This window comes from Candidatus Limimorpha avicola (genome assembly GCF_056978975.1).
The window spans coordinates 1-44,487 of the sequence record NZ_DBMCYK010000023.1; the positions used below are offsets into that span (position 1 = coordinate 1).

At 37.9% G+C, this 44,487-nt stretch carries 40 protein-coding genes and 1 tRNA gene; 25 read left to right on the forward strand and 16 right to left on the reverse strand.

Translation table 11 applies throughout. From position 1 onward, the window contains the following. Positions 1 to 117: 117 nt before the first annotated feature. Both ACZOVS_RS09325 and ACZOVS_RS09330 read right to left on the reverse strand, forming a co-directional pair. On the reverse strand, positions 118 to 1,191 hold the full coding sequence (locus ACZOVS_RS09325; RefSeq protein WP_483996959.1) for a VOC family protein: 1,074 nt from the start codon (positions 1,189 to 1,191) through the stop codon (positions 118 to 120). A gap of 14 nt (positions 1,192 to 1,205) precedes the next feature. After that, complete coding sequence (locus tag ACZOVS_RS09330) at positions 1,206 to 1,997, reverse strand: SDR family NAD(P)-dependent oxidoreductase (RefSeq protein ID WP_483996960.1); 792 nt, start codon at positions 1,995 to 1,997, stop codon at positions 1,206 to 1,208. 135 nt (positions 1,998 to 2,132) lie between these two features. Between ACZOVS_RS09330 and ACZOVS_RS09335 the strand changes: the two genes are divergently transcribed. From ACZOVS_RS09335 to ACZOVS_RS09345, 3 genes are all read left to right on the forward strand, one after another. Further along, complete coding sequence (locus tag ACZOVS_RS09335) at positions 2,133 to 3,392, forward strand: aminotransferase class I/II-fold pyridoxal phosphate-dependent enzyme (RefSeq protein ID WP_483996961.1); 1,260 nt, start codon at positions 2,133 to 2,135, stop codon at positions 3,390 to 3,392. Positions 3,393 to 3,404: 12 nt separating this feature from the next. Beyond that, positions 3,405 to 4,220, forward strand: a complete 816-nt coding sequence (locus tag ACZOVS_RS09340; RefSeq protein WP_483996962.1) for an SDR family oxidoreductase — start codon at positions 3,405 to 3,407, stop codon at positions 4,218 to 4,220. Between the two features lie 73 nt (positions 4,221 to 4,293). Continuing rightward, positions 4,294 to 4,728, forward strand: a complete 435-nt coding sequence (locus ACZOVS_RS09345) for a MarR family winged helix-turn-helix transcriptional regulator (protein WP_483996963.1) — start codon at positions 4,294 to 4,296, stop codon at positions 4,726 to 4,728. 78 nt (positions 4,729 to 4,806) lie between these two features. On the opposite strand, the gene ACZOVS_RS09350 is transcribed toward ACZOVS_RS09345, so the two are convergent. Next, entirely contained in the window at positions 4,807 to 4,974 is a 168-nt protein-coding gene (locus tag ACZOVS_RS09350) for a DUF362 domain-containing protein (RefSeq protein WP_483996964.1), read from the reverse strand. A gap of 507 nt (positions 4,975 to 5,481) precedes the next feature. Here ACZOVS_RS09350 and ACZOVS_RS09355 point away from each other — a divergent pair. The 7 genes from ACZOVS_RS09355 (at position 5,482) to ACZOVS_RS09385 (ending at position 14,167) form a co-directional block, all read left to right on the forward strand. After that, positions 5,482 to 7,323 (forward strand): 2-oxoacid:acceptor oxidoreductase subunit alpha, encoded by a 1,842-nt coding sequence (locus tag ACZOVS_RS09355; protein WP_483996965.1) that lies wholly within the window; start codon positions 5,482 to 5,484, stop codon positions 7,321 to 7,323. A 6-nt stretch (positions 7,324 to 7,329) separates the two neighbouring features. After that, positions 7,330 to 8,364 carry a 2-oxoacid:ferredoxin oxidoreductase subunit beta gene (locus ACZOVS_RS09360; RefSeq protein WP_483996966.1) on the forward strand — a complete coding sequence of 345 codons (1,035 nt, stop codon included), beginning with the start codon at positions 7,330 to 7,332 and terminating at the stop codon, positions 8,362 to 8,364. Between the two features lie 188 nt (positions 8,365 to 8,552). Then, complete coding sequence (locus tag ACZOVS_RS09365; RefSeq protein ID WP_483996967.1) at positions 8,553 to 9,131, forward strand: flavin reductase family protein; 579 nt, start codon at positions 8,553 to 8,555, stop codon at positions 9,129 to 9,131. Continuing rightward, positions 9,128 to 9,736, forward strand: coding sequence for a hypothetical protein (locus tag ACZOVS_RS09370; RefSeq protein ID WP_483996968.1), 609 nt, complete (start codon positions 9,128 to 9,130; stop codon positions 9,734 to 9,736). Before ACZOVS_RS09365 ends, ACZOVS_RS09370 begins: the two co-directional genes overlap by 4 nt. Positions 9,737 to 9,745: 9 nt before the next feature. Continuing rightward, positions 9,746 to 11,080: a tRNA lysidine(34) synthetase TilS gene (tilS, locus tag ACZOVS_RS09375; RefSeq protein ID WP_483996969.1), complete on the forward strand. Its 1,335-nt coding sequence runs from the start codon at positions 9,746 to 9,748 to the stop codon at positions 11,078 to 11,080. A gap of 47 nt (positions 11,081 to 11,127) precedes the next feature. Then, on the forward strand, positions 11,128 to 13,185 hold the full coding sequence (locus ACZOVS_RS09380) for a protein-disulfide reductase DsbD family protein (RefSeq protein ID WP_483996970.1): 2,058 nt from the start codon (positions 11,128 to 11,130) through the stop codon (positions 13,183 to 13,185). A gap of 544 nt (positions 13,186 to 13,729) precedes the next feature. Further along, positions 13,730 to 14,167, forward strand: a complete 438-nt coding sequence (locus ACZOVS_RS09385; protein WP_483996971.1) for a YkvA family protein — start codon at positions 13,730 to 13,732, stop codon at positions 14,165 to 14,167. A gap of 279 nt (positions 14,168 to 14,446) precedes the next feature. On the opposite strand, the gene ACZOVS_RS09390 is transcribed toward ACZOVS_RS09385, so the two are convergent. After that, on the reverse strand, positions 14,447 to 15,811 hold the full coding sequence (locus tag ACZOVS_RS09390; RefSeq protein WP_483996972.1) for a dipeptidase: 1,365 nt from the start codon (positions 15,809 to 15,811) through the stop codon (positions 14,447 to 14,449). Positions 15,812 to 16,012: 201 nt separating this feature from the next. Here ACZOVS_RS09390 and gap point away from each other — a divergent pair, with 201 nt between their 5' ends. Next, positions 16,013 to 17,020: a type I glyceraldehyde-3-phosphate dehydrogenase gene (gene gap / locus ACZOVS_RS09395; protein ID WP_483996973.1), complete on the forward strand. Its 1,008-nt coding sequence runs from the start codon at positions 16,013 to 16,015 to the stop codon at positions 17,018 to 17,020. Here gap and ACZOVS_RS09400 read toward each other — a convergent pair. Genes ACZOVS_RS09400 through lpxK form a run of 3 tightly spaced genes read right to left on the reverse strand, consistent with a single transcriptional unit; the run spans position 16,978 to position 19,637 of the window. After that, complete coding sequence (locus ACZOVS_RS09400) at positions 16,978 to 17,781, reverse strand: UDP-2,3-diacylglucosamine diphosphatase (protein ID WP_483996974.1); 804 nt, start codon at positions 17,779 to 17,781, stop codon at positions 16,978 to 16,980. The genes gap and ACZOVS_RS09400 overlap by 43 nt on opposite strands. Positions 17,782 to 17,788: 7 nt before the next feature. Next, positions 17,789 to 18,613 (reverse strand): purine-nucleoside phosphorylase, encoded by an 825-nt coding sequence (locus ACZOVS_RS09405; protein WP_483996975.1) that lies wholly within the window; start codon positions 18,611 to 18,613, stop codon positions 17,789 to 17,791. After that, positions 18,594 to 19,637 carry a tetraacyldisaccharide 4'-kinase gene (gene lpxK / locus ACZOVS_RS09410; RefSeq protein WP_483996976.1) on the reverse strand — a complete coding sequence of 348 codons (1,044 nt, stop codon included), beginning with the start codon at positions 19,635 to 19,637 and terminating at the stop codon, positions 18,594 to 18,596. The genes ACZOVS_RS09405 and lpxK overlap by 20 nt, the downstream gene beginning before the upstream one ends. Before the next feature lie 105 nt (positions 19,638 to 19,742). Here lpxK and ACZOVS_RS09415 point away from each other — a divergent pair, with 105 nt between their 5' ends. Both ACZOVS_RS09415 and ACZOVS_RS09420 read left to right on the forward strand, forming a co-directional pair. Beyond that, positions 19,743 to 20,780, forward strand: a complete 1,038-nt coding sequence (locus ACZOVS_RS09415) for a Nif3-like dinuclear metal center hexameric protein (protein WP_483996977.1) — start codon at positions 19,743 to 19,745, stop codon at positions 20,778 to 20,780. A gap of 18 nt (positions 20,781 to 20,798) precedes the next feature. Continuing rightward, on the forward strand, positions 20,799 to 21,593 hold the full coding sequence (locus tag ACZOVS_RS09420; protein ID WP_483996978.1) for a zinc ribbon domain-containing protein: 795 nt from the start codon (positions 20,799 to 20,801) through the stop codon (positions 21,591 to 21,593). 113 nt (positions 21,594 to 21,706) lie between these two features. Here the strand turns inward: ACZOVS_RS09420 and ACZOVS_RS09425 are convergent, their stop codons facing one another. After that, a complete protein-coding gene (locus tag ACZOVS_RS09425; protein ID WP_483996979.1) occupies positions 21,707 to 23,197 on the reverse strand; it encodes an OmpP1/FadL family transporter in 1,491 nt (496 codons plus the stop codon). Between the two features lie 18 nt (positions 23,198 to 23,215). Next, positions 23,216 to 24,493: a hypothetical protein gene (locus tag ACZOVS_RS09430; RefSeq protein ID WP_483996980.1), complete on the reverse strand. Its 1,278-nt coding sequence runs from the start codon at positions 24,491 to 24,493 to the stop codon at positions 23,216 to 23,218. A gap of 86 nt (positions 24,494 to 24,579) precedes the next feature. Here ACZOVS_RS09430 and proS point away from each other — a divergent pair, with 86 nt between their 5' ends. After that, on the forward strand, positions 24,580 to 26,052 hold the full coding sequence (gene proS, locus ACZOVS_RS09435; protein ID WP_483996981.1) for a proline--tRNA ligase: 1,473 nt from the start codon (positions 24,580 to 24,582) through the stop codon (positions 26,050 to 26,052). Between the two features lie 145 nt (positions 26,053 to 26,197). On the opposite strand, the gene ACZOVS_RS09440 is transcribed toward proS, so the two are convergent. Together ACZOVS_RS09440 and ACZOVS_RS09445 are read right to left on the reverse strand one after the other, a co-directional pair. Further along, positions 26,198 to 26,935 carry a GIN domain-containing protein gene (locus ACZOVS_RS09440; protein ID WP_483996982.1) on the reverse strand — a complete coding sequence of 246 codons (738 nt, stop codon included), beginning with the start codon at positions 26,933 to 26,935 and terminating at the stop codon, positions 26,198 to 26,200. Positions 26,936 to 26,937: 2 nt separating this feature from the next. Next, positions 26,938 to 28,086, reverse strand: coding sequence for an acyloxyacyl hydrolase (locus ACZOVS_RS09445; RefSeq protein ID WP_483996983.1), 1,149 nt, complete (start codon positions 28,084 to 28,086; stop codon positions 26,938 to 26,940). A 71-nt stretch (positions 28,087 to 28,157) separates the two neighbouring features. Between ACZOVS_RS09445 and mazG the strand changes: the two genes are divergently transcribed. The 4 genes from mazG (at position 28,158) to ACZOVS_RS09465 (ending at position 31,313) form a co-directional block, all read left to right on the forward strand. Further along, the gene (gene mazG / locus ACZOVS_RS09450; RefSeq protein WP_483996984.1) at positions 28,158 to 28,952 is read left to right on the forward strand and encodes a nucleoside triphosphate pyrophosphohydrolase; all 795 of its coding nucleotides are present in this window, start codon (positions 28,158 to 28,160) and stop codon (positions 28,950 to 28,952) included. A 10-nt stretch (positions 28,953 to 28,962) separates the two neighbouring features. Continuing rightward, positions 28,963 to 29,763, forward strand: coding sequence for a phosphatase PAP2 family protein (locus ACZOVS_RS09455; RefSeq protein ID WP_483996985.1), 801 nt, complete (start codon positions 28,963 to 28,965; stop codon positions 29,761 to 29,763). 64 nt (positions 29,764 to 29,827) lie between these two features. Continuing rightward, entirely contained in the window at positions 29,828 to 30,646 is an 819-nt protein-coding gene (locus ACZOVS_RS09460) for a phosphatidate cytidylyltransferase (RefSeq protein ID WP_483996986.1), read from the forward strand. Between the two features lie 4 nt (positions 30,647 to 30,650). Beyond that, the gene (locus ACZOVS_RS09465) at positions 30,651 to 31,313 is read left to right on the forward strand and encodes a phosphatidylserine decarboxylase family protein (RefSeq protein WP_483996987.1); all 663 of its coding nucleotides are present in this window, start codon (positions 30,651 to 30,653) and stop codon (positions 31,311 to 31,313) included. Between the two features lie 3 nt (positions 31,314 to 31,316). Here the strand turns inward: ACZOVS_RS09465 and ACZOVS_RS09470 are convergent, their stop codons facing one another. After that, on the reverse strand, positions 31,317 to 32,009 hold the full coding sequence (locus tag ACZOVS_RS09470; RefSeq protein ID WP_483996988.1) for a YjjG family noncanonical pyrimidine nucleotidase: 693 nt from the start codon (positions 32,007 to 32,009) through the stop codon (positions 31,317 to 31,319). 196 nt (positions 32,010 to 32,205) lie between these two features. Between ACZOVS_RS09470 and ACZOVS_RS09475 the strand changes: the two genes are divergently transcribed. Further along, on the forward strand, positions 32,206 to 34,026 hold the full coding sequence (locus ACZOVS_RS09475) for a T9SS type A sorting domain-containing protein (protein WP_483996989.1): 1,821 nt from the start codon (positions 32,206 to 32,208) through the stop codon (positions 34,024 to 34,026). A gap of 313 nt (positions 34,027 to 34,339) precedes the next feature. On the opposite strand, the gene ACZOVS_RS09480 is transcribed toward ACZOVS_RS09475, so the two are convergent. Further along, positions 34,340 to 34,888 (reverse strand): TrmH family RNA methyltransferase, encoded by a 549-nt coding sequence (locus ACZOVS_RS09480; protein WP_483996990.1) that lies wholly within the window; start codon positions 34,886 to 34,888, stop codon positions 34,340 to 34,342. A gap of 4 nt (positions 34,889 to 34,892) precedes the next feature. Then, positions 34,893 to 35,837, reverse strand: a complete 945-nt coding sequence (mnmL, locus tag ACZOVS_RS09485; protein WP_483996991.1) for a tRNA modification radical SAM protein MnmL/YtqA — start codon at positions 35,835 to 35,837, stop codon at positions 34,893 to 34,895. A 151-nt stretch (positions 35,838 to 35,988) separates the two neighbouring features. On the opposite strand from mnmL, the gene ACZOVS_RS09490 reads away from it, so the two are divergent. Continuing rightward, the gene (locus ACZOVS_RS09490; protein ID WP_483996992.1) at positions 35,989 to 37,071 is read left to right on the forward strand and encodes a DUF2027 domain-containing protein; all 1,083 of its coding nucleotides are present in this window, start codon (positions 35,989 to 35,991) and stop codon (positions 37,069 to 37,071) included. Positions 37,072 to 37,172: 101 nt separating this feature from the next. Here ACZOVS_RS09490 and ACZOVS_RS09495 read toward each other — a convergent pair. Both ACZOVS_RS09495 and ACZOVS_RS09500 read right to left on the reverse strand, forming a co-directional pair. Next, positions 37,173 to 37,244 (reverse strand) — tRNA-Arg (locus tag ACZOVS_RS09495). Positions 37,245 to 37,359: 115 nt separating this feature from the next. After that, positions 37,360 to 38,352 carry a glucosaminidase domain-containing protein gene (locus ACZOVS_RS09500; protein WP_483996993.1) on the reverse strand — a complete coding sequence of 331 codons (993 nt, stop codon included), beginning with the start codon at positions 38,350 to 38,352 and terminating at the stop codon, positions 37,360 to 37,362. A 156-nt stretch (positions 38,353 to 38,508) separates the two neighbouring features. Here ACZOVS_RS09500 and rsmG point away from each other — a divergent pair, with 156 nt between their 5' ends. The 5 genes from rsmG to ACZOVS_RS09525 all read left to right on the forward strand — a co-directional run bounded on the left by rsmG (position 38,509) and on the right by ACZOVS_RS09525 (position 44,447). Continuing rightward, complete coding sequence (gene rsmG / locus ACZOVS_RS09505) at positions 38,509 to 39,135, forward strand: 16S rRNA (guanine(527)-N(7))-methyltransferase RsmG (protein WP_483996994.1); 627 nt, start codon at positions 38,509 to 38,511, stop codon at positions 39,133 to 39,135. Between the two features lie 10 nt (positions 39,136 to 39,145). After that, entirely contained in the window at positions 39,146 to 41,947 is a 2,802-nt protein-coding gene (locus ACZOVS_RS09510; protein ID WP_483996995.1) for a M16 family metallopeptidase, read from the forward strand. Between the two features lie 27 nt (positions 41,948 to 41,974). Then, on the forward strand, positions 41,975 to 43,420 hold the full coding sequence (locus ACZOVS_RS09515; protein ID WP_483996996.1) for an MFS transporter: 1,446 nt from the start codon (positions 41,975 to 41,977) through the stop codon (positions 43,418 to 43,420). Positions 43,421 to 43,507: 87 nt separating this feature from the next. Then, positions 43,508 to 44,158, forward strand: a complete 651-nt coding sequence (locus ACZOVS_RS09520; protein WP_483996998.1) for a SprT-like domain-containing protein — start codon at positions 43,508 to 43,510, stop codon at positions 44,156 to 44,158. A gap of 148 nt (positions 44,159 to 44,306) precedes the next feature. Beyond that, a complete protein-coding gene (locus ACZOVS_RS09525) occupies positions 44,307 to 44,447 on the forward strand; it encodes a hypothetical protein (protein WP_483996997.1) in 141 nt (46 codons plus the stop codon). Positions 44,448 to 44,487: the final 40 nt, after the last annotated feature.

A 44,487-nucleotide genomic window follows, 5' to 3' on the forward strand; every position in this document is an offset into this window, starting at 1 on the left:
AAAATAGGAACCGCCGTATGCCGAACGGCACGTACGGTGGTGTGAGAGGTCGGAAAACGAAAGTAGGAAGAAAACTACGTCGTTTTCCTCCTACTCGATTGTCTTTTGTATTTTATGTCATATCTTGTCACTGGATACTCTCATGAACTTGAAGGCTTGTGTTATAAACCTTGGAAGCGGTTTTGTATTGTCTCTGTTATTGAGATTTATACTGATGCCTAATTTCTTGATAATTGGAATCTTATGTGTTTCAACGAATTCTATCAGTGTCCCGTCGGGGTCTTCTACGTATGAGAAATGCCCGTTGGCTTCACCCATATCGAATTTATCGCCACTGTCGCATACAAATGGATGTCCTGTCTCTTCGGCTTTCTTTTTTAGAATGTCCATGTTGCGTATATCGAAACATACATGAATATATCCTATGTCACCCCAGTATCTGTTTGCGAATATTTTGCGTGGCTCGATATCGAAGTTTTGTATCAACTCTATTTGCGAGTCTCCCAATACTTCGCATAATGGTCCTACAGTCTTTGACCTTCTTAACAATACACGGCGCATCTTGTTGTTCGCTCCGCATACTCCTCCCATATCATCGAAAATACCGGTGTGATCACCAACAACAATGTCATAATCCAATAAATTTTTATAGAATTCTATTGACTTGTCCATGTCGGATACTCCTATGGTGACACCATTGACACCGCCTGACGGCAACCCGGCTTTGATAAAAACAAAATTGTTACTTTCAAATTCAAAAACGTTGTTATCTTTATCCTTGATAAAGAAGTGTTTTTGTCCGAATGGAGAGTTCGTGATTGTACTCAACAATTTGATGCCGTTTTTTTGTGCTGTTTCATAAGCCTTTTCTATATTGTTGGTTTTCAGTTTACATACACATATTCCATAGTCTCCGAGACGTACTTCATCATCAGGATAACGAATTTCTCTGCCTTTTGGTTGCCATATTTCAAGTCCTCCGCCACCCATCGGGTTTAAAGCCAAAATGGCTCTTCTCGGCTGTGGCTTTCCTCCAGTATATGGCAACATGAGTTCTGCAACACCTTCATCATCAAAAACTTTTAAGTCAAATCCTAATAATTTGTTGTACCAACGCCATGACTCGGATACATCGGTGACGCCTATACCAACCTGTTGTATTCCACAAATGATTTTTTCTTTTTGTTCCATATTCTCTGTATATTTTAGGTGGGAGAAATTATTTTTGCGAGTTTATAATACAGACAAGGTATATATCTGTTAATATGAGCCATTAACAATTCGCCTTTGCCGATTAGTTTTCTGTGTTTTTCTTTGCGTATGGCATTGACGGCTTTTTTCGCCGCCTTGTCAACATCGAGACCTTTGGATTGTCCGGGGTCCATCTTTTCATAACGCTTGCCGTCGCCCATGAGAGCACTCTTGCTTATCTCGGTGTTTATTCTTCCTGGAATGAGAAATGTAACTGCGACATTGGAATATTCGAGGTCCAATGATTCAAAAAATCCGAATAGTGCATGCTTCGATGCACAATAAGATGTCCTTAACGGAAATCCGAATAGTCCCGCAAGCGATGTGGTGACTGAGATATTGATATGTTTGGCATTGAGTATGTGTTCCCTGAATTTTTTTATAATGTAAACCGAACTCCAATAGTTGATTTGCATGATGGCTTTGTCAGTGTCGAAAGATGTATCCAACCCTTTCTCCCTCTGTGAAATTCCTGCATTCAACACGAAGATGTCAATGCTGAATCCCTTGTCTTTTATGTCGTCAACAAGCACGTCAATGGAGTTGAAATCAGAGAAGTCGCATTCTTTGCAATAAGCAGCAATACCTTGACTTTTACAATACTGTAAAGTGTTTTCAAGTTGTGATGCCCCTAATCCGGTGAGGAATACATTGCATTTTTCTCTTGCAAGTTGTCGGGCAATTGCAGCGCCTATTCCGGAACTTGCTCCGGTGACTATCGCATTTTTACCGCGTAAATCAATCATTTTGATGCGTCGTTTATGATGCACAAATTTAGAAAAAATATTTTTCCAAAATATAAATGAAAAAGATTATTTTTTTTATTCAAATTAGTAAAAATATTTACTAATTTTGCATGATAAAGATTAATAATTTGTAAGATGGAAATATTTGAAAGAATAGCTAAGGATTCAGGCGGTCCTATAGGTCAATATAAGGATCGTGCACATGGATATTTTACATTTCCTCGTTTGGAAGGGGAATTGGGACCAAGAATGCGTTTTAATGGAGTTGACGTGTTGTGTTGGAGTCTGAACAATTATCTCGGATTGGCAAATCATCCTGAAGTGAGAAGAGTAGATGCCGAAGCTGCTGCTCGTTGGGGTTTGGCATATCCTATGGGTGCCAGAATGATGAGTGGCAATACTCGCCTTCATGAACGGTTGGAACAGGAACTTGCCGATTTCGAGAAAAAAGAAGCTGCTTACCAATTCAATTTCGGCTATCAGGGTATTGTTTCTACAATAGATTCACTTACTACGAGACATGATGTCATAGTATTTGACAGTGAAGCTCATGCTTGTCTTATTGATGGAAAACGCTTGCATTTGGGACAGTCGTTCCATTTTAAACATAATGATATAGAAAGTTGTGAAAAAGCTCTTCAAAAAGCTACCAAGATAGTGGAACAGACGGGCGGCGGAATCTTGCTTATTACAGAAGGTGTGTTCGGTATGACCGGTGCTCTCGGCATACTCGATAAGATAGTGGAATTGAAAAACAAGTATAACTTCAGAATACTGATAGACGATGCGCATGGTTTCGGAGTTATGGGACCTAACGGACGCGGTACTTCTGAGCATTTCGGAGTGATGGATGAGATAGACCTTTATATTGGAGCTTATGCCAAATCGATGGCTATAATAGGTGGTTTTGTTGCCGGTCCTAAATATGTTATTGATTATCTTCGTTATAACATGCGCTCGCAGATGTATGCCAAGTCATTGCCTATGGCTATAGTGGAAGGCTGTCTTAAACGTCTTGAAATAATAAGAAGCGCTGAAGGTGATGAACTTAGAAGTAAATTATGGACTGTGACACGCGCCTTGCAGAATGGTTTCCGCAATCTTGGATTCCAAATCGGTCCAGCTGAGGCTTGCGTAACTCCTATATTCTTGCCCGGTAATGAATATCAGGCTACTCAAATAGCTACCGACCTTAGAACAAATTATAAGATTTTCTGTTCTATAGTTACTTATCCGGTTATTCCTAAGGGAATGATAATATTTAGAATTATACCTACGGCAGCTCATACTCTTGATGATGTGAATTATACTCTTAAGGCTTTTGCTGAAGTTAAGGAAAAACTTGACAAAGGAATGTATGACTGTGATGAGATTCCGGATATGGCTATATGGTAATCGAAAATAGTGATGAAGGAATATTTTAAGGGGAAAGTAATAATAATTACAGGAGCCAGTTCGGGAATCGGATTGGCTTCTGCTAAGTGTTTTGCAACAAAAGGGGCAAAACTTGTACTTGCAGCACGTTCATACGATAAACTGCTTGAATTGGCGGAATCTTTACCCTCATGTTGTGAATCTTTATGTGTAAAAACTGATGTTAGCAAAGAAGAAGACTGTAAAAATCTGATTGATAGAACTGTAGAACGTTTTGGAAAAATAGATATACTCGTCAATAATGCCGGATTGTCAATGCGTGCATTGTTCAAAGAACTTGATTTGTCGGTAATTAGATGTTTGATGGATACCAATTTTTATGGTACGGTTTATTGTACTAAGTACGCATTGCCATATCTGTTGGAAGCAAAAGGTAGTGTTGTTGGTATTATCTCAACTGCTGGTTTTGTGGGACTTCCTGCCAGAACAGGCTATTCTGCTTCAAAATTCGCCATAAGGGGTTTCCTCGAGACATTACGTATGGAGCATCTTTATGATGACTTGCATGTCATGATTTTTGCTCCCGGTTTTACAGCTTCTAATATACGTAATGTTGCTCTTACCGCTGATGGAACTCCTCAAGGTATGACTCCACTTGATGAAGAAAAAGCAATGTCCGCTGACAAGGTGGCTGAACGCCTCGCCTTCGGATTGAAACATCGTAAAAAACAAATGCTCCTTACACCTCTTGGTAAAACTACAGTGTGGGTGAGAACTTTCTTTCCTCGAATTGCCGATGTGGGTGAATACAGATATTTCGCTAAGGAAAAGGATAGCCCAATGAAATGATTTTTTTAGTCATGTGGTAAATCCCTTTACTTTATTATATGTATGATGATATGTAAAACTAAAATTGTATAATATGTTGTTAATAAAAGAGGTTGCTGTTTACATCAATATACTTAATTCTAAAATAAAGAAGTATTTTGGTGATGAGTTGAACAAAAATACCATCAATATGACACCTGAACAATATCTTGTCATGGATATTCTTTGGGACGAAGGTACTTTGTCACAACAGGCAATAGCTGACATAATTCAAAAAGACAAGAATTCTGTAACTAAATTTATAGATTCACTCGAAAGGAAAGGTTTCGTGTTTCGCGCAGTAGATAAAGAAGACAGAAGAATTAACAATATTGTCCTTTCGAAAGATGGTATAATGCTTAAAGATACAACGACAGAAGTCGCAATTAATATGATGAATCAGGTCGTGAAAAATATAGATGATAATGAATTAGCCGTCTTTGTCAAAGTGTTGCAACAGATGAAACACAATATAGAAAATGCCATCTGATTTGTTTATTCCGGTTGTTATAATAAAAAAAGCTCGTATTCACGAGCTTTTTCCCTTTAACGCTTTTAAAATAAATTCTTAGTCTTCGACGATAGCATCGTTAGGACATACACTGGCGCAAGTGCCGCAACCGACACAAGAATCAGGGTCAATAACATAGATGTTGCCTTCGGATATTGCTCCAACAGGGCATTCGTCGATACATGTACCGCATGCTACGCAGTTGTCTAAAATTTTGTAAGCCATATTTTTTTAATTTTGAATTATTGTGCAAAGATATAAAGTTGAATGCTATTTTAATCAAAAATATGTAATTTTTATTTATTCTAAATAACGATGCTTTGTTGTGTATTATTGTATTATGATAATCAATCATTTATATATTTTGCTCTTTTGATGTGTTATAAATAGTGATTATGCCATTTTGTCTTTTATTGTCTTTTTATCTAAAACAATGCTTATTACATCGTTACTTCATCGACTCGAAGTCATTGTCTAAATGTATGAGATGAACGTTAATACAAGAATAAATTATTATTACACAAATTCTTGATTTTATAGTTGTATTTTTTTAAAAAACGATATATAGACCTATAAAAAAGCGGTTTTGAAAATAAAAAATACTTTTTTAGATGGTTTGATAAAAATTAAAAAAATCTTTTTAAAGTTTTGTTTTTATAACGAAATTAATATTTACCTTTGCAGCAAAATATGGATAAAAGTTAATGATTTATAAATTAAATTCAATTTCTTATGACAAACAAGACAAAGGTTGTAGAACTTGAACAAGTTGTCGTTCGTTTTGCCGGTGATTCCGGAGACGGAATGCAATTGACAGGTAATCTTTTCTCAGATTCCACTGCATTTGCCGGTAACGATTTTGCTACCTTCCCGGATTATCCGGCCGAGATACGTCCTCCACAAGGTACTGTTTCCGGTGTGTCAGGATTTCAAATTCACTTTGGACATAAACCGGTTCATACTACCGGTGACTTGTGCGATGTGTTGGTGTCGATGAACCCTGCTTCAATAAAAGCTAACATGAGATGGCTTAAGCCGGGCACTACTATCATAATCGATGCCGATTCAATTACTGACAAGGCACTTGAGAAAGCCGGATATCAATCAGATCCTACTATAGATGGTAGCCTGAGTCAGTATAAGGTCATCAAAGCTCCAATCTCTTCATTGACAAAAGAGGCTTTGAAAGATTTTGGAATGGACAACAAGGCAATGTTGAAATCAAAGAATATGTTTGCACTCGGTATTGTTATGTATCTTTTTAACAGAGATATAACACGTGTGTATCCGTATTTTGAGAATAAGTTCAAGGGGAAGGACCAACTTATTGAAGCAAATAAAACGGTTTTGGCAGCCGGTTACAGCTGGGCTGACACTTTGGAGGTGTTTGCCAATACTTACCGTATAGAACCTGCCAAACTCGAAAAAGGAAAATATCGTGACATCACAGGTAATGTGGCTACGGCATGGGGGCTTATGGCTGCAAGTCAAAGATCCGGACGTCAACTGTTTATCGGTTCTTATCCTATTACCCCTGCTACTGATATTTTAGTAGAACTTACTAAATATAAGAATTTGAAAGTCAAAGCTTTCCAGGCAGAAGACGAGATTGCCGGCATCACTTCATCCATAGGTGCTTCTTTTGCCGGTTGTATGGCTGTTACTACTACGTCAGGTCCTGGTTTGTCTCTTAAATCAGAGGCTCTCGGTCTGGCCGTTATGACAGAACTTCCGCTCGTCATCATAGATGTACAACGTGGCGGTCCGTCAACAGGTCTTCCTACCAAGGCAGAACAGAGTGACCTTATGCAAGCATTGTACGGACGTAATGGCGACGCTCCTCTTATCGTGATTGCAGCCAAGAGTTCCGTGGACTGTTTCTATACTGCATACGAAGCTGCGAAATTGGCAATGGAACACATGACTCCTGTCATCATGTTGTCGGATGGTTCTCTCGGCAATGGCTCCGAGATATTCCGTATCCCTGCAGTCGCTGACTTGCCTGCCATCGTGCCACCTATAGCAAAAGCTAATGACCCTGATTATAAACCTTATCGCCGTGATGAGGAGAAATTGTGCCGTGAATGGGCAATACCCGGAACAGAAGGCCTTCGTCACCGTATCGGCGGTCTCGAAAAGGAGAATATTAAGGGTAATGTCTCACATGACCCTCAAAATCATGAACTTATGACACGCCTCCGTGAAGAAAAGGTGAAACGTGTTGCCAATTATATAGAAGACCAGGAGATACTTGGCGATCCTAATGCCGACCTCCTTGTCGTAAGTTGGGGCGGGACATACGGCGTCATCTTGTCTGTGGTGGAAAAGATGATAGAAGAAGGTAAATCTGTAGCCCATGCACATTTCCGTCATATTTGCCCTCTTCCCAAAAATACTGAACAAGTGTTGTCGGGACATAAGAAAATCGTCGTGTGCGAGATGAATAGAGGACAGTTTGCCAACTATCTGAGAATAAATTATCCTCAATTCCCGTATCATCAGTATAATAAGGTACAAGGCTTGCCATTCCTGACAGCCGAGTTGGAAAAAGAGTTTAATGACCTTTTAAAATAATTGACTATGGAAAACTTAAAAAACGAAAATCAGGTTGTTAATCTTACTAAAGAAGATTTTGTAAGCGATCAAATAGTTAAATGGTGCCCTGGTTGTGGCGACCATGCCATTCTTAAGGCCGTTGAAGACGTGTTCCCTAAGTTGGGAAAGAAAAAAGAGGATATAGTAGTGGTGTCGGGTATTGGTTGCTCTTCACGTTTTCCGTACTATATGAATACTTATGGCTTCCATAGCATACATGGTCGTGCCGCCGCTATAGCAACAGGTATTAAAATCGCTAATCCTAAGTTGTCTGTCTGGATGGTGACAGGCGATGGCGACTGTACTGCCATTGGCGGTAATCATTTTATTCATGCAGTACGCCGTAATATCGATATTAACCTCTTGTTGTTCAATAACAGAATCTATGGCTTGACAAAAGGTCAGTTCTCTCCATGTACTTTCCGCGGTACGGTTACCAAGACAAGTCCGCAAGGTACTTACGAAGACCCGTTTAATGTAGGCGAACTCGTTATAGGTGCACGTGGTAACTTCTTCGCAAGAGCTGTTGACAATAATACTACCGAATTGACAGGCATCTGCTTTGAGGCTTATAAACATGACGGATTGTCAGTGGTCGAAATATTGCAGAATTGTATGATTTTTGCCAATGGCGTCCATGACAATATTACCGGTAAGGATGTACGTGACGATATGCAGGTGAAATGCGAACACGGCAAACCTCTTATCTTCGGTAAAAACCGCGATAAAGGTATAATCCTCAGAGGTAATAGACTCGAGGTCGTTAAAATAGGAGAAAATGGTATCACTGAAGCCGATATTCTTGTCCACGACAAGACTGAGAAATCCACAGGTATCCACATGATGTTGGCTCACATGATGCCACCGGAGTTTCCTGTTGCTATTGGCGTCATCCGCGATGTGGTGGCTCCCACTTATAACGACTGCCTCGATGAGATTATCGACAGAGAGACTTCAAAATCAAATATTCATACTGTTGACGACTTGCTTAACAGCGGTAGTACGTGGGATATAGAATAAGTCATATAATATATTGATAATTTAAAACTTCCGGATTATTACACTTTTAGTGTCATTTTTCGGAAGTTTTTTTATTTGTTTTTCATTCTTTTGTTTAACTTTGTGAATGAAAAAATGTGTTTTTTCCAATATATCAGGTGAATCAATTCTAATATATTGATTGTTTTGATGTTATAAAATTGAGCATTATGAAAATGTCGTTTAAGCCCGGCACAATGCTGTATCCTTTGCCGGTCGTTATGGTGAGTTGCGGCGATGTCCCGGAGAATTATAATATAGTTACCGTGGCCTGGACCGGGACTATATGTTCCAACCCTCCGATGTGTTATGTGTCATTGCGTAAAGACCGTCATTCCTATGATTTGATTAAAAAAAATATGGAGTTTGTGATAAATCTTAGTACAGAACCATTGCTTAATGCTGTTGATTGGTGTGGCGTCAAGTCGGGACGTGATGTCAATAAATTTAAAGAAATGCACCTGACGCCGGAACCTGCTACTATGCTTAAAGCTCCTATGATAGCGGAGTCACCTCTTAATATAGAATGTAAAGTGGTGGAGATAAAAGAACTCGGCTCTCATGATATGTTTATTGCCGAAGTGGTTGCCGTCAATGGCGATGTACGCTTTTTTGATAGTTCTACCGGTCTGTTTCAACTGAATCAAGCTGACTTGATTGCCTATTCTCATGGTAAATATTACCGTCTTGGTGAGAAACTTGGTAGTTTTGGCTTTTCTGTGGCTAAAAGAAAACATAAAAGAAAATGAATGCTTTTGATGTAGTGTATGTTCGCAATTCTTCAATGTCTGATGTGAAGTATTGTGTGAAAGAGTGGATTAAGTTATATCCTACTTCTTTTAACCAGTCAGTGTCATTTGCCTTGTATGAGTTGGAAAACAATACAATAGCTGTAGTCCTCGATGAATGTTTAAGTTCGTTGGCAGTAAGTCTGTTGGTGATGTATTTTACATACTCACTGCGCGATGCCAAAGTCATTATCGATGCATTTATCACTCTTGATGACAAGGAGATCCTGCCTAAAATATATCTCGGCAAAAGAGTTCGTCTGTTTATTGAAAAACCTAAGGAGGAGTTTTCTTATATTTGTCTTTTGACGGAAGATAATAAGTTGTTCAAGTATTCTTTCGACTCTAAAGCTAAAGAGGCTGTCGTGTCTGAGATGTTGTTTGAAGAACCTGAGGTTGTTTTGACAGATAATAAAGTTGTTGTTTTGGTTGGGGACGTGTTGCCTGAAAAAAAAGTTGAAGAACCGAAAATCGACGGCTTCCTGTCAGGTAAACTGATATGGTATCTTTTGTTTGGTGTTGTCGGTCTTATCTTAGGTTTCGCATTGGTATATGTTTTCTTTTGATGTATTGTCATGTTAGATACTTTTATTAACTATATAAATGATAATCATCTTGTTGGCAATGGAGAGCGTATCTTTGCCGCTTTGAGCGGGGGAGTGGATTCCATAGTATTGACGGATTTGCTGTTGCGTGCCGGTTATGACGTCACCTTAGGACATTGTAATTTCCATCTGAGAGATGAGGAGTCAGACGGCGATGAACAGTTTGTTAAAGCGTTCGCTTCGGAAAGAGGCGTCTCACTGTATGTAAAACATTTTGATACTAAGAGTTATGCCCGTGATAATGCCATATCTGTTGAGATGGCTGCCCGTGAACTGCGTTATTCGTGGTTCGCAGATATGGCACAATGTCACGGTTTCCATAAAGTCGCTATTGCTCATCATGGTGATGACAATATAGAGACATTTTTTATTAATTTATTGAGAGGTTCCGGCATTCAGGGCTTGAAATCCATGAAGCCTATTAACGGTATTTATATACGTCCGCTTCTTTGGGCAAATAGAAGCATGATAAGAGATTATGCTCTTCAAAATAACTTGTCGTGGCGTGATGACCATACCAATGACGAAACTGTGTTCCTGAGAAACAAAATACGCCATGTTCTGTTGCCGACACTTGACGGGATAAAAGAGAATTACAGGCAAAAAATACTGTTTTCTATAGGTTGTCTGTCTGCAGAAAATGATTTATATAGAAAAATGATTCATGAAAAATTGTCATCCATGGAATATGTTTCTTCTGATTTTCATAGTATAAAAATTAGGGATTTTCTTGAAGACGAGACAGGTAAACAGTTGCTTTTTGAATGGGTAAGACGTTTTGGTTTTAACGGTTTTCAATGCGATTCTGTGATGAAATCTATTAAAGAACATTCAAAAACTGTGTTCTATTCATCTGATTATCAACTTGATGTTACTTCTGATACTGTTGAGATTTTTAAATCGTCTTATGACAGTGATGAAGAATATGTTATCGATAAAGACTGTAATGAGATTTTATCACCTTTACATCTTTCATTTTCTGTTTATGAAAAAAATAATGATTTTATTATTATTAAAGATAAATCGGATATTGCACAATTGGACTACAATAAACTGTCGTTTCCTCTGAAGTTGAGACATTGGAGGGAAGGGGATAGGTTCTTTCCTTTGGGTATGCGCGGTTCCAAACTTTTGAGTGATTTCTTTAATGATAACGCTTTTACACCTTATCAGAAAAGAAATACATGGCTTCTTCTCGATAATGATGAAAATATTTTATGGGTTGTAGGTTTCAGAATAAATGATAAGTTCAAAATCGTTGGAGATACCAAATTTATTTTTAAGATAATGTTGTATATTGACTGATTTTTTGCATCTTTGCAAAAAATTTTGAGAAATTAATTATTAGAGTTATGAAGAAATGTGTTTTGCGTTTTTTGACTTTGATGGCATTTTTTATGCCTTTTGTAGTGCATGCTCAGATTTATAATCCGGTGACATGGTCGTGTACGGCAGAGTCTCTCGGAAATAATGAGTATAATGTTGTTATGAAGGCTGATATTGAAGATGGATGGCATCTTTATTCACAAAATATTCCGGATGGAGGTCCGGTGCCGACCACATTTACATTTGAAGAGAATCACGCTTATCAACTTGTTGGTGAGGTCAAGGAAAGTGATAACGCTATAGAACATGACGACCCTACTTTTAATATTCGTCTCTCTTATTTTGAGAAAAATGCTGTTTTTACTCAAAAAGTCAAATTGAATGGTGATGCATCTGTCACTTTGACAGGTGAAGTGGAGTTTATGTGTTGTAATGATGGCACATGTATCCCTCCTGAGGTTCATGAGTTTTCAGTAGTTCTTGGTGATAAGCAGCAGGTTGTGGATGTTGCCGGTGAAGAGAAGTCCGGTGACAGCTTGTGGCTCCTGATAATAGAGGCTATTATCTGGGGTTTTGCTGCACTTTTGACACCTTGTGTCTTCCCTATGGTGCCAATGACAGTGTCATTCTTCCTTAAAGGCAGTGACAACCCGGTGGTAGGTCGTTTCAGGGCTATTATGTATTTCGTATTTATTGTATTGCTCTATACTGTGCCTATTGCCTTGATAATCATGATAACATGGCTGTTTGGTGGTGATAGCGTTACTGCAGATATCTTCAACTGGCTTTCTACACACTGGCTGCCTAATATTATTTTCTTCCTTGTATTTATGATTTTTGCTGCATCATTCTTTGGTGCTTTCGAGATAGTGTTACCGAGCAAACTCGTCAATAGTAGCGACAGCAAGTCCGATAAGAAAGGTCTCGCCGGGGTGTTCTTTATGGCACTTACTCTTGTATTGGTGTCATTCGCATGTACAGGACCTATAGTAGGTACGGTGTTGATTAAATCCACATCAGGCGAGTTCTGGACTCCAATAGTTACCATGTTGGCATTTTCAATGGCATTTGCATTGCCGTTTGCCTTGTTTGCCTTGTTCCCTTCGATGTTGAAAAATCTGCCTAAGAGCGGAGGATGGCTTAACTCCGTAAAAGTAGTGCTCGGTTTTATCGAGGTCGCTCTCGGATTCAAGTTTCTCAGTGTCGCCGATCAGACATATCACTGGGGGCTCCTCGACAGAGAGGTATATCTCGCAATATGGATAGTCTGTTTCTCTATGTTGGGATTTTATCTTCTCGGCAAACTCAGATTTAAACATGACGATGAAGTACAATCTATTGGTATTGGTCGTCTGATATTGAGCATAATTGTGTTTACTTTTGTAGTATATATGATTCCAGGTATGTGGGGTGCTCCACTTAAGGCTTTGTCTGGTTATTTGCCGCCGCAACAGACTATGGACTTTGATTTGAAACGTATCAACGAAGAGAATAGAGATAAGGTTTTGGAGTATATCGATAATGCTATGAGACAGGGCGTAGTGATGCAAGGTGTATCGTCATCTTCGGCTACATCATCTGCAGTGCTTTGCGAAGAACCTAAATATTCTGATATTTTCCATTTGCCTCATGGTTTGAAAGGCTATTTCGATTATGAACAAGCTTTGGCATGTGCCAAAGCACAGAATAAACCCATCTATGTTGACTTTACAGGTCACGGCTGCGTCAATTGTCGCGAAATGGAAGCTAATGTATGGAGCGATCCGAGAGTACTCGATATATTGCGAAATGATTATGTCGTTGTCGCTTTGTATGTTGATGACAAGACGAGATTGCCTGAAGAGGAATGGGTTATCGGTTCTGACGGTAAGGAGAAAAAGACCATAGGTCGTAAATATGCCGACTTCCAGATATCGAAATTCAACACCAATGCACAGCCTTATTACTGCCTTATGGGACATGATGGCGAACTGCTCGTAGAGCCGAGAGCATATAACCTTGACAAGGATGCTTTCGTGGCATTCCTGCAACAAGGTATAAAAAATTTCCAAGACGGTACTTTTGTGAGAAATATCAATGAATAATTGATAAATACAGTATAATGATACGCACGGAGTTTTTCTTCGTGCGTTTTTTTATGAATGAAATTTGTCAAAATATTTTATTATTTATAATTGTATTATGGTATTTAAACTGAAATTAAATTATTATGCCTGCAATAATTTAATTTGTGTGTTGATGATTAAAATGTTCTTCATATTTTAATATTTTATTATTATTTACTGTGATGTTTTTTTACTCTAAATTGATAGTTAATAAATTTGTTGTATTCTTGTGAATTCAATGAAATATAATATTTTATTCATTTAATATGCCATAATGTGATGTCTCTGCAATATGTTGATAAAATATATTTGTGTCTTATGGGATTATCTCATATTTATATTCCATATAATGATTTTTTCTGACACCATAATGTTTTTTTCTAACAAATTTAGGCTGTTGCGATTGTTGAAAATATTGACATTGACTTTCTTTATAATAATAGACTGTATCTTTGAGATATTGAAAAGGACTAAAAAGAACCAAATAATATATGTCTTTAGATGATAAATTTGCAGTTAAGAAATGATTATTAATGAGATGAAAGTTTTTGATAATGTAATTAACTATGCTCAAAAATTTCAAGAAGATAATATTTGGCTGAAAAAGGCTAATGAATTAATTAATGATAAGGAAGGTATGACTGATCTTCTTGAGAAGGTAAAGTCGTATTTTAACAAAAAGGAATTTTCCAAGGTCAGCGATAGTCTGAAATTAGTAATTACCTATGTCAAAGATTGTGTAACCGGTAAATACAAGATGTTCAGCATGGTGAAATTGACACTTGCACTTGCATCGATAATATATATTGTTACTCCTTTGGATTTTTTAAGCGATTTTACTCCTTTGATTGGTTTTACTGATGATATTGCCATATTTTCTTATGATACTAAAAAAATCAAGGAGGAAATCGAAGGATATGCTTCCATTAAAAATAATACAACCCGAATTTCTTCAACTTAGAGAATGTTTTTTTATTGATTATTTTGGCATGATGATTTGCTTTCAATGACAAATCTTTGTTTCTACGATGTTGATGCAAGAGGATGTACTTGTTTTTTATTTGTTCTGTAATTGTATTATCATTTTATCTCTTAATACTATATGTTATTTATACAGGATATAAGAATCATGCATGATTTATTTGCCAAATGATTGATAAATTAAAAAGGCTGAAATCCGGATATGGAATCAGCCTTGATTTTTGAATATCATTTAAAATAAATTGACAATATTTGTCGATTACATTTTGGCATAATGTTGATAGAATGCTATTATCGTCTCTATTCCCTTGAAGAAATGGTCGATGCGGTAGTTTTCGTTGGGGGAGTGGATGGCATCGGAGCCGAGTCCGAAGCCCATCAGTATGGATTTTATTCCCAAAACTTTTTCGAAACGAGAGATGATAGGTATGCTGCCGCCGCTGCGCATTGGGATGGGCAACTTGCCGTATGTGTCGAGAAATGCCTGTTCTGCTGCTTTGTATGCCGGCACTTCTATGGGACAGCCGTATGCCTCACCACCATGCAATGTGGTAACTTTTACAGTGACATAATCAGGTGCAATGCTCTCGAAATATTCTTTGAACAGTTTGCCTATCTTCTCATGGTCCTGGTTTGGCACAAGACGGCATGAGATCTTGGCGTAAGCCTTGGATGGCAACACCGTTTTGGAGCCTTCACCCGTATAACCTCCCCATATTCCGCATAAATCGAATGTTGGACGTATTCCCACACGTTCAATCTTAGTATATCCTTCTTCTCCGCGTAACGCCTTGACGCCTAAGCTCTCTTTGTATTCATCTTCATTATATGGCGCCATGTTGAGCAACTCACGTTCTTTAGCCGAAGCTTCTACTACGTCGTCATAGAATCCCGGTATGTTGATGTGATTGTTCTTGTCCATGACACCGGCAACCATTTCGCATAAGGTGTTCAACGGGTTGGCCACAGAACCTCCGAAAAGTCCGGAATGCAGGTCTGCATTGGGACCTGTGACTTCTACTTCCCAATATGCCAAACCTCTTAATCCTGTGGTGATGGATGGCACGTCGGATGCTATCATGCTGGTGTCTGATACGAGTATTACGTCGGCTTTTACCAAGTCTTTGTTTTCTTCTATCCATTTTGACAGACTGCCTGAACCAATCTCTTCTTCACCTTCAAGCATGAACTTTACATTACATGTCAGGGTGCCGGTCTTTACCATTGTCTCGAAAGCTTTGGCATGCATGAAAGCCTGTCCCTTGTCGTCATCGGCACCTCTTGCCCATATTTTGCCATCTTTTATCACCGGTTCAAACGGGTCGGTGTTCCATAACTCGATAGGGTCAACCGGCATGACGTCGTAATGACCATAAACAAGTACTGTAGGGAGATTCTTGTCTATGATTTTCTCTCCATAAACGATTGGATTGCCTTCTGTAGGCATTACCTCTGCTTTGTCGGCTCCTGCAGCCAGAATGCTGTCTCTCCAATATTCTGCGGCTTTTATCATGTCAGGCTTGTGAGACGACTCTGAACTGATGGATGGTATGCGTATCAGTCCGAATAATTCTTCCAAAAAACGTTTCTCGTTCTCTTTGATGTAATTCTTTATTTCATTCATGTTTGTAAATTTTGGTGTAAATTTACATATTTTTATTCAAATAAATGTAAAAATACATAACTATTTCAACTTTGCAATTCATTTGCATATTTTGTCTTGTTTTTTGTTTATTTGAAGTGGTTATGAGAATAAATTTTAAAACTTTGTTGTACTTTTGTACAATCTTTAGTTTTAGCATTATGGTTTTATAAAATATTGGATATGAAAAGAATAAGAGTTGCTATCAATGGTTTTGGACGTATAGGCAGGGTTAGCTTTACCCAAATGTTGAAACATCCTGAGATAGAAGTCGTTGCTGTTAATGACATGGCTGATGTGCCTAATTTGGCGCATCTTTTGAAATATGATTCGGTGCATGGTGTTTTCCCGGGTACTGTCACTTCTGAAGGTAATTTCCTTATTGTCAATGGTCAACGTATAAAGGTCCTTAATGAGAAGGACCCGGGCAAATTGCCATGGAAAGAGATGAATATCGATATCGTGATAGAATCTACCGGACTTTTTGTCGATCCTGAATTGGCGATAAAGCATGTTAAGGAATCCGGTGCGCGGAAAGTTATCATCTCGGCACCTGCCAAAGGCGTCAATGACAATATTCCTTTCGTGGTACTTGGTGTCAATGACGAAGTGATACATCGTGAGGATGTAATTATCTCCAATGCTTCCTGTACTACAAACAATGTTGCGCCTCTTATCAAGATTCTCGATGAGAGGTGGGGTATAGAATGTGGATTTATAACTACGGTACATTCATATACCAAAGATCAGAACATTATTGACGGACCACATAAAGACTGGCGTCGTGGTCGTGCCGCAGCTTGTTCCATAGTGCCGACGACGACAGGCGCTGCCAAAGCAGCCACACGTATCTTTCCTCATCTTGAAGGCAAACTCGGCGGCGCCGGCATTCGTGTCCCCGTGGCAGACGGCTCTTTGACGGATTTGACTTGTACTTTACGGCATGACGCTACTATAGAAGATATTAATGCCGCCTTCAAAGTGGCAGCTGAGGGTCCTATGAAAGGCATACTGCAATATACAGAGGACCCTATCGTCTCTGTTGACATTATTGGCAATACTCATTCAGCTATCTTCGATGCCGGACTTACTGCCGTGCTCGGTGACAGACTCGTGAAAGTGGTGGCTTGGTATGATAATGAGATGGGTTATTCTTCCCGTCTTGCTGAACTTATCATGCTGTTTAATTGATGACTTTCGTATTTTAACAGTTTGACGGTCTCCCCGTCAAATTCAGCGTATGTGAAATCACGCAGCCAATTGCCTACAACGGTAGTGACAGCGTGATTTCCTGTTTTATATTGCATGGGCTTGTGCTGATGCCCGAAAATAAAAAAGTCTATCTCCGGATCTTTTTTACTCTCCTCCAATGCGTATTTGTATAATCTCGTATTCTCTATGTCAGCATAATAGTCACTTACCGACTCTTTGTGAAGTTTTTTTACTCTGTGATTGTGCGACCATCGCAACGCTAAGCCAATACCCAAGTCGGGATGTATCAATTTGAACAAAAACTGGTTTAACTTGCAGGAAAATATTCGTTTCAGGAACTTGTATCCTTTGTCGCCAGGACCGCACCCGTCACCATGGACGAGAAAAAACTTCTTGTCTTTCAGCATCATACATGATGGCTCGCGGTGCAATAATATCCCGACTTCATTCTGTAGATAGTTGAAAGTCCATAAGTCATGATTGCCGGCAAAGAGATGTACTTCTATGCCACTGTCAACAAACTCTGCGAGTTTGCCGAGCAAGCGTACATATCCTCGCGGTATCACCGTTTTATATTCAAACCAGAAATCGAAGAGATCACCCATCAGAAACAGTTTCTCGGTGCTGTCTTTTATTTCGTTGAGAAAGTCAATCAGCATGAGTTCTCTTCTGTGACTGTCTTCTAACGTGGGAATGCCGAGATGAAAGTCTGTGACGAAGTATATCTTCTTATCTGTCATGTTGCCGCTAAAACTCTATGGTATCTAAGCGTTTTAATATTTCTTTTATTATGGCTGTCATCTTTGGTTCAGCATTGGATGCAGCCATAAGTACCTCTTCATGAGTCACTTTGCATTCCAGATTTTTGCCTCCAAGGTCAGTTATTATTGACAAGGCAAATACCGGTAGTCCGCAATGGCGAGCCACAATTACTTCCGGTGTAGTTGACATACCGACGCAGTCGCCTCCTATGGTGCGGTAGTAGTGGTATTCTGCCGGTGTCTCATACGAAGGACCGCTATCTCCCACATATACACCATGCTGAACCTCAATGCCGAGTTCATTGGCAATGTTGTCGGCAAGTCGTAACACATTTTTGTTATATGCCTCGCTCATCTCAGGGAAACGTTTGCCAATCCTGTCGTCATTGGCACCGATGAGAGGGTTGGGCAGCAGATTGATATGGTCAGTGATGAACATTATGTCGCCTACTTTGAAATCAGGATTCATGCCACCGCTCGCATTGGAAAGTATCAATAGTTTGATACCCAAATACTTTAGCACTCTAATTGGAAATGTGACTTCAGATGTGCGGTAACCTTCATAATGATGAAATCTGCCTTGCATGGCAACGATATTGCGTCCGTTGAGTGTACCGAACAACAGGCTGCCTTTGTGACCGGCTACTGTAGATACCGGAAAATTGGGTATATCTGAATATGGTATCTCACATGTTATCTCTATTTCTTTTGTCAATCCTCCTAAGCCTGACCCTAAAACAATACCTGCTTCCGGCTTTACATCGGTTCGGGTTTGTATATAATCTATGGTTTTAAGTATTTCTTCTAACATAACTCAAAATTTCATTGTCAAAAACTTGTTTGTCATTCTTGTGAAAAGACACTTTTATTGGTATAGTGAATAATGGTGTCTTCTCGAATTTGCAAAGATAGGAAGATTTTATCAATCGCATGGCGTCTTTTTCCGTTGTGATGATGATTTTGTTCTTTCCTATCATATCGTTATAATTTGTTATGATATTATCTATATCAGACTCACTGAAATCGTGGTGGTCTTTAAAATAAATGGTACTCAGAGTATTGTAATTTTCTTTGATATATTCTTCCAAAGGAACGGGATTGGCAATGCCGCAGAATAGCAAAACACTCTTGATGTTCTGTAATGCAATACTTGCAGCGGCACTGTTTAACGGTTTGAATGACAAAAAATCGATATAAGAATACAGAATCTTTTGATGAGGTAAAGGTTTTATCTTGTTAAAGATGTCTTTCTGTATGAAAGGCGAGAGTACTTTGGGGGATTTGGTTATGACAATGATATCAGCCCGTTTTGCTGCATATCGTATGTCTCTGAGTTTGCCGGCAGGCAACAAATAATCTTTGGGATAAATGTTATAGAACTCTGTTAATAAGATATTAAGGCCTGGAATTATTTTACGATGCTGATAGGCATCGTCCAAAAGTATAACTTCGGTATCGGTATTGTTTATCAAATATTTGCATCCTTCGACGCGATTTTCGTCAACAGCAACAGTAATATTGTTGTATTTTGTGAAATATTGGAATGGTTCATCGCCTATGTCTTTGTATGTCATGCCTTCTTTGGCAATCACCAGACCTTTGCTTTTCCTTCCGTACCCTCTGCTTAGTACCGAGAGACGTTTTGTCGGAGATAAATGTTCTATGAGATATTCTATATGTGGTGTTTTCCCCGTACCGCCCAATGATAAATTGCCTACGCATATCGATGGTTTGTCGCAACCTTCTGAGTGTAAAATATTCCAGTCATAAAGTTTATGCCTTATGAATAATACGACGGAATATATCCATGAGATCGGTAACAACAATTTTTTCATTGTACACCTAACAACGTAAAGTAGCGTTTTTTATTGTGTTTGACAATAAAAAACAATTGTTGGGTTTTGTGTCAAAAAAAATACTAAATTAGCAAAATTTTTATTATGAAACGAGTTTCGGATATATTGAATTGTGTGCTTGCTATTGCACCGTTGAGCCGGCAGGAATCTTATGACAATTCCGGTTTGATTATAGGAGACCCTAATAATATGGTTGATAAGGTGTTGGTGGCTTTGGATGTCACCGAAGATGTTGTCGATGAGGCAATAAGCAAGTCATGCCATTTTATTATTAGCCATCATCCTTTTATCTTTAATGGCTTAAAACGTATCAATCCTTCTTCATCTGTAGGTAGAATTGTTATTAAGGCTATTAAAAAGGATATTGCCATTGCGGCTATGCATACCAATCTTGATAACAGCAGTCTTGGTGTCAGTTATTGCCTCGCTACGAAGTTGGGATTGAGCGATTTGCATATTTTAAGACCTGTAACGGGCAAAATGTTTAAAATAATAGTTCATTGTACAGATAACATATTTGAAGATATGAAGAAAATGCTTGAAGATAATCATGTGAGTGATGAGCCGAAAGGACAGGTGTTTTCTTATAATGCTGATAATGAATATTATATGAATAAGACTTTGGAAGTTGTGGTTTCAGAGGAGACTGCTGCTGTGATAACTTCGGCGTTAAAACATTTTTCTTCGGCAGATTTTCGGTATGATATGTCTCCTCTATGTGATAGAAATGAGAATGTCGGCGGTGGTATGGTCGGTTTATTGGGTGAAGCAATGGAGGAAAAAGATTTTCTTGCCATGGTGAAAGAAAATCTTAATGCTACTGTACTTCGTCATTCGGCTTTTCTCAATAAACCTGTAAAAAAAGTGGCTTTGTGCGGTGGTTCGGGATTCTTTATGCTTCCTGATGCAATGTCTTGTAATGCAGATGTTTATGTCACTGCAGATGTTAAATATCACGACTTTTTCGATGCTGATGGTCGTATCTTGCTCGTTGATGCAGGACATTTCGAGACAGAACAGTATGCAAAAGACATAATTGCAGATTATATTATCAAAAAAAATAGTAATTTTGCAGTCTTGATTTCAGAAGTTAATACCAACTCTATAAATTATTTCGTATAATTCAAATTATCATTATATATGGCAGAGAATATAGAAAACAAGGTTAACGAAAACGAAGAACAGATTGAAGTTACCGTTGAGAAAAAATTGGTTGCATTATATACTTTGCAACAGATAGATACCAAGATAGATAAAATCCGTATCGTGAGAGGTGAACTGCCTTTGGAAGTGCAAGACCTTGAAGATGAAATAGTCGGATTGCAAACACGTATCGAAAATTATAATAATGAATTGCAAAGATTGGCTAACAGTATCTCTAATTATAAAATAGAGATGAAAGAAGCTGCTGAACTTATTAAGAAATATGAGGAACAGCAGAATAATGTCCGTAATAACAGAGAGTATGATTCTTTGTCTAAAGAGATTGAATATCAGTCATGTAACATACAACTTGCAGAGAAGAAAGCTAAAGAGTGCACTAATAAAACCAATGATATTAAATTAGCTCTCGAAGATACAAAGGTTCGTTTGAAAGAGCGAAGCAATGACCTTGAACTTAAACAAAGTGAGTTGAAATCCATCATTGCCGAGACAGAAAAAGAAGAAGAAGATTTGGTGGAATTGTCGAAGAAAAGTGAACAGCTTATTGAAGACCGTCTTCTTGTCGCTTATAAACGTATCAGAAAAAGTGTACGTAATGGCTTGGCTGTTGTACATATTGAAAGAGATGCTTGCGGGGGTTGTTTTAATAAAATACCTCCACAACATCAACTTGATATCAGAATGCATAAGAAGATTATCGTTTGTGAATATTGTGGACGTATTCTTGTTGACGAAGATATTATCGACCAATATAATAGTCAAAACAACTGATTGAATATAGTAGATATGACATTATCTTGACAAATGGCAATGAAAATTAATGACAAAAAACCGGATTATGCAATGTAACCCGGTTTTTGTATTTTTTGACAGATATATATGTGTTAGAATAATCTGAACCGCATCGTTACTATGAAATTATTTACTAATGTGCTTTCTTTCACGTTGTTAGGAATAAGATTGCCTTGTTCGTCAATGATTGTGTAAGAAGTAAATGGTGAATAGAGGTAATATTCATTGTATTTTCCGGCGATAACGTATGCAACGTCAATGGTGAATAATCTGTATGTATAACCGAAACCTAACGAATATGAGTTATACGATAAAATATTTGATGACAACCCGTAAGGACTTCCATTATACGAATAACCGCCTCTTACACACCAATTTTGAAATCTCCATTCTGTACCTAACCTGAAATTACCGGTCAATGCCATGTTGTTGTCTATTGCATTGTTTAGATAACTGTAGTCATAATCATTACTGTTCATTACATGCATGTTCTTGTAATTGACGAGTTCATAGTCGGCTGTTATCATACCGAAGTTGCCGAATATAAATGCAGCGCTGAAATTATAGCGTTCCGGTGTCTTCATTATATATGAGTAGGTATTTGTTGGAGTATTGTAATTGTATTGTTCGTAATATTGTCCATTGTCAAAATACGATGTGGTCTCTGTCCTCCAGCTTTCGCTGATATTGTATATACTCGGGCTGTGGAATGCAAAACCGACGCGCAGCCATCTTAATGGATAAACAATCACACCGGCTTTGACATTGAATCCCCATCCAGTAGTAGATACTGATTCGTCCTGATACCATTCTCTGAAATCGTTGTCTGGGGTATCGTTTTCGTTAATCTCTCCGTAACTGGATGCTCTTTTACTGTATAGGTATGGCATGTTCAATGACAGACCGAAATATATTTTATCGTTGATGTTGGCACCATATGTAAGATTCCATTCATTGGTGCCGCCCCAAGTGTTGACTTCTCTGATTTGAGTGAGTCCTCCGACAGGAATTGGCGATGTGATACCGTCAGGAGTGAAATCCAAAAGATATGTCTGCCATAATGGATAGATATAACCGGGCGAGAATTGACTCAATTCATCGGCGTCGGTAATATGATAATCAATAAGTTCGTTGATGAAAGGGTCAACCAATGAGTTGTATCCATTATAAAAAGATGTATAAACTCTGTTGTTGAAGTTGTTGACTCGGTTCATACCAAAAGCCCATACGTCAGAATATGAAGAATGATTTCTTGCTGACAAGGTTGAGACATAACCTATGTTGTTGAAACTTATCTTGGATTTTGAATCCCATGAATCAGAGCCATTTATTTCTGTCTTGGTATAAGTGTTGTATAAACTTGGGGTTATGGTGAAAGTAGGTTTCCTGAACAATGCCACACCGGCAGGGTTGATGGCTATGGATGAGAAATCTTGTCCTACGGCACCCATGGCATTTCCCATTGCCATACTCTTTGCTGTTCCCTGATAGTTGGATGTCGAGATGTTGTAAATGTCAAGCACCCCCTGTCCTTTTAAGAACAAGGGTGCTATTAATATTGTCAATATCAAAAGTTTTTTCATAACTCAAAATAATAAATGTTATCTTCTGCCACCGCCAATACTGCCTCCCGAACGACCGCTTGATATGCTTCCACCCGAACGGGAGCCGCTTGATATTCCACTTGATGTACTGCGTGTTGAACTGCTTCTAATAGTTGAAGTGGATGAATTTCTTATACCGCTATTGTAGTTTCTTGTTGTAGTGTTGGACCTTATGCTGCTGTTGTTTGAAGGTGTTGATGTTGAGGAACGTACTGATGAGCGGTTATTGTTGAAATTATTCGAAGGACGTACATATTCTGAACTAGAACGTACCTGACGATTACTGCTCGCCGGAGTATAAGACTTACGTTCTATTGATGAAGAAATGCTGCTTGAGCTTCTATTGTATCTGTTTTGTGCATTGGAAACTCTTTCGCTTGCTGATGGTCTTGCACTCTCGACGTTGCTGATTCTTGTCGGTCTTGAGGTACTGACGGAAGAAGGCCTTGAAGCACTTATGGAAGAAGGTCTCGAAGCACTTGTCGAAGGTCTTGCACTGTTAACGCTGCTTTGTCTAGTGTTGCTAACCGTTGTAGGTCTGTTTGTTCCTGAAGACAGGCGTTCGCTGGTACGGGCAATACTTCCCAATGAGTTGGGGTAACCTGTTCTGTTGGTGACATGCAATCCTCCTCCGGAATAACCGCCGTTATAACCTCCACCGTAATGCGGACGGTTGTTGGCAACGGGCCATGAATACCAATAATGCGGATAATAAGGATAATAGAAACCGTAATATGGCCAATACCAGTCATAATAAAAGTTCCATGCCCACCATGAAGAATAAAAACCATAGTATGGATATCCGTAATAATAATATGGATAGTAGCCCCAATAAGGTGTACCTATGTAGATGTTTGTCGAACCACCACAATAGTAATCGCAATAGTCATCGTCGTAATAGCTGGTATTTGATGAAGCCTGTGTGCCGAATTTTCTTATTCTGTCAGCATAGTCTTCATCATAGTAAATCTCAGTAGTGGAGTAAACGACACCGGTGCTGTCAGTAATAGATTCTGTCTTTTCATAAACAGGGTCCGGTTTGATATTTGTATCATTATTGTCTTCTGTGTAGTAAGATTGATAATCGTATGCCTCGTTACTGTTTATGGCAGAAGTGTTAAAAGTGCCGTTAGTTGACGTAACCAAAGTGCTATTGTCACCGGATGTTTTGTCATAAGGTGAATAATAAGCATCATCGTATATTACATTATTGCTTGTAGAACAAGCAGTTAGCATAATGATGCCGGCAATTATTAAAAAAACTTTTCTTTTCATTGTGATACATTTTGGATGTTGTAAAATTAGTAAAAAAATAGTAATTTTGCAAGCAAAATAATACAAATTTTATACCAAAAAATATCATGGCAAAAGAAATAACTACAAGAAAAGAAAATTACTCGCAATGGTATAATGATTTGGTAACTAAAGCCGAGCTTGCCGAAAATTCTGCTGTCAGAGGTTGTATGGTTATCAAGCCTTATGGTTATGCGATATGGGAGTTCATGCACGATGCTCTTGACAAGATGTTTAAGGCTACCGGTCATGTCAATGCCTATTTCCCCTTATTCATCCCTAAAAGTTTTTTCAGCAGAGAGGCTTCTCATGTTGAGGGTTTTGCTAAAGAATGTGCGGTAGTGACACATTATCGTCTTAAGAAAAATCCAGACGGTCCCGGTGTTGTCGTGGATCCTGAGGCTAAACTTGAAGAGGAATTGATAGTAAGACCTACTTCTGAGACTATTATCTGGGATACTTATCGCAATTGGATTAAGAGTTATAGAGATCTCCCTATTCTTGTGAATCAATGGGCTAATGTGGTACGTTGGGAGATGCGTACTCGACTGTTCCTTCGTACAGCCGAGTTCTTATGGCAGGAAGGGCATACTGCTCATGCCACTAAAGAGGAAGCTATGGCAGAGGCAAGAAAAATGCTTGACGTTTATGCTGATTTTGCCGAGAATTATCTCGCTCTTCCGGTGATACGTGGTATCAAATCCGCCAATGAGCGTTTTGCCGGCGCAGTGGAGACTTTCTGTATTGAAGCCATGATGCAGGATGGCAAGGCATTGCAGGCTGGCACATCTCATTTCCTCGGACAGAATTTTGCTAAGGCTTTCGATGTCAAATTCTTGAGTAAAGAAAACAAATTGGAATATGTATGGGCAACTTCTTGGGGCGTATCTACTCGTCTGATGGGTGCTCTTATCATGGCTCATTCTGATGACAATGGTTTGGTGTTACCTCCTAAAATAGCTCCGATAGAGGTCGTTATTGTTCCTATTTATAAAACTGATGAACAGAGACAACAGGTGATGGACTATTGTTTAAGTATGAAACAACGTCTTGAAAATAAAGGTCTTCGTGTTAAATTCGATGACCGTGATACTCAGAAACCAGGATTCAAATTTGCTGAATGGGAAATGAAAGGCGTTCCTGTACGTCTTGCTGCCGGACCTCGTGATGTGGAAAATGCTACAGTGGAGCTCGCTCGTCGTGACACATTGGAGAAAAATGTCGTTTCGGAAGAGAATATGGAAAATCATATCATCGACTTGCTCGACGATATTCAAAATAACCTCTTTAAAAAGGCTCTTGAGTTCCGTCAATCCAATACTTTCAGAGTTGATACTTGGGACGAGTTTAAAGCTGTCATAGAAAATGGTGGCTTCGCTTATGCCCATTGGGATGGTACTACTGAAACTGAATTGAAAATCAAAGAGGAAACAAAGGCTACTTTGCGCTGTATCCCTCTTGATGATGACCTTGAAGATGGTAAATGTATCTACTCAGGTAATCCTTCGAAGAGAAGAGTGCTTTTTGCTAAAGCTTATTGATACTGTATGATATAACTATTGTTTGTTATTATTTGAAATGGCAGATTGTCAGATTCTTGATTTCGATGGTCTGCCATTTTTATGTTTAATGATGACACTAAACTGTATCGTTGAATCTCATTTAAAAATATTTCTATAGTATATATTAATAAGGTATAAGTTCTCCTTTTGCATTGAAAGATTTGTTTACGGAAATGCTATCAGGTGTACCGCGATAGTAAATATTTCCTATACTCATTATCTGGGCTGTCAATGTATTGATACAGTGAATATATGTCTCGTTGGGACTGTTTGATAAAACGTTGACATATCTTGCCTGTAAATCTCCGGCATCCAATATGCCGAAAGTCTTGTTCGTGATATATGCGTTGTCTGCATATCCGTCGATATTGATGACACAACTGCCATCGTCGAAGAACAATGTTACATCTTTATAATACAATTCAAGATCAATATTGCCACTCCCTTCATCGACAAAAAGATAAAAATTATTGTTGCAGTCTATCAATGGTTTATTGCATTTTAAATCTCCAACTGATTCATAATGAATATAATACAGTTTTTTTAGATAAATTGTGGCATTGACAGGAGAATCATAGTCCCTTAACCAATTGCACAAGTTGTTGTTTTTTATTATGAGAGTGTCGTTGTTGACTTCTGATGTAATGTTTTTAATCAAATTCTTACCTGCTGAGATTTCTATCATGAAAGTATCGCAAGGCATTATTGTGACATTTACATTATTGAATAATTTTAATTTGGAAAAATGTTCGAGTTGTCTGACTTCTGTTGTCATCTCGCCTGTTGACAAAGGAACACGTTTACACGATGTAAATTGCAACAGAATGATAAGGATAAATGATATTATTGTTATTTGCTTCATAATCAGTTAATTTTAAAACCCAAACCAAAACCTATGTAATCTGCCCTTGCAAAGTGCGTCGTCAGACCTATACATGCAAACAGATGTTTGGAAATATTTTGTTTGAGACTGAGTTTTTGATATATCTTTCCTCCGTCCATTTCTTTTCCTGTAATATGGTAACCCATATTAATGATAAAAGACGTGTTGTCCATCATTAATTCGTATGCAATATTGATGCCTGTTTTAATTAATTGAAAATCATTAGAATATGATATTCCATCGTAAAGAAGTGCAGTTTTGTCGGAAGTATCGTATGCCACATCTAATCCGACACCTATTTTGTTAAGTCTGCTGATTTGTTTGAAAATATTGACATAAAGATTATAAACTGAGAACGTCTTGTTGTAGCCGATACATTCGTCTATATCTTTGAAACTGTATGAAAATCCGAAATAATAAGACATTGTTTTGAGATTCCATTTTTTATATTGTTTATTGTCAGATAATCTTTTTGGAATATATTCTTGTGGTTCATTGATAAGACAAGCTGCCGACAATCCGCATTGTGCCATGTTGATGCCATTGTTCGGACAGCGAGAGGACCCGTTGGAAAAATGTGTAAGTCCGATGAATGCTGCTATGTCGTAACGTTTGGCTATGCGTCGGCGGTATTCCAAACTTAAAGAAATGGCTGCGTTGAAATGAGAACCTATGGAGGTGTTTTGGAAATTTTCGTGTCTGTCGTATTTTTTTGTGAGATATCCTAATCCTACGCCGAAACGGAAACTGACGGTGTTGATTTTGCTTTTGTTAAACGGAAAATTAATGAAAGGATATAAAGCTACAGCCTGTCCTATGACATCGGTGTTTCCTAAACTTGAATAATATGCTGTAATACCTATGATTGGATAGTTGAAATATGCCTGCCAATCTTTTTTTCCGTATGTGGCTTGCTGAAAACTCAGTTCGAATGAAGGAAAACGAGCTGGAAATCTTGTCATCTCCAAATGATGATGAATGAAAAATCCGTAATTTGTACGCAACTCTATTTGAAAGTTGTTGGATTTTTTGCTGTCTTCTTGTGCTACAGATACTTGTGTGCTACAGATAAGTATTGATAGTAATGACAGAATGAGTACTTTTTTATTTGTTTGTACAATGTTTTTCATTTTACAAATGTATGATTTTTTTTATGATTAAAGATGTAAATAATGTAATTTTGCATGATAAAATAAGTGATATGGATAAAAAGTTGGATTCATTCAGGAGATTGCTTGAAATAATGGACGAGTTACGCAAAGGCTGTCCTTGGGACAGGAAACAAACAATAGACAGCCTTAGACATCTTACCATTGAGGAGACTTTCGAGTTGAGCGAAGCAATTATAGCTTCGGATTATGATGATGTGAAAAAAGAACTCGGGGATTTGATAATGCATATAGTGTTTTATTCCAAGATAGCAGAAGAAAGACAACTGTTTGACATTTCCGATGTTTTGGATGGTATATGCGAAAAACTTATCATAAGACATCCGCATATTTTTGGAGATGTGGTAGTTAAAAATGCTGATGATGTTTCTAATAACTGGGAGAAGATAAAATTGCAGAAAGAGGGAACGAAGAGTGTACTTGCCGGCGTGCCTAACGGGTTGCCGTCATTGTTAAAGGCTTATCGTATGCAGGAGAAGGCTGCCGGTGTGGGATTCGACTGGAATAATGTCACTGATGTATGGGCTAAGGTGAAAGAAGAGATGCAAGAGCTTGTATATGAGGTGGATAATGATTCTGAGAAAGATAAGATAGAAGAAGAATTCGGCGACTTGATATTCGCTCTTGTCAATTATGCAAGATTTATTCATGTCAATCCCGAAGATGCTCTCGAACGTGCCAATAAGAAGTTTAAAAACCGTTTTACTTATATTGAAGACAAGGCTCGTGAACATGGTCGTTCTCTTCTTAACATGACTCTCGATGAGATGGAAGAGGATTGGGACGAGGCTAAATCATTGGAGAAAAAAGATGATATAATCGGATAAGAAAGTCGTCATGAGAAAATGGATATTACTGTTGATGTCAGTTTTGTTGCCCAGTATTGTTATGGCGCAGAAATGCGATGTGCTGTTAAGCAAGAAGTATCTTAAAGATTCATGGCATTGTGGCTTGTCGGTGGTATCTCAGCCGGCACGTTATGATTGGAAAGACTGGGTTGTTACAGCCGGTGTTTTGACAGCAACAGGATTGTCGTTTGCCTTTGATGATGAAATAAACGATATCATTAAATCAAGTTGCAGTGAAAATTTTCAGTCGATTTCTGGAGGTTTTGGAATATTGGGAGAAGAGTATGTGTTGTTTCCATTAGCTTTTGGCATGTATGCCATCAGTGCCATCAACAAAGATTGTCGGTTGAGGACAGCATCTTTAGCAGTCATACAGACGTTGATATTTACTGAGGTGGCTGTCGCCGGTGTTAAGGTGCTTTCATGTAGGGCTCGTCCGGATGAAGGCGTAGGCTCTATGCAATGGAATGGTCCTTTTTCAGACTTGTCAAGTACATCTTTTGTGTCGGGGCATGCAGCAAGAGCTTTTGCCGTGGCAGCGACAGTGTCAGGTATATATAATAATAAGGTGTGGGTTGGTGTGACAGCTTATTCCTTGGCAACATTAGTGTCGTGTCAACGTCTTGTAGCTATGAAACACTGGACATCGGATGTGTTATTTGGCGCTGCCTTGGGCTATTTTATTGGAAGAGGAGTGGCTAAATTTAATAATAGATTAAAAAATATTGATAATCTTACAGTTATACCGTTTTCTGATGGCTATGGCATTGGAGTGGCATTGAAATTTTGATAATGTGATGGTTTGAATTTCATAAATTGATTTTTTTTTTGTTACTTTGCACAAAATTAGCATGATGAACGAGCTTTGTAAAAGGACTGTATTCGGAGCTGTTTTTGTAATAATAGTGTTAGGGAGTGTGTTGTTGCATGCTTGGGCATTTTTTATTGTTATGGCTTTTGTTGTCATTAAGGGGGCATTGGAGATGACAGGGTTGTTGCCTCATGGTGAATCTTCAGTATGCAAAATGTCTTCAGTAACATTGGCTTTTGTGTCGTATCTTTTCATGACTGCGATGGCCTGGCATATTATATCTTTTAAATATGCAGTATTTGCTATAGTGTTGTTGCTCGTTACATTTATTATTGCTTTGTTTTCTGCAAAGGATAAATTTATTAATATAGCAAGCAACAATTGGGCTTCTGTCTTGTTTGTCGCCTTGCCTTCAGGATTGTTGATGTTTCTGCATAATGGCATTGTTGACGTTGTAGATAATAACATTCTGATAATTGTTATTTTTTCATTGATATGGATCAATGATATTTTTGCGTATCTGACAGGTATTATGATTGGGAGACATAAGTTGTTTCCCCGTATATCGCCCAAGAAGACGATAGAAGGCAGTGTCGGAGGATTGTTGTTTACTGTGGCGGCGGCTTATTTTGTCAATAGGTATCTTTTGCAATTATTGCCTGATATTGTGATGATTGGCATGGCAGTTGTAATTGTTGTGTTCGGCAGTTTGGGTGATTTGTGCGAATCGATGCTCAAACGCGAGGCGGGTGTTAAGGATTCAGGCAGTTTAATACCGGGTCATGGAGGTATATTGGATAGATTCGATGCTACCTTTATGGCTGTACCATTCTTGTTTGTTTATTTAATGATAATTATGTAATATTATGTATATTCATAAAAAGGGTTATGGTATTATTTTTACCGTCATATTGTTGGCTGTGTTTGCAATATTGCTGATAAATTGGTTGTGTTCTCCTTTTTTATGGCTGAATCTGCTGTTGACAGCTGTTTTTACCGGGTTTGTGATTTGGACAGTGTTGTTTTTCAGAGTGCCTACGAAAAGAATTGTCACCAAAGAGGATAATGCTGTAGTGTCTGCTGCCGATGGTACCGTGGTGGTGATAGAAGAGACAGATGAGAATGAGTACTTTCATGATAAAAGAATACAGGTGTCGGTTTTTATGTCTGCTTATGATGTGCATGTGAATTGGTTTCCTATGGATGGTGTAGTTACTTATCATCGTTATCATCCGGGTAAGAAGATGTTCGCCATCAATCCTAAGTCTTCTGAGTTTAACGAACGTAATACTTTTGTTGTCAAAGACGATAAGGGGCGGGAAGTGCTGTTCCGTCAGATTGCAGGTGTCATGGCACGTCGTATTGTATGGCATGCCAAGGTGGGAACTGTCGCCGAGGTGGGGAAAGAGTTCGGTATGATACGTTTTGGCAGTAGGGTGGATTTCTTCTTGCCTTTGGATGCAGAGATAAATGTAAAACTTTTTGATGTCGTCAGAGGACAAATGTCGGTGCTCGCATATCTTAAATGATAATTACAGAATATTGTTTATGGATAATAGATCGTCTATCTCATAATCGACGTCTTCATCATGCAGCAAATGTTTTTTGTTGAAATAAATCTGAGACATCCCTATCGATTTGGCAGGTAATATGTCTATTTCCAAGTCATCACCGATCATAATGCTTTCATTTGTTTTTGCGGATACTTTGTTGAGAGCATGATAAAAAAGTCTTGTATCCGGCTTTTTGATGTTTATTTCTTCCGATACTGTCATGCTGTCAATGTAGTCTTCAATACCGGAATCGTGTATCTTTATCTTTTGTACATCTGCAAAGCCGTTGGTGATAAGATGAATATGGTAATGTTGTTTTAGATGGTCGAGAACATCTATTGCGCCGTTTACGAGGGCAACATTGTGTGGAGCGTATGTGGTATAATATTCTCCCATATCGTGGGAAAGACGGATGTCATTAATGCCGAAATCGGCAAGTGGCAAACGAAATCTTTCCGTTTTTAGAAATGACTTGTCAATAAGACCTTTACGGTATAAATCCCATAAGTCGTCATTGTATCCCATATAAACATGATGAAATTGTTCTGCATTGGGAATACCGGATTCTTTGAGTTTGAACTCATTGTAAAGTTGTCGAAAGGTTATCATGGAACTGCAGTCGAAATCCCATAAGGTGTTGTCCAAATCGAAAAATATATGCTTGATAGCCATTGCTAAATATTTTTAATGCAAAATTAAAAATTATTATGAAGACTTTAAATCTTCAAAATCAAAAAACGTTGTAAATGCCCGCATTAATAATAAGGTGTAAAAAATATAAAAAAAATGTACAAAATGATACATGGATTAAAAAAAAAGTATAAATTTGCAAGCAGTTAATATTTGTAGTAATTAATTTTTTAATCTTATGAAAAAAGTAAGTTTACTCTCAATGATGTTTGCTGCCATTTTTTTATGCAGCAACGTATTTGCACAGGAGTTCAGCTTTAACTTTGACGATGCACAATCAGGAGATAAAGTAGCTGAAACCTATGGCGAGCCTTGGACAACATGGTCGATGAACCCGGGTTCTGCAGAAGATGGTGTTATTAGCAATGAACAAGCCGGTTCCGGCAGTAACTCTCTTAAATTGGAATATGGAAATGACCAAGTCGTATTGTTCGGTGGAAAAGAAACAGGTTCTTATTCAATAGAATTCGATCTGTATGTTCCGGAAGGCAAGAATGCCTATTTCAATTTGTTACACAATTTTAACGGTACTAACAGTACGTGGGGAGCTCAGATTTATTTCCACTTGACAAATGATGGTCAGAATTCTACACCTGCTCCGGGACAAGGTATGATCCATGCTGCTGCTAATTCAGCTGCAACTTTTACATGTGTCTATGATGAATGGATGCATATAGAAGTACTTGTCGATACCGATAATGACCAGGCAACTTTCAAAATCAATGATGAAGAGATTCATACATGGGTATGGAGTTGGGACAGCTTCGGCGAAGCTCAAGTCGGACGTAAACTCGATGCAATGAATTTCTTCCCACCTGAGGATGCTGCAACGTCAACATACTATGTTGACAATGTCACATTCACAAATGTGGGCGGAGATACATTCCCGATAATGAACGTTGACGTTGATGAAATAGCAATGGACATTGAACCTGATGAATATATAACAACAGAATTCAACATTACTAATGAAGGTACAAGTATCGGTGACTGGGTTGCATGGGTTGACTATGGTGCAGGTGCCGGCGGTTCATCTCAACAGGTTATTCATTATGATGGAGACCCTCAATCAGGTGTTGGCTTTACATCAAATGATCCTTTGATTGAGGTAGGTGCTATGTTCTCTGCTTCATCGTATGCAGGTGCTGTAATGGGTATGGATATCGTAAGTATGCAATATTATGCAATGGTTACTGAAAATACTCAGACTATTGGTTTTACCGGAGACCTTACATTCCGTATTTATGAACAAGGATTATATGATAGTCCTGGTGAACTTCTTGCAGAGAAAGTTCTTCCGGCAGCTCAGATTATTGAAGGTGACTGGAATACTGTTACTTTCGATACACCTATACCGTTGACAGGTTATGACGTATGGGCTACTGTTGAATATCAGCAGGCTCCAGGTGGTTATCCTATCTCAATGGACGGCATGACTCCTGTTCCTTATGGTGATATGTATCGTATAAATAATGGTGCTTGGTCATCACTTAATGAAGGTGCTTCAAGTACCTATGGCAACCATAATATTCGTGTGACTTGCCAAGGTTCAGTGGTTCCTGGTACATGGGCATCAATGGATAAGAGAGCTGGTTCTATTTCGGCAGGTCAACAGGAAACTGTTACATTGAGTTTGAACTCAATAGCTATGGAAATTGGTACTTACAATGCAAATGTATATATCAAGACCAATGATACTGACAATCCGGAAATCATTATCCCTGTGACAATGAATATCAATGGTGTTGCAGTTGATGAAAATGCAGCTAACCAATATAATATCTATCCTAATCCGACAATGTCTGTTGTTAAGATAGAAGGTGATAATATCAACTGCGTGGCTATTTACAATTCTGTAGGTCAATTGGTTAATGTTGTTAGAATGGACAATGCTTCTAATGAAATCAACATGAGTCAATATGGCGCCGGCGTTTATTTCTTCAATATTGTAAATAATGAAGGTAATAGTTCTGTACAAAGAGTAGTCGTTTCAGAATAATGATAATTTTTGTAAATTAATAAATAAGGCTGATGTTATGTCAGCCTTATTTTTTTATATTGTTGTTCGCTAAAAGTCTTTCTGTGGAATATTTATATAGATATAATTACTTGAGACACTAATGTTATTTTATGAACATATTGTAGAGACGCCATAATATAGCGTTTCTACATATATATTGAACTTAATTTGAATATATTAAATTATTGTAAATATGTTGATTATCAGTATAAAAATATAAACCCAATACTTGATTTTTATGTATATGAGTTTAGTTTTCATGAATAATTAGAGCTAAGAATTACAGTTATTGTTATTTTGTGGTGTTAAGAATGTCATCTTTTAATTTAGTAAGCATTTGTCTTTGCCATTCAAATAAAACCACTGCTGTTGCATGACTAACGTTGAGCGAGCGGGTGGGACCTGGTACGGGAATATAAACCACCATGTCGCATTGTTCCAGTATCTCTTCTCTAATGCCGTGACTCTCATTGCCGGCAACAAAGGCTACATCCTCAGGCAATTCACATTCGTATAGATTTTGGGCATTGTCTGCAGTTTCTATGGCAACTATTTTCTTTCCGTCCGGTATAATCTTTTTTAAATCGTTTTCTTCAGTGAAGTACCATCTGATGTTATCTTTGCTGCTTGCTGCTGTCTTGCGTACTCTGCTGATGTGATTGGTTGGACAGATGCCTAAGAAACATATTTCCGAAGCCCCTATGTTATCTGATAATCGTATCATGGAACCCATATTGTCAGGGGTTAAAAGATGGTCGGCTATGATGAAAGGCCTTTTTATTCTGTCAAAAATGGACTCCGGACTTGAGTCTTTGAAAAGAGTGTTGGATTTTATATACATAATGTCATTGTTTCGTTGGTTCGTATAGTCTTCCCTGAAATGTGTTCCGTGTTGTCATGGCATTTTCTATTAATGACAGCACTCTGTCATAACGCAGGTTTATCCAAGGAGTAGTGACAAGATAACGAGGCGGTACTTCCCCGGCAAATCTTTCTATTATAAAATCCGGATTTAGCCGTTCGACAAAACTTATGATGAACTCGATATATTCATCAATTGTAAATAGTTGAAAATCATCTGGATTATTGATATATTCCAAGGCAAGTGGAGTGTCTTTGAAGATTTGCAGCTGATGGAGTTTTATCGTTGTGAGAGGTAACGATGATATGATATGAGCGGCATTGAGCATCATCTCTCTTGTTTCTCCGGGCAATCCGAATATTAAATGCCCTCCGCATGGAATGCCATAACGGTGTGTTTTTTCTATTGTTTTTTGAGTGACAGCATAGTCGTGACCTCTGTTGATACGTTTCAATGTGGTATCATAAACTGACTCTATGCCGTATTCTATCATGACATAATGATGTTTTTGTATTTCAGATAGCATAGTGAGTTTTTCATCATCTATGCAATCGGGACGTGTGCCTATCACTATGCCGTCAATACTCTCATGGAATAATGCTTCATTATATATATTAAACAGTTCGTCAACAGACTTGTAAGTGTTGCTGTATGGTTGAAAATAAGCAAGATATGCTTTGGCACGACGATATCTTTTTTTATGGAACTCAATACCCTCTTCAATTTGTTGTACTATCGGTTTTGTTTTGTTGCAATAAGAAGGGTTGAAAGCATCGTTACGACAAAAAGAACAGCCTTCTGTACTTATTTTACCATCACGGTTGGGGCAGTTAAACCCGGCATCTATGCTGATTTTCTGTGCCCTTCCTCCAAAAATATTCTCAAAATAAGAGTTGTAACTGTTATATCTTCTTCTTTCGCTGTACATGTTATTGTCATTTGCGATGCAAAGATATAGCTTTATGGCGAGAATTGCAATTGTGAAATGTTGAGTAGAATCAATGGAAAATCGTCATTAATGTCGATGTTCAGTAATGCCGTTTCTTGAAAATATGTAATTTTGCAAAAAATATGTTTATATGGAAAAATTTAAGGTTGGAGATAAGGTTAACTTTCTGAATGATAAAGGAGGAGGTGTTATTACTAAGATTATAGATACAAGAATGGCAGAGGTGTCTATTGAAGAAGGTTTTAACATTCCGTGTCTAATGAGTGAACTTGTTTTGGATTATCGTTCGCAACCGGATTATCGGCAGGAAAATGTCGATAAAACACAGAAAGAAATTCAGGAAAAGCAGATTGTTGAGACGGAGATGTCTGATTCTGCACGCAGGACTGCTATCCGTCGTCATGGCAGGAATGCTGAAGAAGAGGGTTTGTATCTCGCTTTTGTCCCTCAGGATCAACAATGGATATTGACAGGTGTACTCGATATTTTTATTGTGAACAATACTCCTGCAGATGTGCTCTATTCATTCAATATCAAGGAAAAAGGTAAATTATCCAACGTGGATTACGGAAGTATTGAGCCTTTTTCCAAAGTTTTGATAGAGACTATATCACGTGATGATATAGAATATTGGTGTAATGGTCTCGTTCAGATGGTGTTGTGTCAGGATGATATCGATTTTGTGTATCATCCCTTACATGCACCTTTTTCGTTCAGGGTAAACAGATTCTTTAAGGAAGGCAGTTATGTGGAATCCGGTGTTTTGGGGGAGAAAACAGTAATGATATGCCTCTCTACCCTTGTTGCGTTGAAAGGTTCTGAGGACGATTTCGTCGCAAGACTTAAAGAGGGTAAAGATATTACTGTGGTGCCACAAGAACTGAAAAAAACAAAGGCTGCAATAGACAAACATCAGACAGCACCAGGCGAGGCAGTGGTGGACCTTCATATCGGCGAACTTGTCGATAACATTCTCGGCATGTCGAGTAATGATATTTTCAGGGTGCAGATTAATTATTTCAAACAGATGTTGGAGAGTGCTATCGCCAATGATTATGATAAGGTGACGTTTATTCATGGCGTTGGTAACGGCGTTTTGAAAAATGCTATAGTGGAGGAGTTGAAGAATTATCACAATACGTCAAACAAAATGGCTTCAGTGTTGAAATTCGGTGTCGGTGCTATTGATGTAACTATAAAATCAAATGAGTAATTTTATCGTAAAACTTTGATTAATAGGATAATAAATATTTAATTTTATATTTTATGATAAATGTTGCGCGTCAAATTTTTATTTTGATGCGCAACATTTTGTGATCCCGCCGGGACTCGAACCCGGACCGAAGGAACCGGAATCCTTAATTCTATCCATTAGACTACGGGACCAAAGAAAATGCAAAGATAATGTTTTTTTACTTATAGAAAACATCGCTCTGAAATAATGTCACTATCATTTAATTTCTGTGTGTTGAAAATGATGTGACACTATTTGTAATAAATATTATCTTAATCTTATCTCTTGTCCAATGCTCAATATTGAATTTTCATCTAAATTATTCATTTTAAATAATTTATTTAATTTAATGGCGTATGTTCTCGACACATGAGATAATGTCTCTCCCTGTTTGATGGTATGTGAATAGTATCCTTTGGCAGCTTTGTTTTTTTTGTGTTCAATATAAATAATCTCATTGTCTTTCAATACTCTCCGTTTGCCAAGGTCGTTATATTTAATGATTTGATAGTCATATATGCCTAACATTTCCGCTACATAAAAAACGTCTTCTCCTTCTTTGCCGTAAATGAATTTTACGTTGTTGTTGCTACGTATGTATCTGCCGTCTGAAGTCTTGCCGACAATTTCAAATTCAGAAGGAGGTGCGGAGAATTTGTTTTCTTTTTTTACTTTTGTTTTTACCTTACTTTGAAAAGAAACATTGTTGGATTTGTTTTTTGTGTCATTTTTTATCTTTTCCTTGACTTTTTTCGAATCGAATTTTCCTTTTATCACCATTTGGTCATATTGAGTCAAGTCATAATTTTCTATGAGATTTATCAAGACATTGGCGTATGCGGGAAATGTGGCGTAACCTGCTTTTTTTAGACCTTTTGCCCAACCTTTGTAGTCGGTGATTTTAAGTTCGAAAAGGAAAGCATAACGTGTGCCTTCAGCGAGAAATTTGGAATGGTCGCGATAGGATTCGGAGGCATTGTTATATACTCTGAAACATTCGTTGGGAGCATCGTCGGTTTTATACATTCTTTTACCTTTCCAGTCGTTGTGGCATTTTATTCCGAAATGATTGTTTCCTTTACGTGCAAGTTCGCTTGTGCCTCGTCCTGATTCCAAAATGCCTTGCGCCAACGTGATGGATGCCGGTATTTTGTATTCCTGCATCTCCAACATGGCAAAATCTTTATATTTTTCTATGTAATCGAGTACAGCCTTCTCTCTGTTTTGTCCTATAAGACAAAAATGAGTGGTTAACAACAATATACAAAATGTTATTTTGAACTGCACCTTCATTACTGATAAAAATCGTGTAAAAATAACAAATTAACGCATATTGTAAATAAATATTTCATTATTTGATGTATCAATACATGAAATTTTTTCTATTTTTGCAATTAATATCAAGATGTATGGCCTATGGATTATCTGATGATAAAGCGATATTTCCCGGAGTTGACTGAGGCGCAAATGTTGAAATATGAACAACTTGCACCTATATATGAAGATTGGAACAGCAAAATAAACCTTATATCGCGTAAAGACATGGATGCCTTTTATGAACATCATGTGTTGCATTCCTTGACTATTGCAAAATATTTCGATTTGCTGCCGGGAATGAAAGTCATGGATGTCGGTACGGGCGGTGGTTTTCCGGGTATCCCTTTGGCTATCATGTTTCCTCAAACTTCTTTTCTTCTTGTTGACAGCATAGGTAAAAAGATAAAGGTGGTGCAGGATGTGGCTCAACGTCTTGAACTTGATAATGTGGTGGCAGTACAGGAAAGAGCAGAAAAAATAAAAGATAAATTCGATGTTATTGTAAGTCGTGCTGTAACCGATCTCCCGAGTTTTATGAAATGGGTTAACAATAAATTGAGAATAACCAACGATATTGAGGCAGGTGGCGTGTTGTATCTTAAAGGCGGTGATGTCGATGCCGAACTTAAAGATGTTCCGAAAAATTGGAAAAGAAAGAAAATTCCTGTCTCACGATGGTTCGAGGAATCTTATTTTGAAGAGAAATATATTATTCATTTATATTAAATTTATCAATATGAAAAAGTTGTTTTTATTTGTTTTGATGACATGTTTTGCTGCCAATATGTATGCACAGCAAGTCATGCCGCTTCAAAGAGACCCCAACGTTAGATTTGGAGTCCTTGACAATGGACTGACGTATTATCTGCGTCACAATGAGAAACCTTCACAAAGAGCTGATTTCTATATCGCTCAAAAGGTCGGTTCTGTTCTTGAAGAAGAAAATCAGCGTGGTTTAGCCCACTTCCTTGAACACATGGCTTTTAATGGAACAGAGAATCTGCCCGGCCAGATGCTGAGAGATTATCTCCAAGACAATGGAGTGAAGTTTGGCGAGAATCTTAATGCAGGTACCGGCATAGACCAGACAGTATATATGGTGACTAATGTTCCGACAACAAATCCGGGTCTCGTGGATACTTGCCTTCTTATTTTACATGACTGGTCGAGTTTTATTTCTTTGGATGAAAGTGAGATAGATAAAGAACGTGGCGTCATACTCGAAGAACTGCGTACTACTGATAATGCCCAGCAACGTACTATGGAAAAGATGCTCGAAGATATTTATCCTAACAGTCCTTATGCCAATCGTCTCCCGGGAGGTCTTCCTGAAGTGGTGGCGAATTTTGAATATCAGACTTTGAGAGATTATTATCATAAATGGTATCGTCCGGATTTACAGAGCATTATTGTTGTAGGTGATATTGACGTCGATGCTATGGAAAATCGTATTGTCGAGATGTTCTCCGATATCAAGGCTCCTGTCAATCCGGCTGAACGTCCGTTCTTTTATATAGAAGATAATGTAGAACCGTTGGTGTCTATATGCACTGACCCGGAGTTGACAAATTATCAGATTCAGGTTATGTATAAACATGATGCTTTCCCTGATTCATTGAAAAATGATGCCAACTATTTGGTGTTTGACTATATGATTTCATTGATTGGAGACATGTTCAATAATCGTATCAATGAGATAATACAAAAGGCTAATCCTCCTTTTGTTTATGCTTATGGATATTATGGTGATTTTTATGTCTCTCCTACTAAAGATGCTTGGAATCTTTTTGCCATGCCAAAGGATAGCGATGGAATAGATGAGGCTCTTACAGCCATTGTCGAAGAAAGCAATCGTATGTGTCAATATGGATTTACAGCATCTGAATATGAGAGAGCTAAGGCTGACTACCTTGAAAAGTTGGAACGCAGGTACGAAGAAAGAAATAATACAGAAAATAGAGTTTATGTAAATCAGTGTCTTAACAATTTTTTGGAAAATGAACCTATGATGGGGATTGAACAGGAATATGCTTTTATGCAACAGATAGTTCCCAATATGCCTTTGGAGGTTATTAATATGGTCGTCAAAGAATTTATTCCTGAGAATAATCTCGTTTTGACATTGGTTGCTCCTGAAAAAGAGGGTGAAGTGATACCAACTAAGGAAGAATTCCTGAATATGTATAATGAAGCTTTCAACAAAGCTGTCGAACCATATTTTGAAGAGGTTTATGATGGTCCTATGGTAGAGAATATGCCTAAACCCGGCAAGATAAAAAAAGAAATTGAGATGCCTGAGTTTGGTGCTACTGCATTGATACTAAATAATGGCGTTAAGGTTATTTATAAACAGACCAATTTTAAAGATGCTGAAATAGTGATGTCTGCCTATAGTGTCGGCGGTATTTCAGCAGTAAAGGATGATGATTATACTACATTGAAAGAGGTGTCCAATATTATAGATCTTGGTGGTGTTGGCAACTTCAGCGCTGTTGACCTTCCAAAAGTACTTGCCGGAAAGTCTGTCTCTGTGACTCCCGAAATAAATTATTATTCTGAAGGATTTAGCGGAACATGTACTCCTAAGGATTTGGAGACAATGATGCAACTGGTATATCTGTATTTTACACAGCCACGTGCTGATGAAGAGGCTTTCAACTCCTATATTCAACGGTCAAAGTCATTGTTGAAAAATCTTGAACTTAATCCAATGGTGACTTTCTCTGACTCTATTACTTCGCTGTTGTACGACAATAATCCTCTCGCCACAAGACTTAAAATGGATGATTATGATAATATTGACTATGCTAAGGCAATGGAAATCTATAAAGACCGCTTCGCAGACCCCAATAACTTCGTGTTTACTTTTGTAGGCAATTTGGATGTTGAGACATTTAAACCTCTTGTGGAACAGTATTTGGGTTCATTGAAGAAAATGAAACGTAAAGAGACTTGGCAAGACGTGGGTCTTGGTTTTACTCCTAAGGATAAGGTTATACATTATAAGAAACAAATGGAGAATCCCAAAACTACAGTTTATCTCGTCTATAATGGAGAGATGGATTATAACTTTGAGAATATGGTTTATATGAGTGTGCTTTCCGATATCCTTGACATAGTTTATACAAGATCTATTCGTGAAGAAGAAGGAGGTACTTACGGCGTTGGTGTACAAGGTACTGTGATAAACCGTCCGGACGACAGTTTCTATCTTTTGATTGCTTTCGATACTAATGATGATGTATATGCAAAATTAGTGGATATCGCTAAGTCTGAACTTGAAAACATCGCTAATAACGGACCTTTACAGGAAGACCTTTCAAAAGTTTTGGAAAATAAACTGAAGAAAAGGGCAGAACTCCTTGAAGATAACAATTTCTGGGATCAGGCTATCATGAATTACGAAAATGATAAAATTAATATTATTGAGAATTATGAGGAGATTATCAAGAGCATTAATGTTCAGACAATAGCTGATTTTACTAAAAATGTCATAAACAAATATCAAAAAGAGATAATACAAAGACCTGAGAAATAAAAATTAATAACTTTAACTAATAAAAGTATGGTAGAAAAAATGCAAAAGCTCATGAATGACAGTTTTGTCGCAAGATGGGCAGCTTTGATTCTCATTGCATTGATGATGTTTTTCGCATATATGTTCGTCGATGTAATGTCTCCTTTGCAGACGTTGATAGAATCCAAGAGAGGCTGGTCGCCGAATACATTCGGCACCTATGCCGCTTCGGAGTATTTTCTTAACGTATGCGGTTTCTTGATTCTTGCCGGTATAATCCTCGACAAATGTGGAGTGCGTTTTACCGGGACATTGTCTGCATCGTTGATGGTTGCAGGTGCGTGTATCAAATACATCGGTATTACTGAATGGTTCCAGGGTACAGGCTTTAATGCTTGGCTCAATTCCTGGTGGATCGCTCTTCCGGGAAGTGCTAAGATGGCGTCGTTGGGATTCATGATTTTCGGTTGTGGCTGCGAAATGGCAGGTATTACAGTGTCTAAGGCTATTGCCAAATGGTTTAAAGGTAAGGAAATGGCTCTCGCTATGGGGGTTGAGATGGCTATTGCCCGTCTTGGCGTATTTGCAGTGTTGTCATTGTCTCCTTTCCTCGCAAAAGGTGGTTCTGTTGTGGCTCCTGTGGCTTTCTGTACTGTTCTGCTTCTCATTGGCTTGATTAATTTTATCGTTTTCTCGGTGATGGATTCCAAGTTTGATAAACAGCTTGGTGCAATGAGAGACGATGCTCCGTCTGATGAGTTCAAAGTGAGTGATATAGGTGCAATATTCTCAAGCAAGATGTTCTGGATTATTGCTCTTCTTTGTGTTCTTTATTATTCTGCAATATTCCCGTTCCAGAGATATGCAACCAACTATCTGGAATGTACTTTGCAAATCCCAACTCAGAATGCAGCTAACCTGTTCAGATGGTTCCCTATCCTTGCTATGGTGCTGACACCTTTCCTTGGTTCATTCATCGATTATAAGGGCAAAGGAGGCTCTATGCTTATGTATGGCGCTTTGATTATGATTGTTTGTCATCTTTCATTCGCATTTATATTGCCTGTTTATCCGAAACAATGGTTTGCGTTCTTGATAATAGTAGTACTCGGAGTGTCATTCTCACTTGTTCCGGCAGCATTGTGGCCGAGTGTACCTAAAGTCATAGAACCTAAAATTCTTGGTAGTGCTTATTCCCTCATCTTTTGGATTCAGAATATAGGTCTTTGTTTCGTACCTAAAATTATAGGTAATGTACTTAATTCTTCAAATCCTGGTATCGCCGATGCACGTTCTGCAGCAGCAGAAATGATATCTAATGGCACTCTCAATGCTGATGTGTTATACACCCAACCGGAATATCTCTATAATTATACGACATGTATGGTGATATTCTCATCTTTTGGTGTATTGGCATTTTTACTCGGTATTTGGCTCAAGATTGAAGATAAAAGAAAAGGCTATGGTCTTGAATTGCCTAATGTTGTAAAATAATCATAACGTTTTTATTAAAAAGGCTGACTCAGGTCGGCCTTTTTTTGTAATGAAAATATAATGAGACCAACTATTCAATATGTGAAAATGAAATTTGATGAGTTTAACATCTTGTTGTTCGATGGGATGTTGCCTTCAATATCTTTTGTTATAACAGATTCTGTAAGCTATGGCGGCCTTTTTGTCTGTAAAAAAAGTAGAGATGCTTCAGGTAATTGGAGTATTTGCGATTTGCAGATTCGTATCAGCAAGCGTTTTGATCTGCCGGAAAAGGATTTGGAAGATATTATCATTCATGAGATGATACATTATTATATCTTCTATAAAAAAATAAAAGATAATTCCAAACATGGCCGGGTCTTTACTCAAAAAATGAAGGAGATAAATGATAAATTTAATCGTAATGTTAAGATTTCAACGACTTACAGTAAGGAAATTTTTGATGGCGATACGCGTATGAGATTGCATTATTTATGTGTCTCTGAACTTCAAGATGGAAGATGTGGCGTTACCGTAACGGCAAAGTCAAGAATATTTGATATTTGGAATACTTTGCCGGAGTTGTTTCAATTGAAAAAATATACATGGTATGCTTCATTCAATTCTTATTTCAATAGATTTCCAAAAGTTCAAAAACCAAAAATATATTTGGTGGATAAAAAAGAATTGATGGATAATCTGGAAAATGCTGTAGAATTGGAACGTAAAATGAATGTCATAGAACCGAAAAAATTATAAGACTTCATTATGTTGAAATGAGTGATCAATGTGAAATCTGAGTGATATTACGAAATATCTTGGTGAAAATTTTGTACTTTATTAATAAGGTATAAAACAAGTAACAGGGGGAGAAAAAGGGAAGTTGTGAAAAGAGGAAAGATGGGAAGTGGGAAAAAGGAGTAGAAATGATGTAAAAAAAGGAGAAGAAAAGAGGAGGAAGGGGGCAGGAAGAGGCAAAAACGGGGATAGGAGTGAGGGTAGAGTAAGGTATAAAGTAGTGATAATCAATAGGGATAAAAATAAATAAAAAAAAGTTTAAAAAAGTGTTGTAGAGAAAGAAAAAAGGT

What these genes read in the sequence shown, in the direction of transcription:
- ACZOVS_RS09345 (WP_483996963.1), top strand. Translation starts at nt 4,294, where the DNA reads ATGTTGTTAATAAAAGAGGTTGCTGTTTACATCAATATACTTAATTCT.
- ACZOVS_RS09390 (WP_483996972.1), bottom strand. Translation starts at nt 15,811, where the DNA reads ATGAATGAAATAAAGAATTACATCAAAGAGAACGAGAAACGTTTTTTG.
- ACZOVS_RS09330 (WP_483996960.1), bottom strand. Translation starts at nt 1,997, where the DNA reads ATGATTGATTTACGCGGTAAAAATGCGATAGTCACCGGAGCAAGTTCC.
- ACZOVS_RS09405 (WP_483996975.1), bottom strand. Translation starts at nt 18,613, where the DNA reads ATGTTAGAAGAAATACTTAAAACCATAGATTATATACAAACCCGAACC.
- ACZOVS_RS09430 (WP_483996980.1), bottom strand. Translation starts at nt 24,493, where the DNA reads ATGAAAAGAAAAGTTTTTTTAATAATTGCCGGCATCATTATGCTAACT.
- ACZOVS_RS09510 (WP_483996995.1), top strand. Translation starts at nt 39,146, where the DNA reads ATGAAAAAGTTGTTTTTATTTGTTTTGATGACATGTTTTGCTGCCAAT.
- ACZOVS_RS09385 (WP_483996971.1), top strand. Translation starts at nt 13,730, where the DNA reads ATGATTATTAATGAGATGAAAGTTTTTGATAATGTAATTAACTATGCT.
- ACZOVS_RS09325 (WP_483996959.1), bottom strand. Translation starts at nt 1,191, where the DNA reads ATGGAACAAAAAGAAAAAATCATTTGTGGAATACAACAGGTTGGTATA.
- ACZOVS_RS09425 (WP_483996979.1), bottom strand. Translation starts at nt 23,197, where the DNA reads ATGAAAAAACTTTTGATATTGACAATATTAATAGCACCCTTGTTCTTA.
- ACZOVS_RS09360 (WP_483996966.1), top strand. Translation starts at nt 7,330, where the DNA reads ATGGAAAACTTAAAAAACGAAAATCAGGTTGTTAATCTTACTAAAGAA.
- ACZOVS_RS09480 (WP_483996990.1), bottom strand. Translation starts at nt 34,888, where the DNA reads ATGTATATAAAATCCAACACTCTTTTCAAAGACTCAAGTCCGGAGTCC.
- ACZOVS_RS09340 (WP_483996962.1), top strand. Translation starts at nt 3,405, where the DNA reads ATGAAGGAATATTTTAAGGGGAAAGTAATAATAATTACAGGAGCCAGT.
- ACZOVS_RS09370 (WP_483996968.1), top strand. Translation starts at nt 9,128, where the DNA reads ATGAATGCTTTTGATGTAGTGTATGTTCGCAATTCTTCAATGTCTGAT.
- ACZOVS_RS09465 (WP_483996987.1), top strand. Translation starts at nt 30,651, where the DNA reads ATGTATATTCATAAAAAGGGTTATGGTATTATTTTTACCGTCATATTG.
- ACZOVS_RS09445 (WP_483996983.1), bottom strand. Translation starts at nt 28,086, where the DNA reads ATGAAAAACATTGTACAAACAAATAAAAAAGTACTCATTCTGTCATTA.
- ACZOVS_RS09415 (WP_483996977.1), top strand. Translation starts at nt 19,743, where the DNA reads ATGAAACGAGTTTCGGATATATTGAATTGTGTGCTTGCTATTGCACCG.
- lpxK (WP_483996976.1), bottom strand. Translation starts at nt 19,637, where the DNA reads ATGAAAAAATTGTTGTTACCGATCTCATGGATATATTCCGTCGTATTA.
- tilS (WP_483996969.1), top strand. Translation starts at nt 9,746, where the DNA reads ATGTTAGATACTTTTATTAACTATATAAATGATAATCATCTTGTTGGC.
- mnmL (WP_483996991.1), bottom strand. Translation starts at nt 35,837, where the DNA reads ATGTACAGCGAAAGAAGAAGATATAACAGTTACAACTCTTATTTTGAG.
- ACZOVS_RS09460 (WP_483996986.1), top strand. Translation starts at nt 29,828, where the DNA reads ATGAACGAGCTTTGTAAAAGGACTGTATTCGGAGCTGTTTTTGTAATA.
- ACZOVS_RS09475 (WP_483996989.1), top strand. Translation starts at nt 32,206, where the DNA reads ATGAAAAAAGTAAGTTTACTCTCAATGATGTTTGCTGCCATTTTTTTA.
- mazG (WP_483996984.1), top strand. Translation starts at nt 28,158, where the DNA reads ATGGATAAAAAGTTGGATTCATTCAGGAGATTGCTTGAAATAATGGAC.
- ACZOVS_RS09365 (WP_483996967.1), top strand. Translation starts at nt 8,553, where the DNA reads ATGAAAATGTCGTTTAAGCCCGGCACAATGCTGTATCCTTTGCCGGTC.
- ACZOVS_RS09400 (WP_483996974.1), bottom strand. Translation starts at nt 17,781, where the DNA reads ATGACAGATAAGAAGATATACTTCGTCACAGACTTTCATCTCGGCATT.
- gap (WP_483996973.1), top strand. Translation starts at nt 16,013, where the DNA reads ATGAAAAGAATAAGAGTTGCTATCAATGGTTTTGGACGTATAGGCAGG.
- ACZOVS_RS09335 (WP_483996961.1), top strand. Translation starts at nt 2,133, where the DNA reads ATGGAAATATTTGAAAGAATAGCTAAGGATTCAGGCGGTCCTATAGGT.
- ACZOVS_RS09380 (WP_483996970.1), top strand. Translation starts at nt 11,128, where the DNA reads ATGAAGAAATGTGTTTTGCGTTTTTTGACTTTGATGGCATTTTTTATG.
- rsmG (WP_483996994.1), top strand. Translation starts at nt 38,509, where the DNA reads ATGGATTATCTGATGATAAAGCGATATTTCCCGGAGTTGACTGAGGCG.
- ACZOVS_RS09520 (WP_483996998.1), top strand. Translation starts at nt 43,508, where the DNA reads ATGAAATTTGATGAGTTTAACATCTTGTTGTTCGATGGGATGTTGCCT.
- ACZOVS_RS09420 (WP_483996978.1), top strand. Translation starts at nt 20,799, where the DNA reads ATGGCAGAGAATATAGAAAACAAGGTTAACGAAAACGAAGAACAGATT.
- ACZOVS_RS09455 (WP_483996985.1), top strand. Translation starts at nt 28,963, where the DNA reads ATGAGAAAATGGATATTACTGTTGATGTCAGTTTTGTTGCCCAGTATT.
- ACZOVS_RS09515 (WP_483996996.1), top strand. Translation starts at nt 41,975, where the DNA reads ATGGTAGAAAAAATGCAAAAGCTCATGAATGACAGTTTTGTCGCAAGA.
- ACZOVS_RS09490 (WP_483996992.1), top strand. Translation starts at nt 35,989, where the DNA reads ATGGAAAAATTTAAGGTTGGAGATAAGGTTAACTTTCTGAATGATAAA.
- ACZOVS_RS09440 (WP_483996982.1), bottom strand. Translation starts at nt 26,935, where the DNA reads ATGAAGCAAATAACAATAATATCATTTATCCTTATCATTCTGTTGCAA.
- ACZOVS_RS09470 (WP_483996988.1), bottom strand. Translation starts at nt 32,009, where the DNA reads ATGGCTATCAAGCATATATTTTTCGATTTGGACAACACCTTATGGGAT.
- ACZOVS_RS09350 (WP_483996964.1), bottom strand. Translation starts at nt 4,974, where the DNA reads ATGGCTTACAAAATTTTAGACAACTGCGTAGCATGCGGTACATGTATC.
- ACZOVS_RS09355 (WP_483996965.1), top strand. Translation starts at nt 5,482, where the DNA reads ATGACAAACAAGACAAAGGTTGTAGAACTTGAACAAGTTGTCGTTCGT.
- proS (WP_483996981.1), top strand. Translation starts at nt 24,580, where the DNA reads ATGGCAAAAGAAATAACTACAAGAAAAGAAAATTACTCGCAATGGTAT.